The 54304-nt window shown below is 70.5% G+C and carries 40 protein-coding genes, 2 tRNA genes, 2 pseudogenes and 1 riboswitch; of the genes and pseudogenes, 20 read left to right on the top strand and 24 right to left on the bottom strand.

Annotation, left to right across the window (positions count from 1 at the left end):
* Positions 1-346 precede the first annotated feature (346 nt).
* Complete coding sequence (locus tag ACIA8X_RS41115; protein WP_393462372.1) at positions 347-895, bottom strand: MarR family winged helix-turn-helix transcriptional regulator; 549 nt, start codon at positions 893-895, stop codon at positions 347-349.
* A gap of 122 nt (positions 896-1017) precedes the next feature.
* Here ACIA8X_RS41115 and ACIA8X_RS41110 point away from each other — a divergent pair, with 122 nt between their 5' ends.
* Entirely contained in the window at positions 1018-2298 is a 1281-nt protein-coding gene (locus ACIA8X_RS41110; RefSeq protein ID WP_393462438.1) for an MFS transporter, read from the top strand.
* Between the two features lie 265 nt (positions 2299-2563).
* Here ACIA8X_RS41110 and ACIA8X_RS41105 read toward each other — a convergent pair whose 3' ends face one another.
* Positions 2564-4243 (bottom strand): SpoIIE family protein phosphatase, encoded by a 1680-nt coding sequence (locus tag ACIA8X_RS41105; RefSeq protein WP_399460449.1) that lies wholly within the window; start codon positions 4241-4243, stop codon positions 2564-2566.
* Between the two features lie 239 nt (positions 4244-4482).
* Positions 4483-5889: an NAD(P)/FAD-dependent oxidoreductase gene (locus ACIA8X_RS41100; RefSeq protein ID WP_393462376.1), complete on the bottom strand. Its 1407-nt coding sequence runs from the start codon at positions 5887-5889 to the stop codon at positions 4483-4485.
* A 385-nt stretch (positions 5890-6274) separates the two neighbouring features.
* Between ACIA8X_RS41100 and ACIA8X_RS41095 the strand changes: the two genes are divergently transcribed.
* Complete coding sequence (locus ACIA8X_RS41095) at positions 6275-7045, top strand: TetR/AcrR family transcriptional regulator (protein ID WP_393462378.1); 771 nt, start codon at positions 6275-6277, stop codon at positions 7043-7045.
* A gap of 310 nt (positions 7046-7355) precedes the next feature.
* Positions 7356-9308 carry a sigma-70 family RNA polymerase sigma factor gene (locus tag ACIA8X_RS41090; RefSeq protein ID WP_393462380.1) on the top strand — a complete coding sequence of 651 codons (1953 nt, stop codon included), beginning with the start codon at positions 7356-7358 and terminating at the stop codon, positions 9306-9308.
* Positions 9309-9335: 27 nt separating this feature from the next.
* Here ACIA8X_RS41090 and ACIA8X_RS41085 read toward each other — a convergent pair whose 3' ends face one another.
* Both ACIA8X_RS41085 and ACIA8X_RS41080 read right to left on the bottom strand, forming a co-directional pair.
* The gene (locus ACIA8X_RS41085) at positions 9336-12899 is read right to left on the bottom strand and encodes a BTAD domain-containing putative transcriptional regulator (RefSeq protein ID WP_393462382.1); all 3564 of its coding nucleotides are present in this window, start codon (positions 12897-12899) and stop codon (positions 9336-9338) included.
* Positions 12900-13317: 418 nt separating this feature from the next.
* Entirely contained in the window at positions 13318-15417 is a 2100-nt protein-coding gene (locus ACIA8X_RS41080) for an asparagine synthase-related protein (RefSeq protein WP_393462384.1), read from the bottom strand.
* Between the two features lie 760 nt (positions 15418-16177).
* Here ACIA8X_RS41080 and ACIA8X_RS41075 point away from each other — a divergent pair.
* A complete protein-coding gene (locus tag ACIA8X_RS41075) occupies positions 16178-17602 on the top strand; it encodes an MFS transporter (RefSeq protein WP_393462386.1) in 1425 nt (474 codons plus the stop codon).
* Between the two features lie 71 nt (positions 17603-17673).
* On the opposite strand, the gene ACIA8X_RS41070 is transcribed toward ACIA8X_RS41075, so the two are convergent.
* Positions 17674-19026 (bottom strand): histidine-type phosphatase, encoded by a 1353-nt coding sequence (locus ACIA8X_RS41070; protein ID WP_393462440.1) that lies wholly within the window; start codon positions 19024-19026, stop codon positions 17674-17676.
* Positions 19027-19321: 295 nt separating this feature from the next.
* Between ACIA8X_RS41070 and lhgO the strand changes: the two genes are divergently transcribed.
* The 4 genes from lhgO to ACIA8X_RS41050 all read left to right on the top strand — a co-directional run bounded on the left by lhgO (position 19322) and on the right by ACIA8X_RS41050 (position 23290).
* On the top strand, positions 19322-20530 hold the full coding sequence (lhgO, locus tag ACIA8X_RS41065) for an L-2-hydroxyglutarate oxidase (RefSeq protein WP_399460448.1): 1209 nt from the start codon (positions 19322-19324) through the stop codon (positions 20528-20530).
* A 298-nt stretch (positions 20531-20828) separates the two neighbouring features.
* Positions 20829-21662 (top strand): tRNA (guanosine(46)-N7)-methyltransferase TrmB, encoded by an 834-nt coding sequence (gene trmB, locus ACIA8X_RS41060; protein ID WP_399460447.1) that lies wholly within the window; start codon positions 20829-20831, stop codon positions 21660-21662.
* 51 nt (positions 21663-21713) lie between these two features.
* Positions 21714-23123, top strand: coding sequence for a PrsW family intramembrane metalloprotease (locus ACIA8X_RS41055; RefSeq protein WP_399460446.1), 1410 nt, complete (start codon positions 21714-21716; stop codon positions 23121-23123).
* Entirely contained in the window at positions 23120-23290 is a 171-nt protein-coding gene (locus ACIA8X_RS41050) for a hypothetical protein (protein ID WP_399460445.1), read from the top strand. The genes ACIA8X_RS41055 and ACIA8X_RS41050 overlap by 4 nt, the downstream gene beginning before the upstream one ends.
* 72 nt (positions 23291-23362) lie before the next feature.
* Here ACIA8X_RS41050 and ACIA8X_RS41045 read toward each other — a convergent pair whose 3' ends face one another.
* The 4 genes from ACIA8X_RS41045 to ACIA8X_RS41030 all read right to left on the bottom strand — a co-directional run bounded on the left by ACIA8X_RS41045 (position 23363) and on the right by ACIA8X_RS41030 (position 27315).
* Entirely contained in the window at positions 23363-24388 is a 1026-nt protein-coding gene (locus ACIA8X_RS41045; protein WP_393462396.1) for a M23 family metallopeptidase, read from the bottom strand.
* A gap of 11 nt (positions 24389-24399) precedes the next feature.
* Positions 24400-24557: riboswitch (cyclic di-AMP (ydaO/yuaA leader) on the bottom strand.
* 247 nt (positions 24558-24804) lie between these two features.
* Entirely contained in the window at positions 24805-25896 is a 1092-nt protein-coding gene (locus tag ACIA8X_RS41040; protein ID WP_399460444.1) for a PP2C family protein-serine/threonine phosphatase, read from the bottom strand.
* A 131-nt stretch (positions 25897-26027) separates the two neighbouring features.
* A tRNA-Met gene (locus tag ACIA8X_RS41035) sits at positions 26028-26101 on the bottom strand.
* Positions 26102-26181: 80 nt separating this feature from the next.
* Positions 26182-27315, bottom strand: a complete 1134-nt coding sequence (locus tag ACIA8X_RS41030) for a dihydrofolate reductase family protein (RefSeq protein WP_399460443.1) — start codon at positions 27313-27315, stop codon at positions 26182-26184.
* Positions 27316-27381: 66 nt separating this feature from the next.
* Here ACIA8X_RS41030 and ACIA8X_RS41025 point away from each other — a divergent pair, with 66 nt between their 5' ends.
* Both ACIA8X_RS41025 and ribA read left to right on the top strand, forming a co-directional pair.
* Positions 27382-27897 (top strand): MarR family winged helix-turn-helix transcriptional regulator, encoded by a 516-nt coding sequence (locus ACIA8X_RS41025; protein WP_399460442.1) that lies wholly within the window; start codon positions 27382-27384, stop codon positions 27895-27897.
* Positions 27898-28028: 131 nt separating this feature from the next.
* A complete protein-coding gene (gene ribA, locus ACIA8X_RS41020; protein WP_399460441.1) occupies positions 28029-28673 on the top strand; it encodes a GTP cyclohydrolase II in 645 nt (214 codons plus the stop codon).
* Positions 28674-28755: 82 nt separating this feature from the next.
* Here ribA and ACIA8X_RS41015 read toward each other — a convergent pair whose 3' ends face one another.
* Entirely contained in the window at positions 28756-32034 is a 3279-nt protein-coding gene (locus tag ACIA8X_RS41015; protein ID WP_399460440.1) for a S8 family serine peptidase, read from the bottom strand.
* A gap of 351 nt (positions 32035-32385) precedes the next feature.
* Here ACIA8X_RS41015 and ACIA8X_RS41010 point away from each other — a divergent pair, with 351 nt between their 5' ends.
* On the top strand, positions 32386-33858 hold the full coding sequence (locus tag ACIA8X_RS41010) for a hypothetical protein (protein ID WP_399460439.1): 1473 nt from the start codon (positions 32386-32388) through the stop codon (positions 33856-33858).
* A 48-nt stretch (positions 33859-33906) separates the two neighbouring features.
* Here the strand turns inward: ACIA8X_RS41010 and ACIA8X_RS41005 are convergent, their stop codons facing one another.
* Complete coding sequence (locus ACIA8X_RS41005; protein ID WP_399460438.1) at positions 33907-35457, bottom strand: hypothetical protein; 1551 nt, start codon at positions 35455-35457, stop codon at positions 33907-33909.
* Between the two features lie 121 nt (positions 35458-35578).
* Here ACIA8X_RS41005 and ACIA8X_RS41000 point away from each other — a divergent pair, with 121 nt between their 5' ends.
* Together ACIA8X_RS41000 and ACIA8X_RS40995 are read left to right on the top strand one after the other, a co-directional pair.
* Positions 35579-36091 carry a hypothetical protein gene (locus tag ACIA8X_RS41000; protein WP_393462412.1) on the top strand — a complete coding sequence of 171 codons (513 nt, stop codon included), beginning with the start codon at positions 35579-35581 and terminating at the stop codon, positions 36089-36091.
* An 86-nt stretch (positions 36092-36177) separates the two neighbouring features.
* Positions 36178-36669 (top strand): hypothetical protein, encoded by a 492-nt coding sequence (locus ACIA8X_RS40995; protein WP_393462414.1) that lies wholly within the window; start codon positions 36178-36180, stop codon positions 36667-36669.
* A gap of 110 nt (positions 36670-36779) precedes the next feature.
* On the opposite strand, the gene ACIA8X_RS40990 is transcribed toward ACIA8X_RS40995, so the two are convergent.
* On the bottom strand, positions 36780-37841 hold the full coding sequence (locus ACIA8X_RS40990) for an oxygenase MpaB family protein (RefSeq protein ID WP_393462416.1): 1062 nt from the start codon (positions 37839-37841) through the stop codon (positions 36780-36782).
* Positions 37842-37976: 135 nt separating this feature from the next.
* Between ACIA8X_RS40990 and ACIA8X_RS40985 the strand changes: the two genes are divergently transcribed.
* Positions 37977-38627: a TetR/AcrR family transcriptional regulator gene (locus ACIA8X_RS40985; protein ID WP_393462418.1), complete on the top strand. Its 651-nt coding sequence runs from the start codon at positions 37977-37979 to the stop codon at positions 38625-38627.
* Here ACIA8X_RS40985 and ACIA8X_RS40980 read toward each other — a convergent pair.
* Complete coding sequence (locus tag ACIA8X_RS40980; RefSeq protein ID WP_399460437.1) at positions 38568-39587, bottom strand: LysR family transcriptional regulator; 1020 nt, start codon at positions 39585-39587, stop codon at positions 38568-38570. The two genes, ACIA8X_RS40985 and ACIA8X_RS40980, sit on opposite strands and share 60 nt — an antisense overlap.
* A 160-nt stretch (positions 39588-39747) precedes the next feature.
* Between ACIA8X_RS40980 and ACIA8X_RS40975 the strand changes: the two genes are divergently transcribed.
* On the top strand, positions 39748-41247 hold the full coding sequence (locus ACIA8X_RS40975) for an MFS transporter (RefSeq protein WP_399460436.1): 1500 nt from the start codon (positions 39748-39750) through the stop codon (positions 41245-41247).
* Between the two features lie 38 nt (positions 41248-41285).
* Here the strand turns inward: ACIA8X_RS40975 and ACIA8X_RS40970 are convergent, their stop codons facing one another.
* Positions 41286-41663 (bottom strand): DUF4190 domain-containing protein, encoded by a 378-nt coding sequence (locus ACIA8X_RS40970; RefSeq protein ID WP_399460435.1) that lies wholly within the window; start codon positions 41661-41663, stop codon positions 41286-41288.
* 73 nt (positions 41664-41736) lie between these two features.
* Positions 41737-43113, bottom strand: a complete 1377-nt coding sequence (locus tag ACIA8X_RS40965; RefSeq protein ID WP_399460434.1) for an NAD(P)-binding domain-containing protein — start codon at positions 43111-43113, stop codon at positions 41737-41739.
* Positions 43114-43269: 156 nt separating this feature from the next.
* On the opposite strand from ACIA8X_RS40965, the gene ACIA8X_RS40960 reads away from it, so the two are divergent.
* Positions 43270-43647, top strand: a complete 378-nt coding sequence (locus ACIA8X_RS40960; RefSeq protein WP_393462428.1) for an ArsR/SmtB family transcription factor — start codon at positions 43270-43272, stop codon at positions 43645-43647.
* Positions 43648-43701: 54 nt separating this feature from the next.
* On the opposite strand, the gene ACIA8X_RS40955 is transcribed toward ACIA8X_RS40960, so the two are convergent.
* The 3 genes from ACIA8X_RS40955 to ACIA8X_RS40945 form a co-directional block, all read right to left on the bottom strand.
* The gene (locus tag ACIA8X_RS40955) at positions 43702-44550 is read right to left on the bottom strand and encodes a sulfite exporter TauE/SafE family protein (protein WP_393462430.1); all 849 of its coding nucleotides are present in this window, start codon (positions 44548-44550) and stop codon (positions 43702-43704) included.
* The gene (locus ACIA8X_RS40950; protein WP_399460433.1) at positions 44547-45362 is read right to left on the bottom strand and encodes an aquaporin; all 816 of its coding nucleotides are present in this window, start codon (positions 45360-45362) and stop codon (positions 44547-44549) included. Before ACIA8X_RS40950 ends, ACIA8X_RS40955 begins: the two co-directional genes overlap by 4 nt.
* 82 nt (positions 45363-45444) lie before the next feature.
* On the bottom strand, positions 45445-45759 hold the full coding sequence (locus ACIA8X_RS40945) for an ArsR/SmtB family transcription factor (protein WP_393462434.1): 315 nt from the start codon (positions 45757-45759) through the stop codon (positions 45445-45447).
* Positions 45760-46076: 317 nt separating this feature from the next.
* Between ACIA8X_RS40945 and ACIA8X_RS40940 the strand changes: the two genes are divergently transcribed.
* Entirely contained in the window at positions 46077-46496 is a 420-nt protein-coding gene (locus ACIA8X_RS40940; RefSeq protein WP_393462436.1) for an arsenate reductase ArsC, read from the top strand.
* 233 nt (positions 46497-46729) lie between these two features.
* On the top strand, positions 46730-47242 hold the full coding sequence (locus ACIA8X_RS40935; protein WP_399460432.1) for a GNAT family N-acetyltransferase: 513 nt from the start codon (positions 46730-46732) through the stop codon (positions 47240-47242).
* 346 nt (positions 47243-47588) lie between these two features.
* Here ACIA8X_RS40935 and ACIA8X_RS40930 read toward each other — a convergent pair whose 3' ends face one another.
* Complete coding sequence (locus ACIA8X_RS40930; protein ID WP_399460431.1) at positions 47589-48098, bottom strand: hypothetical protein; 510 nt, start codon at positions 48096-48098, stop codon at positions 47589-47591.
* A 451-nt stretch (positions 48099-48549) separates the two neighbouring features.
* Here ACIA8X_RS40930 and ACIA8X_RS40925 point away from each other — a divergent pair, with 451 nt between their 5' ends.
* Both ACIA8X_RS40925 and ACIA8X_RS40920 read left to right on the top strand, forming a co-directional pair.
* Complete coding sequence (locus ACIA8X_RS40925) at positions 48550-49083, top strand: SMI1/KNR4 family protein (protein ID WP_399460430.1); 534 nt, start codon at positions 48550-48552, stop codon at positions 49081-49083.
* Positions 49084-49353: 270 nt separating this feature from the next.
* A pseudogene (locus ACIA8X_RS40920) lies at positions 49354-49524 on the top strand (NaeI family type II restriction endonuclease); the annotation flags it as partial.
* A 169-nt stretch (positions 49525-49693) separates the two neighbouring features.
* Here ACIA8X_RS40920 and ACIA8X_RS40915 read toward each other — a convergent pair.
* The 4 genes and pseudogenes from ACIA8X_RS40915 to ACIA8X_RS40900 all read right to left on the bottom strand — a co-directional run.
* Positions 49694-49766 (bottom strand) — tRNA-Lys (locus ACIA8X_RS40915).
* Positions 49767-49942: 176 nt separating this feature from the next.
* The gene (locus tag ACIA8X_RS40910; RefSeq protein WP_399460429.1) at positions 49943-51523 is read right to left on the bottom strand and encodes an amino acid permease; all 1581 of its coding nucleotides are present in this window, start codon (positions 51521-51523) and stop codon (positions 49943-49945) included.
* Positions 51524-51571: 48 nt separating this feature from the next.
* Positions 51572-53677: an FG-GAP repeat domain-containing protein gene (locus ACIA8X_RS40905; protein WP_393456305.1), complete on the bottom strand. Its 2106-nt coding sequence runs from the start codon at positions 53675-53677 to the stop codon at positions 51572-51574.
* Between the two features lie 227 nt (positions 53678-53904).
* Positions 53905-54304, bottom strand: a pseudogene (locus ACIA8X_RS40900) (RNA helicase); the annotation flags it as partial.

Here is a 54304-nt window from a genome sequence, read left to right as displayed (position 1 = left end):
TTTCCCTTTCCGGCGGTTCCGACTTTATCAGATCCTTTCGGGCCTGACCCCCAGTCAGCGGGGCTTGTCCTCGCGGCCGTTGGGCCGTTCCGACGTCTCAAACCTTAGCGGATCCTCTCGGCGATTCCCAATCGGGCCGCCGAGCCCCAATTCGAATTGAATTCGGGCATGCCGAAATCAACCCCGCAGGGAGATCGTGCTGGTGGTTTGGGTTGCCGCTCGCGCGGCGGAGGTGCTGTCGCAGAACCGTTACGGCTCGGCGGCAACCCGGAGAACATTACGGATCAGGTAGGGGGCTGTCAAGCATCCCCTGTCAAGATCTTTTCCCTCGGCTCCGGGGCTCGCGTCAGTCCAGGTCGCTGAGGCGCCCGCCGGCGTCCGGCTGAGCGTGTTCCACCCTGCGGAGCAGGCGGGTGAGGACCTCGCCGAGGGTGGTGCGCTCCGCTGCCGAGAGGTCCTGGAGGAGGTCCTCCTCGAAGACGGACGCGAGGCGCATCGCCTCCAGCCACTTCTCGCGGCCCTCCGCGGTCAGCTCCACGATGACGCGGACGCGGTTGGACTCGTCGCGCTCCCGGGTGACCAGACCCTCGGCGAGCATGCGGTCGATGCGGTGTGTCATGGCGGCCGGGGTGAGGCCGAGACGCTTGGCGAGGTCGCTGGGGCCCATGCGATACGGGGCGCCGGAGAGGACCAGGGCCTTGAGGACCTCCCACTCGGCGTTGCTGATGCCGAGCGCGGCGGTCTGGCGGCCGTAGGCGACGTTCATGCGGCGGTTCAGCCGGGACAGTGCCGAGACGATCTTCTCGACCTGGGGGTCGAGGTCCTGGAACTCGCGCTGGTAGGCGGCGATCTGTTCTTCGAGTGTCGGTTCGCCGATGCCGGGGGTGTCGCCCATGGGCCGAGTATGGCACGGGCTCGCTTGGCGTTGAAGTCCTTCTCTGTGTACTCTTTAGCTTCGAATTTTAGCTTTGAAGTCTTCAGGGCTGCATACGAGGAGAGGTGAACGTGACCAGGGCGATGGGCGCAGCGCTGCGCCGGATCCACGTGGGCAATGCACTCAGCGCGTTCGGGCTCGGTTTCACCGTGCCCTACCTGTACGTCTATGTGGCGCAGGTGCGCGGGCTCGGTTCCATGACGGCGGGGCTCGTCCTCGCCGTCTTCGCCGTGGCCGCGTTGGTCGTGCTGCCGTTCGCCGGGCGGGCGATCGTCCGGCGGGGTCCGCTTCCGGTGCTGCTCACCGCTCTGGTCACCGCCGCGCTCGGGGCGCTGAGCCTGGGGCTCGCGGGGACGGCTGCTGCCGTACTGCTGTCGTCGGCCGCGCTCGGGGCCGGGCAGGCCGTGATGCAGCCGGCGCTCGCGACGATGATCGTCGACTGCTCCACCGCGGAGACTCGGTCGCGGGCGTTCGCGATGCAGTTCTTTCTGCAGAACCTGGGGCTCGGGGTCGGCGGGCTCATCGGTGGTCACCTTGTGGACGCTTCGAGCGTCTCGTCGTTCACTCTGCTGTTCGCGATCGAGGCGGCGATGTTCCTGCTGCTCGTCGTGGTGATGGTGACCGTGCGGATGCCGCGGGCGCCGCGGATCGAGGGTGTGCCGGGGGGTGGGCCGGCGAAGGGGAGCTGGAAGCAGTTGCTCGGGAACCGGGCGATGGTGCAGCTGTGTGTGCTGGGCTTCGTGCTGTTCTTCGCTTGCTATGGGCAGTTCGAGTCGGGGCTCAGTGCGTACGGGGTCGAGGCTGCCGGGGTTTCCACGTCGGCGTTGGGGACGGCGTTGGCCGCCAACACCGCGATGATCGTCGTGGCGCAGTTCGCCGTGCTGAAGTTCGTCGAGCGGCGGAGGCGGTCGCGGGTGATCGCGGCTGTGGGGTTGATCTGGGCCGTGGCGTGGGTTGCGGCGGGGTATGCGGGGCTGGGGCACGGTAGTCAGGAGATGGCTACGGCTGCCTTCATCTCGACGTATGCGTTGTTCGGGCTGGGTGAGGCGATGTTGTCTCCGACGGTTGCTCCGCTGGTGGCGGACTTGGCGCCGGAGGGGATGGCTGGGCAGTACAACTCTGCGTTTGCGCTGGTGAAGCAGCTTGCGTTGGCGGTTGGGCCGGCGGTGGGTGGGCCCATGGGGGCGTCGCTGCATGGGCCGTATGTCGTGGCGTTCTTTGTTTTCTCGTTGGGGATCACTTATCTGGCGTTGCGGTTGGGGCGGCAGTTGACTGCGGTGCAGGATCGGCCGTGGGTGGGGAAGAGTCGCGTGGTGGCGCAGGGGGCTGCGTCCTCGGCGGGGGAGACGCGGGCTCACGCCTGAGAGTTTCTCGCCCCCGCCGCCCCTACCCGTCCCTCCCCCAAAGGGGGGACCCCCAGAAGGGGCTCCGCCCCTTCCACCCCGCCAGGGGGCTGCCGCCCCCTGGACCCCCGCTTCGGCCCCGAAAGGGCCTCGTCCTCAAACGCCGGACGGGCTGAAATGAGCGGGCCGGCGCTTAGAAGGTGGCGCCCGTCACTGAGCGCTAGACGCCGGGTGGGCTGAAAGGCCTGGGCCGGCGCCCAGAAGGTGGCGCCCGCTTCGGCTCCGTTCAGGGTCTTGGCGTGTCTGCTGACCCCTTCGGTAGTGCGAACTCGCACCAGACCGCCTTTCCGCCGCCCGGTGTGCGGCGGGAGCCCCAGGCTGAGGCGATTGTTGCGACGATGGCGATGCCTCGGCCGGACTCGTCGGCCGGTTCTGCGCGGCGGCGGCGGGGGAGGTGGTCGTCGCCGTCGGTTACCTCGATGATCAGGCGGCGGTCGGTGCGGCGGAGGCGTAGGCGCATGGGTGGGATGCCGTGTTGGAGGGAGTTGGCCACCAGCTCGCTCGTGGCCAGGACGCCCAGGTCGTGGAGGTCGGTCGGGAAGCGCCAGCTTGTCAGGACGCCGGAGGCGAAGGCACGCGCGCGGGGGGCCGCTTCCACGCCGCCGAGGAGTTCCAGGGCGGCGTTGCGGAAGAGGTCGCCGTCGGGGCCCGTGCGGGCCGGGTGCTGGAGGACGAGGACTGCTACGTCGTCGTCGTGGTCGGCGGTGACGCCGGCCGAGCGGACCAGGCGGTCGCAGATCACCTGGGGGGTGCCGGTCGCGCCGGCCAGTGCGCGTTCCAGGGAGGCGATGCCCTCGTCCAGGTCCTCGTCGCGGCGTTCGACCAGGCCGTCGGTGTAGAGGACCGCCGTGGAGCCGGGGCCCAGGGCGATGGAGCCGGACGCGTGCATCCAGCCGCCCGTGCCGAGGGGCGGGCCGGTGGGTTCGTCGGCGCGCTGGACCGCGCCGTTCTCGTCGCGGACCAGGATCGGGAGGTGGCCGGCGGAGGCGTACACCAGGCGGCCCTCGTTCGGGTCGTGGATGGCGTAGACGCAGGTGGCGATCTGGTTGGCGTCGATTTCCATCGCCAGGCCGTCGAGGAGTTGGAGGACCTCGTGCGGGGGGAGGTCCAGGCGGGCGTATGCCCGCACCGCCGTGCGGAGCTGGCCCATGACCGCTGCTGCTCGTACTCCTCGGCCCATTACGTCGCCGATCACCAGGGCCGTACGGCCGCCGCCCAGGGTGATCACGTCGTACCAGTCGCCGCCGACCGCGGCCTCCGTGCCGCCGGGGTGGTACGTGGCGGCGATGCGCAGGTCGTCCGGCTGTTCGAGCTCCTGGGGGAGGAGGGAACGCTGGAGGGTGACGGCCGTTTCGCGTTGGCGGCGTTCGCTGGCGCGGAGGCGTTCGGCGGCTTCCGCGTGGTCGGTGACGTCGGTGGCGAAGACGAGGACATCGGTGCCGCCGTCGTCGCCCTCGGTCACGGGGGTGCAGGTGAAGGTGTAGGAGCGGCCGTCGGGGGCCTTGCGGGACTTGAGGGTGCGGGGCTTGCCGCTGCGCTGGACCTGGTCGAGGAGCGGGAGCAGGCCCAGTTCGGCCAGCTCGGGGAGCGCCTCGCGGGCCGGTTCGCCCGGGGGGCGTACGCCGAAGGCCGCCACGTAGGCGTCGTTGACGTAGGCCAGGCGGTGGTCGGGGCCGTGGACCAGGGCGACCAGGGACGGGACACGGTCGAGGACCTCGCGGACCGGCAGTTCGTCCAGGGCGGGGATCGGCTTGGCCTCGTCGGTGAGGTGTTCGGCGCGGGCCGCGGGGACGGCGCCCGGGCTCTCTCCCCGGCGGTCCTGGGTGACCGCCGCCGCGGTTTCGGTCCGCGCTGCGGCGCGGCGCTGCGTTCCGGGGAGCCGGGCGCTCCAGCGCGTGAAGTTCACGAATCCTTGCCTCGTGTCGTCGTCTTCGGCCAGCTCCGGACCCGGCCTGGGGTCTGAGGGGTGGCACCAGCACCCCGGGGTTGCAGCACTGTGGGAGAGCCTCATGGGTCGAAGGGCGGGCGGGTGCCCGTCCAGGGTCGTCCGGGGTCGGGATCGGTTCGGGGATCAGTCTGGCAGTGCGGCCGACCTGGCCGACACCCGTCAGACGCCTGCCCCGTCGGTGGAGTTCCTGGGTCCGGTCAGGACGACCCCTTCGTGTCGTCTCCCGGTTTGAGGTGATGCTTTCCACCGGCCGCGAGTTCGAACTCCGCACGGGGATGTTCGAGCGAACCGAGGGAGACGATCTCCCTCTTGAAGAGCCCCGACAGGGTCCATTCGGCCAGGACGCGGGCCTTTCGGTTGAAGGTCGGCACCCTGCTGAGGTGGTACACGCGGTGCATGAACCAGGCAGGGTAGCCCTTCAGCTTGCGTCCGTAGACCTGTGCGACGCCCTGGTGGAAGCCGAGGGAGGCGACCGAACCCGCGTACTTGTGGGCGTACGTCTCCAGGGGTTCGCCGCGCAGGGCGTGGGCGATGTTGTCGCCGAGGACCTTGGCCTGGCGCAGGGCGTGCTGCGCGTTGGGGGCGCACTCCTTGCCGGGTTCTGGGGGTCCCCCCAGGCGTTCAGCACTGGGGGAGGTGACGTCGGGGACGGCGGCGGCGTCTCCCGCGGCCCACGCGTGCGTGGTGCCCTCGATCGTCAGCTCGGGGGTGCACTTCAGCCTGCCGCGCGCGTTGAGTGGCAGGTCGGACGCGGCGAGGATCGGGTGGGGTTTGACGCCGGCCGTCCAGACGACCGTACGGGTCGGGAAACGGGCGCCGTCGCTGAGGACGGCGACACGGTCCACGCAGGACTCCAAGCGGGTGTGCAGACGTACGTCGATGTTGCGGCGGCGCAGTTCGGTGACGGTGTAGCGGCCCATGTCCTCGCCGACCTCGGGCAGGATCCGGTCCGAGGCCTCGACCAGGATCCACTTCATGTCCTCGGGCCGGACGTTGTGGTAGTAGCGCGTGGCGTAGCGGGCCATGTCCTCCAGTTCGCCGAGCGCCTCCACGCCCGCGTAGCCGCCGCCCACGAACACGAAGGTGAGGGCCGCGTCGCGGATCGCGGGGTCGCGGGTAGAGGAGGCGATGTCCATCTGCTCGATGACGTGGTTGCGCAGGCCGATGGCCTCTTCGACGGTCTTGAAGCCGATGGCGTGCTCGGCGAGGCCGGGGATCGGGAGCGTGCGCGAGACGGAGCCGGGGGCGAGGACGAGTTCGTCGTACGACAGCTGTTCGGTGCCGGTGCCCTCCTCCTCGGTGGCGAGGGTGGTGAGGGTCGCGGTGCGCTTCGCGTGGTCGATGGCGGTGGCCTCGCCGATGACGACCCGGCACTGCGGCAGGACGCGGCGCAGCGGTACGACCACGTGGCGCGGGGAGATGGAGCCGGCGGCCGCTTCGGGGAGGAACGGCTGATACGTCATGTACGGGTCGGGAGTGACGACGGTGATCTCGGCTTCGCCCCGGCCGAGTTCCTGTTTCAGCCTTCGTTGAAGGCGCAGGGCCGTGTACATCCCGACGTAGCCGCCGCCGACAACGAGAATGCGCGCACGTTCCTTCACCATCCCATGACGCACCCGGCGCTTGCGTTTGTCCACAGGCTCGACAGTTTGTGTGACCGGAGATCGTCGGCGCCACGGTTTGGCCGATTTGCCGGAGTGCGGGGAGAATCCGCAGGTCAGTGGGTGTGCGCGGGGGGTTCGTGGGTGGCTCAATCGGGACGTAAACGACTCGTGCTCCGATCGAGGGGCGCTCCGTGCGGAACGTGCCCCTTCTGAATTGACCCTCGCTCAACTATGTTCGTATGTCGACGGGGTGTAGGGGGATGCGCTCTTCGGGTCCGTGAGTCACACACGGCGGGCTCGTTGTCCGGGCTTGTTCCGCGACGCTCCGGCTTTGCAATGACGGGGAGAGTCTCCGGGGGGAGACGTCATTACCGGGGGATCGCTTATGCATGTTCAGGATTCTCGATGGTCTTCCGCGTCCGCCATCGCATCGGGCGGCGGAGCGGTGGGCGGCACGATGAGCGCGGCTGCGGGCAATGGACGCGGGGATACGCGTTCGACGCCGCTGCGCGTGGACGCACAGCGCAATCTGGAGCACGTGCTGCGTGCGGCGCGCGAGGTCTTCGGCGAGCTGGGATACGGCGCGCCGATGGAGGACGTGGCGCGGCGCGCGCGGGTCGGCGTCGGGACGGTGTACCGGCGCTTCCCGAGCAAGGACGTCCTGGTGCGGCGGATAGCCGAGGAGGAGACCTCCCGGCTGACCGACCAGGCACGTGCCGCGCTCGGCCAGGAGGACGAGCCGTGGTCGGCGCTGTCGCGCTTCCTTCGCACTTCGGTGGCGTCGGGCGCGGGCAGGCTGCTGCCGCCGCAGGTGCTGCGGGTCGGGGTCGCCGACGACGATGCCGCTGTCGACGAGGCCCGGGTGCCGCAGCAGCGGACACAGCCGGGCACGGGTGAGCTGCGGCTGGTGCCCGAGCAGCCGGCGGTGGTGCCGACGGACGACGCTGGAGCGGCGGCGCTGCTCGACGTGGTGGGCCAGCTCGTGGAGCGGGCGCGCGCGGCGGGTGAGCTGCGGACCGACGTGTCGGTGTCGGACGTCCTGCTGGTGATAGCCACGGCGGCGCCCTCGCTGCCGGATGCGGCGCAGCAGGCGGCGGCCTCGGCACGGCTGCTGGACATCCTGCTGGAGGGGCTGCGGTCGCGGCCTCAGGCGTGAGCGGGCCGCCGTGACCGCCGCGGGCTGGTGATCAAGAGGGTGACCAAAGGGTGACCACGAGGCGGGGTGCCGCGCCGCCCCAGCCTCGAACATCATCGCGGAACGCATCGGGCATTCCGGGTATCGCAGTCAACTTCCGCCCCGCGAAGGTCGTTTGCGCCTTCCCCGTACGGGCGAGGGGTAGTACTACGGTCCCGGAAGTCCCCACGGATGGGTGGATGTCCGTACGGGCGGGGCCTGACCAAAAGCCAATATGGCACCCTGACCCGGTGTCCGGGACTGGTAGAGCTGGCGGCGGGGGCTTTCCGCGATGAGCGTTGACGGGTGGGACGAGTCACGCGGTGACGGTGACTCGGCGACTCCGCAGGTGCCGAGTCAGGGCGGACGGGCGGACCTGCCGCCGAGCGTCGGGCCCGCGGAGGGCCGCGCGCACGCGCGCGCGGAGGGCAGCGTCCCGGCACAGCGCGACCGGCGCGAGGACGGCGTGCTGCCCACGCCGCGCGACATGCCGCCGTCGGACGCCGACCTGATCGGGCGGATGCGCGCCGGCGACGACAGCGCCTACGAGCAGTTGTACCGGCGCCACGCGGAAGCGGTGCGCCGGTACGCGCGCACCTGCTGCCGCGACGCCCACACCGCGGACGACCTCACGGCCGAGGTCTTCGCCCGCATGCTCCAGGCGGTACGCGGCGGCTCCGGTCCCGAGCACGCCGTACGCGCGTATCTGCTCACCTCGATCCGGCGGGCCGCCGCGGACTGGACGAAGTCGGCGCGGCGGGAGCAACTGGTCGACGACTTCGCGGTGTTCGCCGCGCAGTCCGCGCGCGTGTCCGAGGTCTCGGACGACGACACATTGGACCTGGGCGCCGATGTGCGGGCGATGCACGAGGCCGAGCAGTCCATGGCCATGCAGGCCTTCCGGTCGCTGCCGGAGCGCTGGCAGGCGGTGCTGTGGCACACCGAGGTCGAGGACGAGTCGCCGAGCGAGGTGGCCACGCTCTTCGGGCTCGACGCCAACGGCACGCGCGTGCTCGCCAGCCGCGCCCGCGAGGGCCTCAAGCAGGCCTACCTCCAGGCCCACGTCAGCGCCAGCCTCGCCAGCGACGAGGGGTGCGCCCGCTATGCCGACCGGCTCGGCGCCTACGCGCGCGGCAGCCTGCGCACCCGTGCCGAGCGGGGTCTGCGCAAGCACCTGGAGGACTGCGCCAAGTGCCGGCTGGCCGCGGGCCAGATCAAGGAAGTCGCCGGCGGTATCCCCGCCGTCGTACCGGTCGCGGTCATCGGCTGGTTCGGCGTCGCCGGGTACGCCAAGGCGGCCGGGCTCATCGCCGGTGGTGCCGGGGCGGGTGCGGCCGGTGCCGCGGGGGCGGCCGCGGCGGCGAGCGGTGCGTCGGGTGGGGCCGCCGCTGCGGGCGGCAGTTCGTCCGGCGGGGCGAGTTCCGGGGGCGGCGCTGCGGCCTCCGAAGGGCTGGGCGCGCCGCTGAAGGCCGGTATCGCGGCCGGTGTGGTCGCCGTGGGCGTGGCGGCGGCGATCGTGCTCGCGCTGGCCGGCAACGACCAGCCGGCCCACAAGGAGGACGCCAAGCAGCCCCCCGTGCCCTCCCCCATCGTCGAGGAGACGCCGACGCCCGAGCCGCCGAAGGAGAAGCCCTCGGAGCCCGCTCCGCAGCCGCCGGCGATCGTCCCGGCCGCGCAGCCGAAGCCGACCCCGACACCCACCGCTTCGCCCACCCGCACGCCCGGTCCGACACCCACGCCCTCCGCGAAGCCGACGCCCACCCCTACCCCGACCCCGACGCCCACCCCCACCCCGACTCCCCCGCCCGCCCCGGTCGTCTACCAGTGGAGCGAGCTGTCGTACGACATCGCCGGCGACGGCACCGCACCCGAGATGCGGATCGGCGAGAGCAGCTGGGTGTGGCAGCGGTACGGCGCCTCGATCGCCGACAAGCGGTACGGGCACGGCGTCACCGTGCACGGCCGGTCCTCCGTCGTCATCGACCTCAACCGGGAGTGCTCCGCCTACGACGCGATGGTCGGCGTCGACGACAGCACCCTGGGGCTCGGCAAGTTCTCCTTCTCGGTCTACGCCGACGGCGTCCGGCTGTGGCAGTCCCGAGTGCTCAAGGGCGGGGACCCGGCGGTGCCGGTCCATGTGAACCTCACCGGACGCTCGACCGTACGGCTGGTGGTCGAGCCGCACGGCACCCTCGACAACCTGCTGCTGGCGGACTGGGCGGAGTCGAAGTTCAGCTGCGTGTAAGGGCGTTCGGCCGACCGGCTCCCGGGCTCACGGCACCCGTTCGGTGGGGACGTGGAGGTCGCGTATGGCCTCGTCGAGTTCGCGCAGGACGTCGTCGTAGGTGAGGGCGGCGCCCCTGGTGTGCTCGGCGGTGAACTCCTCGGCCCTGAGGGCGGTGCGGGCGGCGGCCTCGGCCCGCTCGGCGTGGGCACGCTCCGGCAGGGCGCGCGGATGGCCACCGCGCCAGTGCTCCGAGGCGGCGAGCAGGCGAACCGCCCGGGGGTGGTCGCCGAGGCGGGTCAGCAGGTCCGCCGCGGCGTCCGTGAGGGTCGCGGTGATCACGTCGGCGCTGCGTTTTTCCACGGCCAGGTGCAGTGTGTCGACCAGGCGGGGCAGTCCGTGCTTGGGACCCGACTCCGCCGTCACCGTCAGGGCGTCGACCGCGTTCAGCATCACCAGGAACTGGGGCGGTGGCGTGGCACGCTCGGTCTCCACGCGGGCCGCCTCCCACAGCTCGCGCGCGCGTGCGGCGTCCTTGTCGTCCAGCGCGATCTGGGCCCGCATCAGCAGGACGAACGCCCGTGAGTCCGCCACGCCGTACCGGTCGGCCGCGGCGCTCGCCTCGTCCAGTGCGGTCAGGGCAGCCGTACGGTCGCCCGAGCGGTAGGAGATCTCGGCGAGCCGGGCGATGAGGAAGGGCGTCTCGGCGTACGCGCCCACCTCGTGGGCGAGGCGCAGCCCTTCCTCGAACTCACCCCTGGCGTCCTCGAAGCGGCTGCGCGACATGGCCGTCTCTCCGGCCGCGCTGCACACCTGGGCTCGCATCCAGCGGTCCCCGGCCCGGCGGCTGAGGATCCGCAGCTCCGGGAGGTCCTCGTCGACGCTCACCAGGCCGCCCGGTGAGTCGACGAGCATGTGCGTGCGGAACATCAGGATGCAGCCGACCTCCCAGTCGCCGCCGTACACACGGCAGTTGGCCAGCACGGCGTCCATGACCGCTCCGGTGTTCGCCGTGTCGCCCAGGATGTAGTGGGTCAACGGCCAGACCAGGCCTGGAAGGCGGGCCGCCTCGGGGCCGCCCTGCGCGAAGTGGGCCCGCACTCCATCGACGTACCGCCGCTGTCGATCGTCCTGCCAGTGCTCCACCGTTTCGAACTCGATGGCGAGGAACAGGTGCAGCACGCGGAGGTTCATCCGGGGGGCGTGTCGGGGGTGGTGCGTCTGGCCTTGCGGGGCGGTGAGGAAGGCTTCCACCGGGTCGGCGGTGGGGAGAGCGGGGAGAGCGGGGAGGGCGGGGAGGGCTGGGGCCGATCGGTCGGTGGTTGGCCCGCTGGTGGTCGGTCGGGCGGTGGACGGCCCGGTGGTGGCTGGCCCGGCGGTGGTCGGCCGGCCAGTGGCCGGTGTCGTGGCGTCCAGGGCGGCGCACAGGCGCAGAATGCGGTCCGCCCAAGTCGCGCCCTCGACACGGTAGTTGCGCAGCCACCAGAACCAGCCCATGGCGAGGACGATGGACGTGGCGTCCGGTTCGTCGCCTGTCGTGAGGGCGCGGTCCAGGGCCGCCCGGATGTTGTCCAGTTCGGTCTCCAGGCGGGAGATCCACGGGAGTTGGTCGGCTGAGCGCAGCAGCGGATCGGCCTCCTCGACCAGTGCGCGCACCCACGCGCGGTGCCGGCGCTCGGCCGCGAGACGCAGCTCGGGGAACTCGGCGGCTCGCTCGACGGCGTACTCGTGGATGGTCTCCAGCATGCGGTACCGCATGCCGTCGGAGCCGTCCCGCTCGCACGGGGTGGCCACGATCAGGGACTTGTCGACGAGCGCGCCGATGAGGTCGGCGGCCGGCCCTGTGCACACGGCCTCCGCCGCCGCGAGGTCCCAGCCGCCCGCGAAGACGGACATCTCGCGCAGCACCGTTCGCTCCCGCTCGTCGAGCAGGTCCCAGGACCAGTCGACGACGGCGCGCAGGGTCTGTTGGCGGGGCAGGACCGTACGGCTTCGGGAGGTGAGGAGGCGGAAGCGGTCGTCGAGGCGGTCGGCGATCTGGCGGGGGGTGAGCAGCCGTAGGCGGGCCGCCGCCAGCTCGATGGCGAGCGGCAGGCCGTCGAGGCGGCGGCAGATCTCTGCGACGGCGCCCTTGTCGCGCTCGCCGCCCTTGTCGCCCCTGTCGCCCCTGTCGCCCATGTGGTGCTCGTCGCGCTCGTCCCGCAGTGCGCCGGCGTCGGGGCGGACCGCTGCCGCGCGCTCCGCGAAGAGGCGGTGCGCCTGGTCGGGGAGCAGGGGCTCGACCGGGCGCACCAACTCACCGGGGACGCCCAGGGGTTCACGGCTGGTGGCGAGGATCGTGAGGCCCGGGCAGCGGGTGAGGAGGGTCTCGGCGAGGGTGGCGGCCGCGCCGATGACATGTTCGCAGTTGTCAAGGATCAGGAGTTGGCTGCGCGGGGCGCAGTACTCGATCAGCAGGGCGAGCGGGTCGTCCTGCGGGGCCGACAGTTCGTTGGTCAGGAGCACGGTCTCGCGCAGACCGAGCGCGTTGACCACCGCTCCTGGCACCGCCTCCGGCCGGTCGAGTGGGGCGAGCTCGACGAGCCATGCCTGTGGGAGCCCGGCGGCGGCTTCCTCGGCGAGGCGGGTCTTTCCAGAGCCGCCCGGTCCGGTGAGCGTGACCAGTCTTGCCCTGTGCAATTCGGAACGGATGGCGTCGAGTTCGAGTTCCCGGCCCACGAAAGAGGTAAGGCGTGGACGGAGGTTGCCGTTGCGTTTGGGGGGTTGGGGGTGGTGTGGGGGTTGGGGGTGGTGGAGGTCGTGCGGCAAATGGCGGTCGTGTCGGCCCGGCGGGGCGGCATGCGGGTGGGGGGCAGCGTCAGACGCCGTGGGTGGCTCGGGGGGCGCCGGTTCCGTGAGGGACAGCAACTCGGCGTGCAGAGCTCGGAGTTCGGGGCCGGGGTCCGTGCCGAGGCCTTCGGCGAGGGAGTTGCGGGTGGCTTCGTACGCGGCGAGGGCGTCGGCGGGGCGGCCCGTGTCGCGCAGGGCGCGGATGAGGAGGGCGTGCAGCGGTTCGTCGTACGGGTGGGCCGCGGTCAGTTGCCTCAGTTCGGGTACGGCGGCCTGGGCGCGGCCCAGTCGCAGGTCCGCCTCGATGCGGGCTCGGGTCGCCTCCAGGCGTAGGGCCTCCGGGCGGGTCGCGGCGGCGGTGCGGTCGGGGAGGTCGGCGAGGGCGGGACCGCGCCACAGGGTGAGGGCGGCGGCGAGGTCGTGGGCGGCGGTGGATGGGTCGCCGCGGTCGAGGGCGGAGGTGCCCTGCCGTACCAGGCGTTCGAAGACGAAGAGGTCGACGTCGGACTCGGTGGCGGCGAGCCGGTAGCCGCCGGGGGTGGAGGTGACGGACTCCTTGCCCAGCGTGCGGCGCAGGCGGCCTACCAGGGCGTGTAGGGCGGCCGGGGCGTCCGTGGGCGGGGCGCCTGCCCAGACCTCGTCGATCAGGGTGTCGGGGGTGGCGATGTGGCCTGGGCGTAGGGCCAGGGCCGTGAGCAGCGCGCGGAGGCGGGGGCCGCCGACGGGTATGAGGGTGCCCTGGTCGTCCTCTGCCTGGGTGACGCCCAGGATTCTGTACCGCACCGGGTCATTGTCGCGGGGGTGGCTGTGAGGGGCACGGGTTTTGTCGGGTCGGGGGGGTGGGGGGCGGGGCCCAGGTGGTCGGGGGGCACGGTTGGGGTGGTTGGCCGGGTGCGGGCCGGGAGTTTTCTCGCCCCCGCCGCCCCTACCCGTCCCGTCCTCCAGGGGCTCTGCCCCTTCGACCCCGGCCCGCTTCTGGGCTGCCGCCCCCAGACCCCCGCTTCGGCCCTTAAGGGGCCTCGTCCTCAAACGCCGGACGGGCTGAATGGCGCGGACCGGCGCCGACACCTTGCCGTCGCTCCATCAAGACGCCCCCTGGGGTGGGTGAGGGCTAGGGATGGTGCGTGCTCGTTCTTCGAACGCCGGACCTGCCCCCCGGGGAGCCATGAGGGCCAGAGACAACCCGACCTCGGCGCGCCCCCTACCCCCGCCGCACCCCCGCCCCCGCCCCCAACGCCCCCCTCTGCGGCGTGATCCCCGCCGGTACCGCGCGCTGGCGGGCGGGGGTTCCTGTCCAGCAGGTGCCTCGGCGGGCCAGTAGGCGGCGTAGCCAGAGTTCCAGGGAGACCAGGTCGGCCAGGCCGTCCAGGGGGAGGGGTTCGCCCTCGGCTGCCGCGCGGAGGGCCTTGCGGACCACTCGGGCCTCGACCAGGCCCGCCTGGGCCAGGAGGGGGGTGCCGAAGAGGGACATCAGGGAGTCCGCCGACACCCTCAGGCCCGTTCGGGCCGCCACCGCCGCCGACGCGTGGGAGGGGGCGCCCCAGCCGGGTGGGAGGTCGGCCACTCCGGCGCCCTCCAGGACCGTACGGAGGATCGCGGCGCGGGCGCCGGGCTGGACGCGCAGGGCCTCGGGGAGGGCTCGGCAGGCGCGGACGACCTGGTTGTCGAGGAACGGGGTGTGCAGGCGCTGGAAGCGGATCTCGGCGGCCTGTTCGAGGATGCGGATGTCGGAGGCGTGGCGGGCGAGTGCGGCACGCGCGCGGTAGTCGCCCGGGCGCTGGCCGGGGCCTACGCCGTTGCGGCTCGTCGCCGCCTGCAGGCGAACCGATACTTCTGCCAGCGCCTCGCCGGTCAGCCAGCGTGCCGCCGGGCCCGGTCTGGCCCAGGTGAGCGCGGCGAGCGACGCCCCTACGGCACCTCCGGGTTCGTCGAAGCGGCGGTGGAGGAGGCGGTCCGCCAGGGACTCCACGCCGGTGCGGTACGGGGTGCGGGCGAGTTTGCGTGCCGCGCCGTACACACGCGCGGGGACCAGCACCGAGCCGTCCGCCTTCGCCAGGGCCGCGACCGGGCGGACCAGGTGGCGCCGTTTGCGGTCCATCAGGAGGTCAGCGAGGCGGGCCGGGTGCGCGTCCAGGACCTGGCGGGCGCCGTATCCGGTGAAGTGGTCCGCGCTGCCGGACGCGAGGCGTGCGCGGTGTCTCGCCGCCGTGACCAGGCTCGGGCCCGGCTCGTCCGTCAGCGGGCCGTCCAGGTCGGCGTACGGGAGTGTGTCCTCGCCGCCGGTCACCACCACATGGTGCAGGCGGGGGTTGGCCGCCAAGGTTCCGGCACGCTCCACCTCGGCCTCGCGGCCGCCTACCGCCAGGTCGTTGAAGGTGACCGCAAGCAACCGCTCCCCCGCGCCCGTGCCGTGGCCCAGGACCGTGCCCGGCATCCCCGGGAGGCCGGCGGCCAGCAGCGCCAGCGTTCCGGACGCGGGGCCGCCGGACAGGTCCGCCCCGATGCCCGGAACCGGCATCCCGCGCGCGGCACGCCGTTCGGCCGGGCCCATCCCCGGTACCGGTCCGGGGTCTATGTCGGCGCCGGGGACATGGCGAGGCGCGGACAGACGCGCGCGTACCGCCTCCACCAGGGCGTCGCGTACGGCGTCCACCGCGCTGTCCGGGTCCGCCGTCGGGGCCGCCACGGCCAGCGAGGCGACCTGCTCGTACCCGGCGATCTCGCGTGCGCCGGTGCGCAGGATCAGCGCATGCCCCGGCGGAATGCGCCGTACGCCGTCGTACGGGGTGGAGTCGTGCAGTGCCGCCGGTACGTCGGGGGCGGCGAGCAGGGCGGCGAGGTGGCCGAAGTCGAGGTTGGCCTCGATGAGGTCGGCGAGGGGGAGCGCGGCCGTCGCATACGCCGTACCGCTCGCCCAGGGGGTGTAGAACACGGGCCGTGCGCCCGCGAGATCGCCGCACACCATGATCCGGCGGCCGACCTGGACGACGGCCGTGTAGCTGCCGGACCACGCCGTCAGATGCCGAAGTGCCCCTCCGCGCGCGGCGAACAGGCCGACCCGCAGCTGCTCGTCGCTCGCCCCGCAGGTGCCGAGCACCGCGATCCGGGTCTGCGCGTCGGCCTTCACCACGCGCACCTCGTCCGGGCGCCAGTCGCCGACCGCCCAGAGCGGATCGGGGTCACCCCACAGGAGTTGGGATCCCACCGGGTGCACGGTCTCGCCGTCGCTTCCGGTGGCCCCCGCGGTGCCGATTCCGGCGGTCACCGCGGCGGTGCTGCTCCATCCCACCAACCACCGCATCGACGCCTCCACAGGCTGTGGACAACCAGTGCACGGTACGAACCGGTTCCCCATGCTGCCATGAAGGACGCGCGCGGGAGGGCGGCTGAGCCGCTCGAACTCCGGGAATCGCGCCCGCGTGGATGCCCACGGGTGGGCCCTGCCGCACCCGAACACCCGGACTGGGCAAGGGGATCCACCCGGGCGGAGGGGAGGAATCCATAGGGGAGAGGAGTGGGGAGGTCGTGTGGCTTCTACGACGCGAATGCGCCCCCGATGCGCTCCCCTAAAACGCCCTCTGCGCCCTCAAGTGCCGTGGTCGGAGGGGTAATCACCCAAGAGAAGCGGGGTCGATTTTCAGCCAAATCGGCGTCGTAGGGACAGGCTCGCGCACACTCCGTACAAGCCCTCCGCACTACTCGCCGTGCTCGCCGTGCGCGCAGTCCGGGGAACGGAGTGCGCCCCCCGGACCGTTCCGCCGCCCGCGGGGATGTAGGCGGCGGAATCCCCCAGCCCACTGGATCCAGTACAGCGGGCCGACCCACGCAAGAGCCATGGAACCGCTCCCCCGGTGGCTGGAGAAGAGCGCACGGACGGGCGCACAGCCACACAACGGGAGCACGGCACAACTGTGCGTAGGGGCTGCGCACTTGAGTGCGGACCACAATCCCGCCATCCGGAAGAATGCCCCTTAACGCTTGGGATGCGGCGAACTACGCTGGGTTTACGAATGCCGCGTGGTTATGCCAGCGCGGCAGCCGTCTGTGTCGAGGGGTGGCGCATGTCCAGGGAGCAACGCGGGCCGAACGAAAAGCTCGGCACCGTTCTCGCCCTCGCGGGAATCAGCAACGCAGGACTCGCTCGACGCGTCAACGATCTTGGCGCTCAGCGGGGCCTGACTCTTCGCTACGACAAGACCTCGGTGGCGCGCTGGGTGTCGAAAGGCATGGTGCCGCAGGGTGCCGCGCCGCACCTCATCGCCGCCGCGATCGGCCAGAAGCTCGGCCGCCCGGTGCCGCTCCACGAGATCGGCCTGGCGGACGCGGACCCCGCACCCGAAGTGGGCCTCGCCTTCCCCCGGGACGTCGGACAGGCGGTGAAGTCGGCGACGGAGCTCTACCGTCTCGACCTCGCCGGTCGTCGCACCGGCACCGGTGGCATCTGGCAGTCGCTGGCCGGTTCGTTCGCAGTAAGCGCATACGCAACGCCTGCCTCACGGTGGCTGATAACCCCGGCCGACAGTTCGGTGGCGCGCGAGGCGAGCTCCGCCGAGGGCTCCGGCGCACCGCTCAAAGTCGGCCACAGCGATGTGCAGAAGCTGCGGGAGGCCGCCGACGACGCCCGGCGCTGGGACTCCAAGTACGGGGGCGGCGACTGGCGTTCGTCCATGGTGCCCGAGTGCTTACGAGTGGAGGCGGCACCGCTGCTGCTCGGCTCGTACTCCGACGAAGTGGGCCGGGCCCTGTTCGGCGCCTCCGCCGAACTCACCCGCCTCGCCGGGTGGATGGCCTTCGACACCGGGCAACAGGAGGCCGCGCAGCGGTACTACATCCAGGCACTGCGACTCGCGCGCGCGGCAGCCGACGTTCCCCTCGGCGGGTACGTTCTGGCGTCGATGTCGCTCCAGGCGACCTACCGGGGCTTCGGCGACGAGGGCGTCGACCTGGCCCAGGCCGCCCTGGAACGCAACCGTGGCCTCGCCACGGCCCGCACCATGAGCTTCTTCCGCCTCGTCGAGGCACGCGCACACGCGCGCGCTGGTGACGCGCAGGCGGCCGGCGCCGCCCTGAAGGCGGCGGAGGGCTGGCTGGAGCGGTCCAGGGAGGGCGACAACGATCCGTCGTGGCTCGGCTTCTACTCCTACGACCGCTTCGCCGCGGACGCCGCCGAGTGCTACCGGGACCTCAAGGCACCACGCCAGGTACGGCGGTTCACGGAGCAGGCCCTGTCCAAGCCGACGGAGGAGTTCGTGCGCTCGCACGGGCTGCGGCTCGTCGTCTCGGCGGTCGCCGAGCTGGAGTCGGGCAATCTCGATGCCGCATGCGAGCAGGGCGTGCGGGCGGTGGAGGTCGCGGGGCGGATATCGTCCGCGCGCACCACGGAGTACGTGAAGGACCTGCTGCACCGTCTGGAGCCGTACGGCGACGAGCCACGGGTGGTCGAGCTGCGGGAACGTGCACGGCCGCTGCTGATGGCTCCGGCCTAGGCGGCGCTCTCATGGGACCGGCGGCTCGGAAAGCCCGAACCGCCGGCCGTTACGGCGTCACGCTCACGGCGTCACGACGCGCTGTTCGTGCGCCCGAAGCAGCGCTGCAGCTCATCGAACTTGTAGAAGGCGCTGTCCTTGCCGATCGGGCGGCAGCCGGCCTTGAAGGCGGTCTCCTTCTCGTTGTAGAGCATCCGCACCAGGTAGGTATCGCCCTTGCGGAAGACGTCCCACTGGATGTTCGAGCCGAGCGGCGCCACGGACGCGCCCCGCCAGGCGTTGTCGGCGTAGGTGTACGGCCGCTCGGCCGTCACGCCCTTGGTGCTGCCCGGCAGGCCCATCAGCGCGGCCAGCGGGATGATCTCCTCGGCGTGGGTGAAGCGGAGCTCGGCGCCCAGGTCGTTGGTGCCGGCGCGCTTGGCCTCGACCTTGTCGAAGAAGTCGTCGAGGAGGACGTCCGCCATCTTGTACGTGATGTCGCTGTCCGCGAAGCCCGGGCCCTTCTCGTAGAAGTCCTCGGTGTCGCTCAGGTAGCCGAACCAGGCCGCGTCCCGCTTGGAGATGAACCGCTCCATGCCCCAGCCCCTGCCGCCGGGGCTCTCGTCGCTCATGGCGGGCGCGATGGCGTACAGGTTGTAGACGGCGGTGGCGGCGGCCACGCGGTCGTCGTCGGAGAGCTGGTCGACGAAGGCGCCCTTGAAGAGCTTCTTCAGTACGTCGCGGGCGGCGCGGTGCGTGGTGGGCTGGTCGGTGATCGACTTCAGGGTGCTCGCGAGCCGCTGGTCGCCCGCGATGTAGTCCCGGTAGGCCGCGCCTGCGGCCGCCTTGTGGAAGTACAGGAGGTCGACGTCCGTGCGGGTCGAGCCGATCAGCGGCTTCAGGGCGGGCTCGGTGTCGGCGAGCGCGGCGGCGTACAGGTTCGCGCTGTCGACGGCGCGTCCCTGCCCCGAGCTGATGACGTCGATCTTCTCCTTGGCCCCGGCGATCCGCTGGAACAGCCCCGGCAGCCGCTGCTCCATCCGTACGGCCGTGTCGTGGATCTCCCGCTTGCCGCGCCCGCTGAGGTCGCCGTAGCCGACGGTGCTCATAGCCTCCTGCAGCGCCTTCACCTTGGGCCCGAACGCCTTGCCGTTCGCGGTGAGGGCGCCCGCGGCCTCGGCCTTCTTCCACAGCGCGAGGACCAGGTCCGCGTCCTCGCCGTCGGTCGCGGAGCGGGAGCCGTGCCGGGAGACGTTCTCCGTGAAGACGGCGGTGAAGCCGGCCGGGGGCCGCTGGTAGGTGCGGGGGCTCTGACCGGGTGCGTACGTCGCCTTGGTGCCGAAGCTGTTCCGGGTTCCGGTCTTCGTGGCGGCGCCGGCGGGAGTCGCGGCCGCGGCCAGGAGGGCGGCGAGACCGAGGGCCACGGCCGGGGTGAGACGCCTCATGGAGGTGCGTCTCACGGATGTGCGTCTCATCGAAGTGCCGTTTCGTTCAGTGCCGCTGCAACGCCCGACGCGGCAGACCGGATGAATCTGCCGCATCGTCCGAGCGGCGGGTGAACTCGCCGTGGCTGAATCACGGCAGATGGGTGGCCGGATTTCCCGCCCTTGCCAAAAGTTCCCCCTTGGAATCACCACGTCGGGGTGCGCGAGCCCGCACTCGCGGCCGGATGTGGCGGTCCCCGGGTTTGGGGGCGTTGTCAGTGGCGCAGTGCATTATCGAAACCGGGAGGTGGAGCAGGTGCGGACGATCGCTTACGACTGTGACGTGCTCGTGGTCGGCGGTGGGATCGTCGGGCTGGCCACGGCGTATGCGATCACGCGTGCCGCGCCGGGTACGCGGGTGACCGTGCTGGAGAAGGAGCCGGGGCCCGCCCGGCATCAGACGGGGCGCAACAGCGGGGTCATCCACAGCGGGATCTACTACCGGCCGGGCTCGCTCAAGGCGCGGTACGCGGTGCGGGGCGCCGCCGAGATGGTCAAGTTCTGCGCGGAGTACGGCATCGCGCACGCCGTCACCGGCAAGCTGATCGTCGCGACCGAGCGGGAGGAGCTGCCGCGGCTGCACGCGCTGGTGCAGCGCGGGCGGGAGAACGGCATTCCGGTGCGGGAGCTGGGCATCGCGCAGATCGCGGAGTACGAGCCGGAGGTGCGGGGGCTCGCGGCCATACACGTCGGGACGACGGGCGTGTGCGACTTCGTCGGGGTCGCCCGGCAGCTCGCCGAGGCGTCGGGGGCGGAGATCCGGTACGGCGCACAGGTCGAGCGGGTCGACCGGCGGGCGGAGCTGGGGGTCGCCGTACGGACGACGCGTGGGGACGTCGTGCGGGGGCGGGTGCTGGTGAACTGTGCCGGGCTGTACTGCGACGAGGTGGCCCGGATGACGGGGGACGAGCCGGGGGTGCGGATCGTGCCGTTCCGGGGGGAGTACTACTCGCTGGCGCGGCCCGAGCTGGTGCGGGGGCTGGTGTATCCGGTGCCGGATCCGGCGTTTCCGTTCCTCGGGGTGCATCTCACGCGCGGGATCGACGGGGATGTGCACATCGGGCCCAACGCGGTGCCGGCGCTGGCCCGGGAGGGGTACGGGTGGGGGGTCGTGCGGCCTCGGGAGGTCGGGGGGACGGTGGCGTGGCCCGGGGCGTGGCGGATGGCTCGGCGGCACTGGCGGTATGGGGCGGGGGAGCTGCGGCGGTCGGTGTCCAAGGGGGCGTTCACGGAGGCGGTGCGGAGGTTGGTGCCTGCGGTGACGTCCGACGATTTGGTGCGGGCTGCGGCGGGGGTGCGGGCGCAGGCGGTGTTGCGGGACGGGGGGCTGGTGGATGACTTTTTGATACGGGAGGGGGCTCGGGCTGTGCATGTGCTGAATGCGCCCAGTCCTGCGGCTACTGCTTCGCTGCCGATTGGGCGGGAGGTGGCTCGGCGGGCGTTGGGGGTGTTGGAGGGGGTGTGAGTGTGTGCCGGGTGGTTTTTCGCCCCCGCCGCCCCTACCCGTCCCGTCCTCCAGGGGCTCTGCCCCTTCGACCCCGGCCCGCTTCTGGGGGCTGCCGCCCCCAGACCCCCGCATCGGCCCCGAAAGGGCCTCGTCCTCAAACGCCGGACGGGCTGAAATGGCTGGGCCTGCGCCTAGACATCGCCCTCGCTCCACCACAATGCCCCCAGCGGGTGGGTGGGGCTAGGGACGGTACGACCACGGCCTCGGGAGGTGGCGGCCTCCCGCCCCCCGCCGCCCCCGTAAAATCGACCCCACTGTGTCTGATTCCCTCCACACCCCCGAAACCGACCGTCCCGGCACCGACGGCGAGCGCACCGATCACCTCTCCGGTGTGTCCGTCCGGCATACCCGGGCCAAAGGTGAGCCCCGGTTCCCGGACGGGCCCAAGGCCGATCCTGCCGGGTCGCACTTCGAGCGGCGGATTCGGAGTTTTCAGCCGCGGCGGAGTCGGGTTACCGCGGGGCAGGCGGACGCGTTGCAGCGGCTGTGGCCCAAGTGGGGGCTGGACATCGACGGGCAGCGGGTCGTCGATCTCGGTGAGCTGTTCGGGAACGGGAATCCGGTCGTCCTGGAGATCGGGTTCGGGATGGGGGAGGCCACCGCGCAGATGGCCGCCGCCGACCCGGAGACCAACATCCTCGCCGTCGACGTACACACCCCGGGGCAGGGAAACCTGCTCAATCTCGCCGACCAGAGCGGGCTGAACAACGTCCGCGTCGGCAACGGCGACGCCATCATCCTGCTGCGCGAGATGCTCGCCCCCGACTCCCTCGACGGGCTGCGCGTCTACTTCCCCGACCCCTGGCCCAAGAAGCGGCACCACAAGCGGCGCCTCATCCAGCCCGAGTTCCTCAGCCTCGCCGCGACCCGGCTGAAGCCCGGTGCCCTTCTGCACTGCGCCACCGACTGGGAGCCGTACGCCGAACAGATGCTCGAAGTTCTCACCGGTCACCCCGACTTCGAGAACACCTGCGCCAACGGCGGTTTCGCGCCCCGTCCTGAGTTCCGGCCGCTGACCCGTTTCGAGGGGCAGGGACTGGACAAGGGTCATGTGGTGAACGACGTGCTCTTCAGCCGCGTACAGCGGTAGAAGCAGCGGGCAGAGCAGCACGAACAAGCGCGTCTCGTTAGGGTCAATGCCGTGACCACCAGTCCCCCGTACCCGACGCACCCCACCGGCCCCACCGGTCCCACCGGCGGCGCACTGCGGCACGCGCACTGGTGGCAGAAGCGGTGGGTGCGTTACGGCGCGCTCAGCACCCTGCTCGCGCTCTCCGGGCTGGTCATCCTCGCCCTGGTGCGTGAGCAGACCGGCACCGAGGGGTTCCTGGTCGGGCTCGGGCTCGCCGTGCTGCCCGTGCCGCTGCTCGTCGCCTCCTTCCGCTGGCTGGACCGGGTCGAGCCGGGCCCCTGGCGCAATCTGCTGTTCTCGTTCGCCTGGGGCGCCTGCGCGGCGGCTCTGATAGCGATCATCGCCAACAGCTTCGCGACCCGATGGATAGCGACGGCGACCGCCGATCCGTCCCACGCGGACACCCTGGGCGCCACCGTCATAGCGCCCGTCGTGGAGGAGACGGCCAAAGCGGCCGCCGTGCTTCTCGTCTTTCTCTTCCGCCGCCGTGACTTCACCGGGATAGTCGACGGCGTAGTCATAGCCGGCGTCACCGCCACCGGTTTCGCCTTCACCGAGAACATCCTCTACCTCGGCACCGCCTTCGGCACCGACCAGCTCGCCGGCGACAGCGGCATCGCCTCGGTCACCGCGGCGACCTTCTTCGTCCGCGTCATCATGTCGCCCTTCGCGCACCCGCTCTTCACCGTCCTCACCGGCATCGGTTTCGGCATCGCCGCCCTGTCGGGCCCGCGACAGCCGGTGCGCCGCGTTCTCCTCCCGCTCCTCGGTCTCCTGCTCGCCATGGGCATGCACGCCCTGTGGAACGGCTCGTCGGCCTTCGGCGAGTTCGGGTTCTTCGCCGTGTACGCCGCCTTCATGGTGCCCGCGTTCGGACTGCTGACCTGGCTGGTGATCTGGACCCGGCAGCGCGAGCTGAGGACCGTGCGCGAGGAGCTGCCCGCGTATGTCGTCGCCGGGTGGCTCACGCCGGTCGAGCCGTTCGCGCTCGGGTCGATGCGGGCACGGCGGGTGGCCCGGCAGTACGCGCGGCAGCGTGGCGGGCGTACGGCGGCCCGGGCGGTGGCGCAGTACGAGGCGTACGCCACGTCGCTGGCCTTCCTGCGGCACCGGGGGCGGCGCGGGCGGGCCGGCGCCGACTTCGTCGTACGGGAACAGGAGCTGTTGCACGAGCTGTGGGGACGCCGGGGGTTCGCGCGACCGGCGCTGGAACACGCGGCCGCCGCGCAGCCTCGGTCTGCGCACCGATACGGGCATGGGTACGGGTACGGGTACGGGGCGCCGGGTCAGTGGCAGGTGTACGGGCAGGGGCACGCCGCCCCGTACGGACCGGCGCAGGGCGCCCCATACGGACCTGCGCAGGGTGCCCCGTACGGTCCGGCGGCGCCGTATCCCGCGTACAACCCGTATCGCACGTGAGGCGGACCGCGAGGACAGTCGTCCTGTGGCTGCTGGCCCTGGCCGCCGTCGCGTTCGCCCTCACTGTCGTCTGGGGCTTCATCCGGCTCGACGACGACCTCGACAACCCCAAGGGCGGTTTCTCGGGCTGGCAGTGCGCGAGCCGGTCCGGCACCTGCGAACCCTGAAAACCTGTGCGACCCGGCCTCCTGTGAGGAAGGCCGGGCCGTCAACGTCCTTGTGCGATCAGGAGATTGCCCTCAGGGCGTGAGCCCCTTGCCGCGCAGCCACGCCAGCGGGTCGATGCCGCTGGTGCTGCCGTCGGGGTGCACCTCAAGGTGGAGGTGGGCGCCGGTGACGTTGCCGGTGGCGCCCACGCGGCCGATGACGTCGCCGGTGTTGACCTTCTGGCCGACGCTCACGCTGATCGAGGACTGGTGGGCGAACCACAGCTCGGTGCCGTCGTCGAGGGTGAGCACGGTCTTGTAGCCGTACGACCCGTCCCAGCCGGCGAACGTGACGGTGCCGGAGTGCACCGCCTTGATCAGCGTGCCGGACGGAGCGGCGAAGTCGAGGCCCGTGTGGTAGCCGGAGGACCAGTAGGCGCCGGCCTGACCGAAGGTCGAGGTGATGGTGTACGAGGAGGTCGGCAGCGTGAACTGCTTGGCCAGCTCGGCGAGGCGCGCGGCCTCGGCCTTCTGGCGGGCCTCCTCCTCGGCCTCGGCCTTCGCGGCGGCGGCCTTGGCCTTGGCCTCCTGCTCCGCCTTGGCGGCCGCTGCGGCGGCCTCCTTCTCGGCGGCGGCGACCGCTGCGGCGGCGGCCTTGCTCTCGACCTGGTCCTGCTGCTGCTCGACCTGGGCGATGATCCGGGCCCGCAGCGCCTCACCGGCGTCGCCGGTGTCCTGCGTGGTCTGCTCGGTCGCGGTGCCCATGGTGCTCAGGGCCGTCCCGGTGTCCTCGGCGGCCGCGGTGGAGTCGTCGGATATCAGGGGCAGGTCGGGCATGGTGATCGCGACCGGCGGCTTGCCGCTCTGCGCGGTGGCCATGCCGCCCGCGCCGACCGCGGCTATGACGCCGACGCCGAGAACCGTGGAGCTGCGCGCGAGTCCCCCGCCGCGCTGCTTGGCGACGCGATGCCTGCCACGTATCGGACGAATGGACTCCGCGGTGGGGTTCCACTCCTCGAAGGGGCCCTCGTCGGTGCGGTAGCTGTCGTAGCCGAAGGTGTTGTCACTGCGCTGACTCGGCACGAACGGGGCTTGCGTAGCAGGCCTGTTGGACGCCACGTGGGCGTGCTCCTTTCCTTCCTTCTCGCCTACCGGGTTAGCTGACGGGTTCGGAGCAGGAAGGTCTCCTACGCGCGTATACCAACCGTGCTTCCACGGCGGAATCCGTGCGATTCACCCCAGGGTGGTGGTTCCCCGGCTCCCTTGCGGGACTCGGCGCGTGCGCACGGAGCCGTCTCTTGTGACGGCTGGGACAACCGCGCTGCGTTATCGAACGTTAATAGACCCGGGGTGTGGATTCCAAGCTGTTCCGCTTGATCATTAACGATTTTCGCCCGGACTTACAGGTCACGAGCGGGCCAAATCGGGCGAGTTGGCCAGGACTCAGGAGTCACACAGGTATTGACGGTATGTCAGTTGTTATGCGGAGGGCGGTCGCCCGATCACCCTTGGTGAGAAGGATCAAGGGGAGTGGGTCACGGTCGTCGCCGTACGGCGATGAGCGCCATGTCGTCCGCCATCCCTCCCCCGGAGTGCCGGCGCACGTCCGCCGCGAGCACGCCGATCCTCTCGGCCGGCTCGCGGCACGCGTTGGCCCGCCCCGCGAGCCCCACCTCGGGGTCGTAGTACCGTCCGCCCTCGTCCCGTGCCTCGCTCATCCCGTCGGTGTACAGCAGCAGCGTGGCCTCGCTCGGGAAGCCGGCGTCCTGGGCCCGGTCGGGCCACGCGCCGAGCTCGCCCATGCCGAGGGGCAGCGCGGGCTCGACGGCATGCAGCGCGCGCACCGCGCCGTCGGCGTACAGCAGCAGGGGCGGCGGATGCCCGCGGTTGACGAGGCGGACGGCGCTGTCGCCGTGCGGCAGTTCGGCGAGCACGACGGTGGTGAACCCCTCGTCGGCCTCGATCCCCTCGCCCCGGGCGCGCTCGCGGGCGGCCAGCGCCCGCTCCAGTCGCTGGGCGACCGCCTCCAGCGTGGCCTCCTGCTCGGCGGCCTCACGAAAGGCCCCGATGACGACGGCGACGGCGCCCACCGCCCCCATGCCCTTGCCGCGCACGTCCCCCACGATGACCCGAACGCCGTGCGGGCTGTCCTGCACGGCGTACAGGTCGCCGCCGATGGAGGCGCCCTCCTGCGCCGCCTCGTACCGCGCCGCGATCTGGAAGCCGCCGATCCGCTGGGCGGGTTCGGGCAGTACGGCGCGCTGGGCCGCCTCGGCGATCTCGCGAGCGGAGGCGAGGCGCTCGTCGCTGCGGCGGACCAGGAGGTTGATGAGAACGGCGAGCACGGAGACGACCACCACGGTGACCAGCTCGGTGATCAGCTCCGCCCGGGGGAGGGCGCCGTGCACGACACGGAGCGCGAGCAGGACGAGGACGGCGGTGATGCCCGTGAGGATCGTGCCGCGCTGCGAGTAGAGCGGGGCGGCGACCAGGGGCGCGGCGGTGAAGAAGGGCGCGCCGGTGAGGCCGGTGGGCGTGACGTAGTCGTACACGCTCCCGGCGCCGATCAACAGGGCCGGGAGCAGCCGGACGAACCGGCGTGCGTACGAGATCCGCCGTTCCTCCACGTGACCAGGGTTGCCGAGGTGGGGGTGGGGAGCGAGCGGGGAGGTCCGACCGGACGAGCGGACGGACACCAGTCACGAGAGAAACACTCAGGGCCGGAACTGACTGATCAGTTCCGGCCCTGAGTCTTCAGTAGCGGGGACAGGATTTGAACCTGCGACCTCTGGGTTATGAGCCCAGCGAGCTACCGAGCTGCTCCACCCCGCGGCGATGACCTAACAGTACCCCATCCGCAGGACCGAAAGCACACGGGTTTCCCCCGACGCCGCTGATGAGAGCCGGATCACTCAGTCCGGCAGGTGGTCGTTCGGTGCCTTCGCCCGGTCCTCGTACTCCGGCAGGACCACGACATCCACGCCCTCCCCCGCCAGTACGCCGCTCCCGTCGGCCCCCGTCACGAACGTGTCCGGCTCCCGCCAGGCCGTCACCACCCGGCGCACCCCGGCCTCCAGGATCAGCCGCGCACACGGCGCGGGCCGGGAGGCGCGGTGGGTGCACGGCTCCAGACTGCTGTACACCGTCGCGGAGGCCAGCCGCGGATCCCCCGGCGCGATCTTCGCGAGCGCCGCCTCCTCCGCGTGCACCACGGGATCGCCGCCCTCCCTGGAGTACCCGCGCGCCAGCTCGGTCCCGTCGGCCGCCACGACCACCGCCCCGACGCTGAACGCCGTCTGTGACGGCGGACACTGTGCCGCCAGGTCGCACGCCAGCGCCAGCCAGTGCCGGTCGGCCGCGGCGGGCAGGCCACCGGTGCCGGGCGCCGTCGGCTCGTAGCGCATCAGCACGACGTCCTCGATGCGCCGCGTCTCCAGCAGGCGCAGCCGCCCGCCCTGATATCCGCCCGGCCCGAACAGCCGGGGCGCATCCGGGTCGCCGACGAACAGCGGCGCCAGCACCAGCTGCAGCTCGTCCGCCAGCCCCTGCTGGAGCAGCTGGGTGTGGATCGTGCCGCCGCCCTCCACCATCAGCCGCTCGACGCCGCGCACCTCACGCAGATGTGTCAGCAGGCCCCGCCAGTCCAGGTCCACGCCCAGCGCGACGACATCCGCCGCGACCGGCGTCCGCCGCAACCGCTCGGCGCCCTTCTCCGTCGTATAGACGACCTTCTCGCCGCCCGTGTGCCAGAAGTTCGCGGTCGGGTCCAGTTCGCCGGACGCGCTGACCGTGACCTTCAGCGGATACTCCGGCTTCCCCGCCGCCATCCGCGCGGCCCGCCGCTCGGCCGAGTTCACCAGCAGCCGCGGGTTGTCGGCCCGGATCGTGCCGGCGCCGATGAGGATCGCGTCCACCGAGGCCCGCACCTCGTCGACCCGGTCGAAGTCGGCCGGGCTGGACAGGAGCAGGCGCTCGGGGGTGGTGTCGTCGAGGTAGCCGTCCAGGGAGACGGCGGCGGACAGCAGGACGTAGGGGTACGGCGACATCGGCGCGCTCTCCGGCTCGGCGGTCTCGGGCTTGGTTAAAGTTTGAAACAAACTTACACTGGCGGCATGACGACCCGCTGGCTCACCCCCGAGGAGCAACGCGCCTGGCGCGCGTACATCGGCGCCGCCCTCCTCGTCGAGGACGCGCTCGACCGGCAGCTCCAGCAGGAGGCCGGCATGCCGCACATGTACTACTCCATCCTCTCCACCCTGTCCGAGTCCCCGGAACGCCGACTTCGGATGACCGATCTCGCGGAACGGCTGAAGATCACCCGCAGCCGGCTGACGTATGCCGTGACCCGCTTGGAGAAGGACGGCCTGGTGCGGCGCGAGGACTGCCGCTGGGACAAGCGGGGCAGCGTGGCGGCCCTCACCGACGAGGGGATGCGGGTGCTGGAGGGTGCGGCCCCGGGTCATGTCGCGACCGTACGGTCCCTGCTCTTCGACCGGCTGACCCCGGAGCAGGTCGGGCAGCTGGAGGAGATCTTCACGGCGGTCGGCGAGGGGTTCAAGGGGGAGGGTGCGCACGGCACCGCGGACGACGTGCCGTGGCGGCGACGGTCCTCCAAGCCCTGTTCGTGATCGGCCGAGCCCGTTCGTGATCTGCGCGACAAACTTATTGCTTCAAATTTAAAGCATGGGGTAGGGTCCTGATCCGAGGAGCTGCTTCAAATCTGAAGCAGACGGCCCTGTACGGAACCCGGAGAACCCGCATGCCCGACTTCACCGCCGCCGCCACCCAGCGCGCCCGTGTCCGGGTCCCGCTGCGCTTCCACGACGGCTACCGCGTCGACACCGAGCTGGTCACCTTCCACGGCCTCGTCGACGGCCTGGAGCACGTCGCCGTCGTCATCGGCGACCCGGCCCCCGGCGCCACCCCGCTGGTCCGCCTCCACTCCGAGTGCCTGACCGGCGACGTCTTCGGCTCGGCCCGCTGCGACTGCGGTCCCCAGCTGCGCGAGGCCGTCGAGCGCATCGCCGAGCGCGGCGGCGTGCTGCTGTACCTGCGCCAGGAAGGCCGGGGCATCGGGCTCTACAACAAGCTCGACGCGTACGCCCTCCAGGACCAGGGCCTCGACACCTACGCCGCCAACGCCGCCCTCGGCCTGCCCGAGGACGCCCGCGACTACACGGCGGCCGCCCAGATGCTCACCGCCCTCGGCATCGGCGAACTGGACCTGCTCTCCAACAACCCCGACAAGGCCGACCAGTTGCGCACCCTCGGCATCGAGGTCCAGGGCCGCGTCCCCACGGGCGTCTTCGCCACCCCGGACAACGTCCGCTACCTGCGCGCGAAGGTCCTCCAGACCCAGCACACGCTGCCGCTGGGCGATCTCGTGGGGCTCAACGTGGGCTGAGCGGTAAACGGAAGGGGCGGGTGTCCGGTATCGGACACCCGCCCCTCACTCGTGTGAGACGACTACAACAGCCGTACGACGGCTACGGCGTGACCTTCTCGATCGTCACCCCGCCCACGCCCGCGGTCGTCCCGCGCGCGTTCACCAGCCGTACCTCACCGAAGAGCTGCCGGCCCTCGGGCACGGCCCGCGCGACGGTGACGTTCGCCGACACCTTCGCCGAGTCGCCCGTGCCGAGCAACACCGGCGTCGACTCGTCGACGCTGACCTGGCCGAGCGCGGAGGAGAAGAACGCGTCCCGGTAGTCGAACTCGGTCGAGCCGGACGGCACCTCGAAGCCGACGACCTCGACGGTGTAGGTGCCGGCGGCCGGGTCGGCGATGGAGACGGCCTCCTCCGAGTCGCCGTCCGCGGACTGGCCGACGAGGTTGCCCTCGGCGTCGTACACGTTCAGGTCGAGGTCGGAGCCCAGGTCGGAGACCTTGCCGATGGCGACGTCCAGGGACGTGGTGCCCTCGGGCACCTCGATGGTGCTGGTCTGCGACGCGCCGTCGGCGATGGTCGGCCGCGCGGTCTTCGAGGAGCCGAGCGCACCGCCCTTCAGCTTGCCGTCAACGGCCTCCAGCTTGTTGGTCACCGTCCAGGAGGCGGCGATCGGAGTGCCCACCTTGGCCTCCGGCACCGTCACGGCCGCCGGGTCGAAGGACGCGCCGTAGACGGTGGCGTTCAGCTTGTACGGGTTGTCCAGCGGGACCGACGTACGGCGCGAGTCGACCTCGATCTCCCAGACGCCGGGCAGCGGGTCCTCGTAGGAGGCGATGTCCGTCGTGTTCGGGTCGTTGTCGGCGACCGTGACGCCGTACGGGCTGATGGCGCTGAACAGCGTCCGGCTGCCCTCCGCCAGACCGTCCAGCGTGACCTGCAGCGACTTCGCGCCCTCGGGGACGGTGACGAAGTACGACTTGAAGTTGTTGCGCTGCACCGAGCCCGAGGCGGTGAAGGTGTGCTGGACCGGCGTGGAGACCACGACCGTGTTCAGGATCTGCTCGTCGACGCCCACGGTCCTCGGGTCGTCGGCCTGGAGGATCGCGCTCTTGATGCCCGCGTGCTTGGGCGCGGCCTGCACCTTGACGGTCACCGCCTTGTTCAGCGGCAGGTCGACCACCCTCGGGCCGACGATCGAGAAGGTGCGCGCCTTGTTGTTCGCCAGGCGCAGGGTGTGCGGGAGCGAGCCGGCGGGGCCGGACGTACGGGTGATGGTGACGTCGTACGTCTTCTTCTGCCCGGCCTTGAGGCCGCCCTCGCGGTCGTAGACGCCCGTGCCGAAGCCCGGTGTCTTCAGCGCCTGGTCGAGCGCGGTGTCGACCGGGGCCTTCACGGCGTAGTCGTGCGCGGTGGCGCCCGCCTTGATGGCCTTCCAGGCGTCGGCGACGTCGATGAGACCGGCGCCTTCCTCGTACGCCTGAAGTCCCTCGATGTGCTTGGCGGTCGAGGTGAGGGCCGTGCGCAGCTTCTCGGGCGTCAGCTTGATGCCCCGCTGCTTGGCGGCCGACAGGAGCAGCGCGGACGAGCCCGCGGCCTGCGGCGACGCCATCGAGGTGCCGTTGTACATGGCGTAGCCGGCCGGCAGCTTCCAGCCCGCCTCGGCTATCGGGGCGCCGGGCATCCAGGCCGGGATCGTGCTGACCGCGGAGCCGGGGGCGACGACGGTCGGCGTGAAGCCGCCGTCCTCACGCGGGCCGCGCGAGGAGAAGTTGAACAGCTGGTACTCGTTCTCGACGCCGGTGCCGTAGTTGGCGGCGAAGGTCTCCTTGGAGACGCCCGCGCCGACCGAGATGACCTTGTCGGCGAGGCCGGGGTCACCGATGGTGTTGGCGCCGGGGCCGGAGTTGCCTGCGGAGATGACGAGCTGGACGCCGTAGGTGTCGATGAGCCGCGTGTAGAGCTGGGCGCGGGCGTTGTTGCCGTCGTTCAGCGGGGGCAGGCCGCCGATGGACATGTTGACGACGTCGACGCCGCGGTTGGCAACGAGGTCGATCATGCCCTCGGTGAGCGCGACGTTGGAGCAACCGGGGCCGAAGACGCAGGCGCGCGAGGAGACGATCTTCGCGCCGGGGGCGGCGCCGTTCATCTTGCCGCCGAACATGCCGTTGGCGGCGGTGATGCCGGCGACGTGGCTGCCGTGCGAGCCGGCGGTGAGGCCGATGTTGACGAAGTCGGCCTTCTTGCCGACCCAGTCGCCGCCCAGCGGGTCCATCGGGACGTCCTTGCGGACCTCCACGACGAAGTCCTGGCTCTCGGGGATGTCCGTGGCCGGGTTGTCCGTGCCGAAGTGGCCGACCTGGTGGCCGTCCTTGTACGGCTTCATCGGCGTGTCGTCGGTGAAGTCGCCGTTGTCGTCGACGTCGACCGTGACCGTGCCGGCGGCGGGGCTGTAGAGGACGCCCCAGTCGTCGGTCGTGTCGCCGTCGCGGTTGGCGTCACCGTCGGCGTCGCCGTCCGTGGCCTTGCCCTGTGCGGTGACGGCCTCACGGAAGGTGCTGATCTGGTACGCCCCCTCGGGCGCCTTCCAGCTCTTGCCGCCGTAGGTGAAGGACGGCCCGGAGACGGAGGTGGTCATCGCCCGCCAGGTGCCGTCGCCGTCGACGAGCGGGTCGGTGGCGGTCACCCAGTCGACGATCTTGCGCTCGCCGGTCGTCGTCTTCTGCAGCGCCGGGCTCGCGAGGTCGACACCGGTGTCGAGGACACCGATGGTCACTCCGCGCCCGTCCGCCTTCGGGTTCTTCTTCACGAAGTCGACGGCGCCCGTCTCGAAGGCCGGGTTGTACGGGTTCTTCGCGGGGGTGCTCTTGTCCGGGCCCGGGTAAGTGGCCGCGGAGGCGCTCGACTTGGTGCCGCTGTCGAGGCTCGGCTCTTCGAGGGGTATCTCGTCCCGCAGGTCGATGGCCTGCACGGAGGAGAGCTTCGCGGCGGCGGCGATGGCCGAGTCCGCCTTGCCGGTCGGCACGGTGGCCCGTACGTAGCCGAGCTTGTCGTAGGTACGGCCCACGGAGCCGCCCTTGACCGCGTCCAGCTCCGCGGCGACCTTCTCGGTCTGGCCGGGTGCGGTGGCGATCATCATCGTGACGGTCTTGTCGCGCTGTGCCTTGGCCTCCGCGAGGAGGTCGGCGTCGTCCGAACCCAGCTTGTCGTGGGCGGACTTGACGCCGGGGTCGGCCGCGGTGGCGGTGGAGCCGTCCGCGGCGAGGGCGAGGGGTATGGGCCCGGCCGCGGACAGGGCGGCGACGAGGCCCGCGGCCACGGCGATACGGGCGGCGCGTTTCGCGCCCGATATCGGGGCCGAGTGGGGGGTGGTGGGCATGGTGATCCCTGGTGCTGAAGGAACATAGGCGTCGGCGGTCCGGATCGAGCACCTTCGACCGCCGCGGTCCGGACAGTGATCCCGGATGATCGCCCAGCTTCCCTCAAGGGACCGATTTCTGTTGATAGTTCACGGACGCGAGATCGCGGACTGGCACATACCCGCCATACGCCAGCACGGACTTAACGGACCAGGCTGTGACATTCCTGTGGGGCGGGAGAGGCTGGTGGGGCTGTTGTGCCCCTGGGCGTGACCGCGACGTCCGCGCGGAGGCCGTGAAGCGGTGAGGGTTCTGCGGCACTTGCGCCATTCCGCTTGTGCTCACCCTTGGCCCGTTGGTAGCCAGATCACATGACGGGGGACGAATCCACGGTCTTCGGCGCGCCTCGACGACGTCAGCACCGGCTCCTGGGCTGGGCCATGCGCCTGGTCGGCAGCTTTCTGACGCTCTTCGGCGCCTTCTTCTTCATCGCGGGCTTCAGCCGCATGCGGACGATTTTCTCGCCACTGGGCACCACCGACCCACTGTGGTATCGGGTGTTGACCGTGGGAGCGATCGCCGCGGCCGGCGCCGTGTCGCTGCTCGGCGGCCGCCGGCTCAGACGGCGAGGACGCCGCCACAGCGTTCCGGTGCTGCGGACGATGGCCGACGCGAAGCGCGGTCCCTACGTGTTGTACCTACGGCCCTTCACGTCGGACGCGACAGGGGCGACCATGCCGCACGCCTTCAGCCGGTTCCGGCAGGTGGGAGGTTCACTCGTCGAGGCCGGCACGCGCACCGTCGAGGAGCGCCTCTCCCGTGCCTTCGGCACTCTGGCGCGGGTCATCGCGGTGGGTCAACCGGACGAAGCACTCCCCTTGCTGGGAGCCGCGCGGCTGTATCTGCCGTTGAACGACTGGCAGCCGACGGTGGCCTCACTCATCGATGACGCTCGTCTGGTGCTCCTCGCCTCAGGTACCTCGGAGGGAACGCTGTGGGAGCTGAGGAGGTGCTTACAGCGCCGTGCGCCGCAGACGTTGCTCATCGCGATCTATACGGATGAGAGCGAGTACGACGCGTTCCGGGAGAAGGCGGAACTGATCTTCCAGGAGGAGGCGGAAGGCCTGCGCCGCCGCAGCGGCGCCGACTGGCAGCCGCCGCGGCTGCCCGCCTATCCGCCGGTCAGCAACCCGCACGGCGTCAAATGGCTTCCGGTGCCCCGTGGCTACATCCGCTTCGACGCGGACTGGACCCCTCATCTGATCAGGCTCGACCCGACCTCCGTCCGAGGGTGGACGGAGGAGGGCCGCAGCCGCAGGATGAACCGCGAGCAGTTGGTGCCGTTCATGGAGAGCGTGATCTATGAGCTGTTCGACGCGGAGGACGCGGCGGACCAGGCCGACGCGGGCCGCTGCATGACGGTCGCCGAGCTGGAGTCGGCGCTGCGCACGGTGCGGTCCGACGGGGCGACGGACGAGACTCCGCTCAGCGTCCTGATGTCGGGAACGGGGCGGTTCCTCGGCATTGCCGGCAAGGGGGGCGAGGCGGCGGGAGGCGGAGCCCTGCCCGGCGGTCCGGACCTGCCGGGCGGCGCTGAGGGGGCCGTAGACCCGACGGGACCGATCGCGCAAGCAGGAGGGCGGCCGCCCTTCACCATCGATCTGCCGTTGCTGTACGCGGAGGAGATCCTGCGGGAGAGGAGAGCCGCGGGCGCCACGGACGTCGATACGCTCCAAGTGGAGTTCAGCCCCCGCGGACGACTGCGCGGGGTGGGTCACCACTCCGGCGGGCAGGCAGCGGGGGAACCCCCTGTCCTGGCCGATGACAGCGGTACGGGGCACTGACCACCGCCCGGGCGGTGGCGGGTCCGCACCCGATGCCGACGGCGCTGATCAGCCGCAGTGCCGGCCGGTCCGCCCCTCGTGTTCGCTGAGCGAGGTCAGGGCCGCTTTCATGCCGGGCAGCAGGGCGACGAACAGGTTCCATCGCTGATTGTGGCGGGTGCTCATGACAGGGGTGAGCGTGGGAGTCCAGTCCGCGTCGAAGTGAATGACGCCCTGCACCGGTTCCCGGTGGCTGTGAGCCAACCACGGCGGGCCGGGCGGCAGCCTGGATCCGATCTCCGCACGGATGCGCTCGTAGTCGTCCCCGCCCATGGAGGGCAGAAAGAGGACGAGCCGCTGCGGAGGCAACAGCCTCAACGCCTCCGCCAGCTCCCACATCGTTCCCTCGCTCGTCCCCAGAGTGAGGACGGTCAGCCGGGACCGGCGCATGAGCTGGCGTACCGGCTCCTGCCATGCCTCTTTCGGCGTCTTGGGCAGATACATGCGCACCGCTCCCGCATGCGGCAGCCTCTCCCCCGGCGCTCCGACGGCGATCAACGGCCCGACCGGGCGCAGGACATCGGCGATCTGTTCCTCGGCCGAGCGTCCGGACAGGACGAGGGACAGTCCGCCCACGGCGCCCGGCAGCGGGATGTCGTGGATGGCGGTACGACGCCGGTCGTCGTCGAAGGGCCGTAGGTACAGGGTGTAGGAGCCCGCCCCGAGGATCCGGGGGGAGGGAATGATCCGGGCCCGGTGCCGACGCGCCCGGAGAAACGTCTTCCTGCCCTGGGTGAAGACGGCACCGCCCACGATCATCAGCGAGAACGCGATATAGGTGGCCCACCAGAGGTGGTCGGCGGAGCCCATCATGACGGACATCGCGCCGAGCGTCATGGTCACGCCGACCAGGCAGCACAGCCAGGCCGCCGACCACAGCAGAGCCCCCACCCAGGTCTTCTCGCTGACAGGCAGGGACGGGAAGTCACGCTCCCGCCGGGTACGGGCCATAACCAGGAGCTTCCCGGCGTAGCCCATGACGAAGAGCCCCGTCACTCCCAGGAGGAACCCGTTCGACACCAGCCATTGCGGATAGGAGTCCCGGTGGGACAGGACCATCGTCGGGACGCATGTTCCCGCCAGGCCGACGAGGAGCAGCAGATACGCCAGGAGTCGCAAACCCGTCTGGCGCGGTACGGCAAGCGGTCGTTCGCCCGGGGCGCCGGGCGGGACGGACGGCGCCTCGCCGGCCTCCTCCCGCGCTGTCTCGGAGTGCGGCGTGGTGAGGGGATACCGGAAGTCCCACCACCCGAACCAGGAGAGCCGCGCGCCCTGTTGCGGAAGCCAGAACACCACCGCCAGAAGCAAGGTGGCGACCGGTAACGCGTAGGTCCACCATCTCTCCCACCACTGCGGGAACTCCTTGCTCGCGCCCCACGGGATGGCCACGAACACCACGGCCAGCAGGACCGGGAAGGCCGTCTGGAACAGCAGTCCCGCGAGCTGCTGCCGCAGCCGACGTCCGCTGAGGCCGACGAGCGCCAGCATGGAAACGCCCCAGATCAGCACGAACCGCAGTGCCGAGGTCGGCGTTACGCCAAGGGCCAGGCCGGTGTTCATGGGTGACGCGTGTCCAAACCTTCTCGCTCGGCGGACGGACTGTCTCCGGATACTTCAGTCGACCACAAGTCCCTTCTGCAAACGCCCAGTTACTCGAAAGAGATGAGGGCATGCTTGGGGCATGAGCGACACCGGGGATGCGTTGTGGAACGAAGCCGTCGGTCCCTCCGAGTACGCGGAATCGAACGACCGCTACCTGCTGGCCGTACTTGAGCAGTACAAGCTCTGTGTGGAGATGGCCGACCGGGTCAGCGCCCGACGCAACCTGACCAACACGTTCTTCCTGTCGCTCAACAGCGCGGTGGTGGCAGTGGTGGCGGCGGTGTCCGGGAGGGCGTTGGCCGACATGTCGGTGCTGCTGCTCCTGGCGGGGCTGGTGATCCTGATCTCCCAATGCGCCGCATGGTTCGTCATGGTGCGCTCGTACCGGCAGCTCAACAGAGCCAAGTACGCGGTGATCGGGGCCTTCGAGGAACGGCTGCCCGCGTTCGCCTACTCCCGAGCGGAGTGGGGGGCGCTCGGTGAGGGCCGCGACTGGCGCAAATACCTGCCCCTGACCCATGTCGAGCAATGGGTCCCCGTCATCTTCGCCGTCTCCTACGTCGTGGGCTTCTGCACGCTGGCCGCTCTCTGACCCCGCCTACCCTGGGCCACGCATTGGCCCCGGGTAGGATCCGCCGACCGGGCCGTTGACGGACCGGGCGAAGGAGAGCGAGAACCATGACGACGATCGCGGTGACCGGTCACATGGACCTGACCGAGGACAGCGTCCCTCTGGTCCGCGCCGCCCTGGACGACCTGATCAGGCGGTACGCCGATGACGGCGGCCTCATCGGTGTCTCCTGCATCGCCAAGGGCGCCGATTCCCTGTTCGCCGAGGCCGTCCTGGCGGCCCGGGGACGGCTGACCGTGGTCATCCCCTCCAAGGACTACCGGCGGACAGAGGTCGGCTCCGACCAGGCGCCGCTCTTCGACCGGCTGGTCGATGCCGCCGAGGAGGTGCTCGTCCTCCCCCATGACACAGCCGACCGGCAGGCGTACGAGGCCGCCAACGCCGTGCTCATCGAGCGTGCCGACCGACTCGTCGCCGTATGGGACGGTGAACCGCCCAGCGCGGCGGGCGCGGGCACTGCCGACACGGTCCGCGAAGCACGAGCGGCGGGTGTCCCCGTGGACGTGGTGTGGCCCGACGGAGCCGCCCGGGCCGGCTGACGGGCCGAGCGGCAACGCGACCTGCGCGGCGGCCGGGCGGATCCCGGGTGCCCGACATCCACCACGATGAACGTGATACCCGGGAGAACCCATGACGAAGGGCAGCCCTGCTACGACAGCGGCCCCAGGATCTCCTCGGACTCGATGAGCCCCTGCTCGCTGGGAGCCTCGCCGGCGCCGAAGACGCGGGCGGCCTGTCGGGCCCGGAATTCGAGGTGGGCTTCGGCGGGCTTGGCGTAGCCGTGGCGGGCGCGGGCTTCCGCGGGGGTCAGTACTTCCTCGGTACGGGGAGGAATGCCGAGCTTCATGGGCGCGATCACCGCAACCGTGGACGGCGACAGCCTTGCTATCAGGCGCAGTTCGAGCCTGGGGCTGAGATGGACGAGCGCGAAGGCCGCCTTCATGACGGGCACGATGAGCGTGTCGAGGAGGCGTGACTGACGGATCCCCGCCAGCTCGCGCATCCAACGCGGCATGGTGGCGATCGTGGCGATCCGCTGGGCCCTCGCGACAGCCAGGGTCGCCGGCTTCGCCCACCACGGCGCCGGCGGCAGGACGAGCTCGCTCCTGAGCAGGTGGTTCATGGCCTGCCGGGCGATCGGGCTGGCGGACAACTGCGGGCGCATCCGCTCGAAGTACGCCCGGACACCGGCACGGTCACGAGGGACGTCGTCGGGGGAACACGTCTGCAGCTCCGCGGCGATGGCGCACGCCTCCCAGTACTCCTTCTCCTCCTGCGCGGTGAGCTTCCCTGGCCCGTACTTCTCGTACGCGTAGAGGATCGAGTGCCAGCCGGTGAGCTGGATCCACAGCTGCGAGGCGGGGTCGTTGGCGTCGTAGGTCCCACCGCCGTACGGCAGCTGCCCGATCGCCTTGGAATGGACCTTGACCAGGATGTCCGCGGCCTTGCACACCTCCCGTGAACCGGCGAAGGCCACCATCGCGAAGTACCGCAGGGTCCGGTCGTAGCGGGTGCGGGAGCGCTGGTAGATGCCCTGGGTCGCGTGGACGGCGGCCACCAGCGGCGGGTCGAGTTCCTCGACGACGACGGCGCGCTGGAAACCCACGGTCGGCGCCGTCGGACAGCTCCAGACCTTCCACACCACGGATCCCGGACCGAAGAAGCCGTAGTCCTCGTGCGGTTCGACCTCGCCACGCTTCAGCTTCGCCATGAGCCGCTCCTCGTGCGTCCCGCGGCGTGCACCTCCGCCGCCATCACCACCGTGAGTGCGCCGTCGCCGCCGTCGCCGCCTTCAATTACGACACTGCTGTCTTAATTTAAGACACAGATGTCGTAAACTGCCAAGGTGTCAGCGCCCCCCTCTTCGGCAGACAGGCCACGCAAGCGGCGCCCCTACGCCCCGCGCGTCCCGATCGAGCTGCGCCGCGAGCAACTGCTCGACGCCGCCCTCGCCGTGATCGTGAGCGACGGCTACGACCGGGTCTCCATCGACGCCATCGCGAAGAAGGCCGATGTCGCCCGCTCGGTGGTCTACGGCGCCTACGAGAATCTCGCCGCCCTGCTGACCGCCCTGCTCGACCGGCAGGAGGCACGCGCCTTCGAACGGCTACTGGAAACCATCCCCAGCGCGCAGGCCCTGCGCGACCCCGCCGCGTTCGCCTCCGAAACACTGCGCCGGATGTCCACGATGCTCCGCGAGGACCCGGACACCTGGCGGCTGATCCTGCTGCCCCCGGGCAACATGCCCACCGCCGTCCGCGACCGCATCGAGGCGGACAGGGAGCGGTTCCGGCTCCGGATCGAGCAGTGGATCTCCCTCGTTCCGGCCGACCGGAGCGGCCCGGACATCGACCCACAGGTCCTCGCCCACGCCCTTGTCGCCTGCGCGGAACACTTCGGCCGCCTCGCCCTCACGGAGCCCGGCAAGTTCGACCCTTCACGCCTGGTCGGCCAGGTACAGCTGATCCTCGGCGCCATCTGGCCGCCGAAGCGTTGACCGAGGCGTTGGCCGCGGCGTCGCCCGCACCCGGGCCGGAGCCATGTCCCGCGCGATCTCGCGGGCCATGGACCCAAAGAGTTCGATCGTCCTCCGGTTGCCGCCGTCGGACCGCCACATCAGGCCGTATCGCAGCGGCTTGTCCCCCTCCACCGGGACGTAGGAGATGCCGGGACGGCTGTGGTACAGGGCGATATGAGCCCCCGTCAGGACCACCCCCTTGCGGCCCGCGACGAGTGTCAGTGCCTCCTGGAGGCTGGTGATGGACGGTCCCTGCTCGATCGGCCTGCCGCTGGGGGTGCGTGCCGGCAGCTGGTGTTCCAGCCAGTACTCCGGGATGTCGCCCGCGATCGTCAGCAGCGGCACACCGGCCAGATCCTCAAGCGTCACGGTGTTCCGTCCGGCCAGGGGGTGCCCGGCCGCGACGGCCAGCACCCTGTCCTCGGTGAGGAGAGTCGGTCCACGGGTCAGGTCGTCCTCGCACACGGGGAAATCCGTCAGCTGGAGGTCGAAATCGCCCTTGCGCAGCATTCCGTACGGATCCGAGAGCGGCACCTCGCACACCTCGACGGCGAGTTCGGGGTGTGCGGCACGCAGCCTCTCGGTCGCCTTCATCACCATCTCCCCCGCCAAGGGAGTGGAGAAGCCGATGTGCAGGACGCCCTCGGTACCGCGCGCCGACGCGACGGCCCGGGCCAGGGCGTCCTCGATGCCGCGGTAGTGCGGTTCGAGGTCGTCGCGCAGGCGGCTGCCCAGGCCGGTGAGGGCCACCCGCCGGCTCGTGCGCGTGAACAGAGGCGCTCCGACACGGCGCTCCAGCCGCTGGATGAGCTGGCTGACCCGGGCGCGGGAGAGCCGCAGCCGGGTGGCGGTACGGCCGAAGTGCAGCTCTTCGGCCAGGACGAGAAAGGAGCCGAGTTCGTTCTGGTCCACGTACGCCTCCGGGATACGTGCGGACATGGATCGGTGGGCCCTGGATCGGCGGGCGCCGGATCGGTAGGCGCCGGATCGGTAAGCCTGGCTTACCGAACGTTGCGATCATCGCTGTTGTTCCCGGCCGGACGCTGACGAAGGCTTGAGGCACCGACAACACCCCTTACTCCGGAAGGAGTTGCTCGTCATGAGTGCCTCGATCGCTGCGGGCAGGCTGAGCACACGCAAGTGGGGCATCCTGCTCGTGCTGTGCGGCGCGATCTTCCTCGAAGGCATCGATGTGGCCATGCTCAATGTGGCCCTGCCGTCGATCCGCGCCGACCTCGGACTGCCCACCGGTGAACTGCAGTGGGTCATGAGCGCCTACGTACTCGGTTACGGCGGCTTCATGATCCTCGGCGGACGGGCGGCGGATCTGTTCGGCCGCCGTCAGATGTTCGTCTTCTGGCTCACCGTGTTCCTGCTGTTCTCCGGGCTCGGCGGCCTCGCCACCGAAGGCTGGATGCTCATCCTCGCCCGGTTCATCACGGGCGTCGCCGCGGCCTTCATGACTCCGGCGGGCCTGTCCATCATCACCACGAGCTTCGCCGAGGGGCCGGAGCGGAACAAGGCGCTGCTCATCTACTCGGGCACCGCCGCCGGAGGCTTCACCGTCGGTCTGGTCACCGGCGGGCTGCTCACCGCCGTGGACTGGCGATGGGTCTTCTTCGCCCCGGTCGTACTCGCCTCCCTCATCCTCGTCGCGGCTCTCGCGTTCGTCCCCAAGTCGGCGCGCCCCGACAGGACCGGTAAGCGAGTCGACGCGGCCGGCGCGCTCACCGTCACCGCCGCCCTCGTCCTGATCGTGCTGGGGGTCGAGCGTGCGGCCCACGCCGGGATCGGCGCGAGCGTCGGCACGTTGCTGGCCGGGCTGGCGTTCGTCGCGGCCTTCCTCGTCATCGAACGGCGTTCCGCGGAGCCCCTGGTACGGCTGGGCATCTTCCGCAACGGTGCCCTGGTGCGGGCGAACCTCTCGGCGATGCTGTTCGCCGCCGGCTTCTTCGGCTTCCAGTTCCTGGTGGTGCTCTATCTCCAGGAACTGCGCGGCTGGTCAACGCTGCAGACGAGCTTCGCGATGCTGGTCATCGGCATCGACGCGATCCTCTCGCCGACCCTCACCCCACGGCTGGTCAACCGCTTCGGCAACGCCAAGGTGATCTTCGGCGGCCTTCTGCTCGCGGTGCTGTCCTACGGCCTGTTCCTCCCGGTGGGTGCGGACTGGACCTACGCGATGATGTTCCCGAGCCTGCTGATCCTCGGCCTCGCCTTCTCCCTGGCATACGGCCCGCTCACCATCGTCGCCACGGAGGGGATCGCGGAGGAGGAGCAGGGGCTCGCCGGCGGTCTCCTCTACACCGCCTTCCAGTTCGGCGCGGCCCTCGGTCTCTCCGCCGCCACCGCCGTCAGCGTGGCCGCCGCTGACACGCAGACTCCCGCCGCTCTGCTCGACGGCTACCGAGCCGGTCTGCTCGTCCCGTTCGTGGCAGCGGTCCTCGCCGCGGCGATCGGCGCCTTCGGCCAGCGCTCCCGGCGGGGAGGCACACCGCCCACGGCGCAGGACGCGGCAGCGGCTGAGGGCGTGAACGCCCCAGCCTCCCCGATCTCGCCCGCCTCCCCCGCCTCCCCCGCCTCCCCCGCCTCCCGCTGACCCTGGGCACACTGTGGCAGATGCGGGAACCGGCCCTCTCAGGACGACATGTATGAGATGAAAGCGCCGACCAAGAGCAGCGCCAACACCCCGACGCCCACCCAGCCGAGCACGATTCCGGCGGTGGCCATACCGTCACCGCTTTCGTGGCGTTCCCTGATCTGTTTGCGGGCCACGTAGCCGAAGATCAGCGCGAGGATGCTGCCGATCCAGTAGATCCACACAATGCCCAACACCATGGACGCGATGGCCAACCCGTTGGTCCGCGGGGGTGGTGCGTAGTAGGGAGGGTAAGCAGGCCAGCCGGCGTGCGTCGGCGATTGCTGCGGTGGCACCGGCGGCGCAGCGTCACTCGACTTGGACAGGGACGGGTTCGGATCGTTCACCTGCGGGTCCGGGTCGGATGGCGTGGACATGGGGCCTCCTCGTGGCACGAGCGGTTACGGGAGGTTGCCATGCCGCAGTCGGGAGGGGTCCCGGGTACGGGCGTCAGCCGCCGGAGGTGGTGGCCGGGGCGCCGATGCCGATCTGGAGGGTGGTGGGGGCGGCGCAGCATCCGCCGCCGGACTGTTCGGCGTTCTGCGGCTCGTCGAAGAGGCCCGCGCCGCCGCACACGCCCGTTTCCGGGAGGGTGAGTTCGACGCGCTCGGCGGCCTCCTGATCGCCCGCGATCGCGGCGGTGACGGAGCGGACCTGCTCGTAGCCGGTCATGGCGAGGAAGGTGGGGGCACGGCCGTAGGACTTCATGCCGACCAGGTAGACGCCCTGTTCCGGGTGGGAGAGCTCGTTCACGCCGTGCGGGTAGACGGTGCCGCAGGAGTGGACGTTCGGGTCGATGAGCGGGGCGAGGGCGGTCGGGGCCTGGAGGCGCTCGTCGAGCCCGAGGCGGAGTTCGGCGAGGAAGGACAGGTCGGGGCGGAAGCCGGTCAGGACGATGACCTCGTCGACCGGGTCGAGGCGGCGACCGTCCTCGGCGACGAGGACGAGCTGGTCGCCGTCGCGTTCCACAGCCTGTGTACGGAATCCGGTGACCGCGTCGGCGAGGCCGGCCTCGACGGCCGCCTTCGCGCGCAGGCCCAACGCGCCGCGGGCGGGGAGCTGGTCGGCCTCGCCGCCGCCGTAGGTGTCGGCGCCGATTCCGCGCCGCAGGATCCACACCGCGTGCGTGCCGTTCTCCTCCTTCGCCAGGTCGGCGAGGAGGGCGAGGGCGGTGAAGGCGGAGGCGCCGGAGCCGACGACGGCGGTGCGCCTGCCCGCGTAACGGGCGTGCGTGGTCGGGTCCTTGAGGTCCGGGACGCGGTAGGAGACGTGGCCGGCCGCCGACCTCTCACCGAGGGCGGGCAGGCCGTCCGCACCCATCGGACTCGGGACGGACCAGGTGCCGGAGGCGTCGATGACGGCGCGGGCGGTGATCCGCCCCTCGCGCCGGTCCGAGGTCTCGACATGCACGGTGAAAGGCTGCTCGTCGCGGCCGGAGTCGACGATACGGTCGCGGCCGGCGCGGGCGACACCGGTGACCGTCGTGCCGTAGCGGACCTTGTCGCCCAGGACGTCGGCGAGCGGCTGGAGGTAACGCTCGGCCCAGTCACCGCCGGTCGGGTAGGTGGCGGCGTCGGGGCGGACCCAGCCGGTCGGGGCCAGGAGCTTCTCGGCGGCCGGGTCGATGACCTCGCCCCAGGTCGAGAACAGACGCACATGCGACCAGTCGCGTACGGCACTGCCCGCCGCCGGGCCTGCTTCGAGGACCAGAGGCTCGATGCCGCGCTCGACGAGGTGGGCGGCGGCGGCCAGGCCGACTGGGCCGGCGCCGATGACCACGACGGGCAGCGGGGCGGTGGTGAGCACGCTGTCAATGGACGTGGCCACGAGGTTCCCCTTTGTTTCGATATCTGTCGATGTCTTGCGCTGCCCAGGATGGCACCTGCATCGACAGACGTCAACATAGACAGTTATCTAATCTGATCGCGGTCACCACCTCCCACCGCCCTGGCCCGCTGGTTTGACGTATGTCAACATAGACGCATGTCGAATACGAACGTGCTGCCGCTGCTGGAACCCGCCCCGGGCGAGGCCGCGGCACCGTGCTGCCCGCCGCTCACCGAGCGGCCGTTCACCGCGGAGGAGGCCGAGGCCGCCGCGCGGATGTTCAAGGCGCTCGGCGACCCGGTGCGGCTGCGGCTGTTCTCGGCCGTGGCCTCACACGAGGGCGGCGAGGCCTGCGTGTGCGACATCTCCGACGTCGGCGTCTCCCAGCCGACCGTCTCCCACCACCTGAAGAAGCTCAAGGAAGCCGGCCTGCTCACCTCGGAGCGACGCGGCACCTGGGTCTACTACCGTGTCGAGCCGTCCGTCCTCGCAGCGATGGGCCGACTGCTGATCAAAGCCGCACCTGCCTCCTGAGCCGCGCGGACCAGGTGACGTCGCATCCCGCAGGGACGGTGCGACCGCGCGGACTCAGTCGTGACGAGCGAGCTTGACGGCCGAAATGAACAAGATCAGGGCCAGTACGGGGATGAGCACCAGGTCCGGGAAGACGCCGAGCAGCAGCCCACCCGACATCGCGCCCGTGATCGAGCCCGCGGCCATGACGAGGGTGAAGCGGCGGTTGGCGCCCAGAACGGCGAAGCTGCCGTCGCGGCTGTAGCGGGCGAAGGCCACCAGCATGGTCGGCAGGGACACCAGCAGCGACAGGCTGCCCGCCGTTTTGATGTCCACGGCGAACAGCAGCACGATCGTCGGGATGAGCAGTTCGCCTCCGGCCACGCCCATGATCGCCGCCACCACCCCGATCCCGAACCCCGCCACGACCCCACAGGGCACCTGAGCCCACAGCGGCAGCGCGAGCGTCCCCAGAGTGGACATGTGCGTGACGAGCAGGGCGGCGGCCATCAGCACCATCAGTGCCGCCAGCACCTTGTAGAGGGTGGAGCTGCGCATCCGTACCGCCCACGTGGCCCCGGCCCAGGCGCCCAGCAGACTCCCGGCCAGCAGGTTGATCGCGACGGGCCAGTGCGCGGCCACCTCTGAGGCCGGGACGGCTAGCAGACGGGCGGGCAGTGCGACCAGAACCACGACCAGGCTCAACGCCTTGTTCAGGATGACCGCGGAGAGTGCGGCGAACCCGAACAGGCTGATCAGCAGCGGTAGACGGAACTCCGCACCGCCCAGACCGATCATCCCGCCCAGCACACCGACGGCCGCACCCGCGCCGAACACCACAGACGTAACACCGGGCGCCAACTCATGATTCGTACGGTTCTCCGAACCGGCCAGATCGCGCTCGGCCGCCCTCTTCTGCATCATTCCGCGGCTTTCCGGCCGGGCAGGAAGATGAGGGCGACCAGCGCCAAGCCCACCACGACGCCGATGAGTTGCATGCCGATGAAGCCCACGACCGAACCCGGGGCGATACCCGCAAAGGTGTCGGTGAAGGCGCGGCCGATCGTCACGGCCGGGTTGGCGAACGACGTCGACGACGTGAACCAGTACGCGGCGCCGATGTAGGAGGCGACCGCGACGGGGGCGAAGCGAAGGCGGTCGGTGCGGGCCAGCCCGAAGATCAGCAGGATCAGGCCGGCGGTCGCGACGACCTCGCCCAGGAGCAGGTGACCGGCGGAGCGGTCGTGGGTGGACCACTTGACCAGCGGTTCGCCGAACATCGCGTCGGCCAGGATCGCGCCCGCGATGGCGCCGACGATCTGGGTGGGGACGTAGACGGCCGCCTCGCGCAGCGTCACACCAGCGCCGCCGCCGCGGGCGGTCCACCACTCGGCGAGGGTGACGGCCGGGTTGAAGTGCGCGCCGGAGACCGGGCCGAGCAGCAGGATCAGAACACCGAGGCCGAAGACGGTGGCCGTGGAGTTCGCAAGCAGTTGCAGGCCGACGTCCTTGGTCAGCCCGGTGGCCTGGATACCGGAACCCACCACCACCGCCACCAGAGCCGCAGTACCGACCAGCTCAGCCACGGCCCTGGCGAGGAGCGGCGGCGCCTGAGGCGGAGTGGCGCCTGGGGCGGGCTGGGGCTCGGCGCCGGACGCGAGGGGGGATTTTTCGGCACCGTCGTGCTCGGTGGTCTCGGGGGCCTCGGGGGCCTCGGGGGCCTCGGGGACGGTCAACGTGACTCCTCGGTGCAGTCGCCGCATGGGGTGGGGATCACGGGGGCGTGGATCACAAGGACGGGGATCACAGGGGCGGGGATCAGGGGCAGGACCGCTTGACGTTGTTCTCGGCGGTGGTGCGCGCGGTCTCCGCCAGGTCGGCGAACTGTCCCGCGAGGGAGGCGATGACGTCGGGCTTGAGCCGGTAGTAGGTGAACCGGCCGCACGGCTCGGTCTCCACGACCCCGGCCTCGCGCAGCACCTTCAGATGGTTGGAGAGGTTGGTCTGCCTGGCCCCCGTCTCCTCGATCAGGTGCGTGGTGCAGAGCGTCTCCTTGGCGAGCAGGGTGACGATCTGGAGGCGGAGCGGGTCCGCGAGAACCCGCATCAGGTCAGTGTCGACTGATGTCAGCATGGGCTGATAATCTCACATCACTCCGAGCTGATACCAGCCTGGGCTGATCCCGGGACCTGCATCCCCACACCGATGGGGACCCGCGCCTCGAAGGGGATTCCCATGACCGCGTCCCAGTCCCCTGCCCCGTCCTGCCGGGCCGCCGCTACCCGGACCGCCCGGTCACCGACCCCGAGGGCGCACCGATCGCCGTAGCCCGAGGCATCCGCGACGAGATCGACGCCCACATCACCGAACTGCTCGCCTCCCTGCCCCTGCCGAGCACCTGAACCCACCCCCTGCACAACCCTCTTGATCCACGTACGAAGGAAGAACCGATGTCCTCCAGCCCGCTCGCCTCCGTACTGTTCGTCTGTGTCCACAACGCCGGCCGCTCCCAGATGGCCGCCGGATTCCTCAGCCACCTCGCGGGCGACCGGATCGAGGTCCGCTCCGCCGGCTCCGTCCCCGGCGACCAGGTCAACCCGGCCGCCGTCGAGGCCATGAACGAGGTCGGTATCGACATCTCCGCGGCCAAGCCGAAGATCCTCACCACCGACGCCGTCCAGGCGTCCGACTACGTCATCACCATGGGCTGCGGCGACGCCTGCCCGATCTTCCCCGGCAAGAAGTACCTCGACTGGGCCCTGGAAGACCCCGCGGGCAAGGGCGTCGAGTCCGTCCGCCCCATCCGCGACGAGATCCACAAGCGCATCGAGGCCTTGATCGCCGAGATCGATGGACGGCAGGGGGCTTGACCCCGGTGTCGTCCGCGTCGCCCAGAGCTTGAGCCCGACTGCGTCCGGATCGGACAGAGCTTGAGCCCGGATCGGACAGAGCTTGAGCCCGGTGTCGAGCCAGAGGCGGCGCACGCGAGGTCATCACATCGACCGTTGACCAGCGATGGTCCGCGAGGAGATCGCCTCTACGTCGATGGAGGAGGCGCGGAATTGGATGGACGCGGCACGGTTCCGTGACCGACGATCTCCGCATGATCCGTGCCGCCACCGTGAACGACGTCGCGGAGATCCGCGCGATGATCCGCGAACTCGCCGAGTACGAACGGTCCGTTGAGCAGGCCCGGGCGACCGAGGAGCAGCTCCGCGAGGCCCTGTTCGGAGAGCATCCGGCCGCCTTCGCGCTTATCGCCGAGGACGACGGGACGGGCGAGGCAGTGGGCTATGCCCTGTGGTTCCCCCACTTCTCGTCCTGGACCGGCACGCGCGGCATGCACCTGGAGGACCTCTACGTGCGGCCGCAGGCCCGAGGCGGCGGACATGGCAAGGCTCTGCTCGCCTCCCTGGCCGCGATCTGCGAGCAAAGAGGCTACGAGCGCTTCGAGTGGTGGGTCCTGGCCTGGAACGAGCCGACGATCGACTTCTACAAGTCACTCGGCGTCGACTTCCTCGACGAGTGGAGGGTGTGCCGACTGAGCGGTGAGCCCCTCAGGGAACTCGCCGCCCAGGTCCCGGCCGTCGTCCCCAACCAGACCCCGGCCCTGTAGGCCGTAGGAGTCAGAGGGCCGGAGTCAGTCTGGGCGCGCGCCGGCGACGTGGACTGGAGCCGTCCCGTCACATCCCGCCCGCGCCCGAATCCCGATCAGGTCAGACGCGCCCCTGCCCTACCCCACTTCACGAAGATTCCGCAGAGAAATTCTCACTGCGAATCCCCGCGAGCGCGAATGTAGCGCCACCCGAAATAGAGCACCCCAAGCGCTCCCCCAACCGCACCGACCCCACACAGCACAATTGCCCATCGGGCCATGTCCTGCGTGATCCACAGCAGGCTCACCACGACCAGCGCTATGGAGAACGACAGTCGCTCCCCATAGCCCAGGCCGCCGCGACCAGTCAGTCCCCGGTCGCCGTGCATGTGTAAGTTACGCCCTTCATTTTGATGTCCCTCCACCCTATCCTCGTGTTGAGGGGAGCGACGTCAGTTCCGCCACCACCGCCGCTGTCCTTCTTCCGGCAGTAATAGCCGAGCGCATCAAGCTTCTTGATATCGCTCATCGCCTGGTACTTCTTGTACGACTTGATCATGGCGGCCCGCTTTTGCGCAGGCGTGGCTTCCTTCGCCTTCGTGTACAGGTAGCACCCGACGCTGGCGCCGATCCCTACCCACGAAGCGCCCTTGGCCAGCGCCTTGGCAAGGCCCGCCGAGCCACTGCCGATCCCCAGGACCAGGCAGATTTCATCAGCTCCGGCGCGAGCCTGCCCTGCTGTTGCCGCCTGCGTGACTGCTGCGGTCTTCTCGCCTGCCGACGAATCCGCGTACGCGGCGTTCGCGCCAATGCCGCACATTGTGCCGGTCATAGCGACGGCAACCGCGGCAGAAATTCCCTTGCTTCGCACACTCACGAAGTGGATCCCCCTGGATTCGGCAATCACTGGTCAGGTAATTGCTTGATCATTACAAGAGCGAGGCTACCAGCGAGGACATGCGTAAGCAATGGCGAACTTTGCTCCTCAAGGGCATCTGTTAACGATTTCTTACCTAGGCCATCTCCGTGAAATCGGGTCAACCTCACCCAATTTCACAGACCGGGCATCTCGGTCATGGACGGAGCCAAATACCCCGGCAAGGTCAGCCCACCGAAAGCCGCACCGATCGAAGCCCGCCCACGAGCAAGCCGCGAGCCCGTACGCCGTCCCTGCTCGGCCTCACCTCACCGGAGCCACGGAACCGAAACAGGTGGCCGAGCCGATCACCGAACGGGACCCCGCCCAGATGCGCCGCCTGCACACCGAGGCATGCGCATCACGTCACGCGTGATAGAGCAGGAGGACCAGATCCACGGAGGGAGATTCCATGGACGCCGCACTTACCCGCCTCACGCAGATCATCGCGCCGCCGTCCGAGCCCGGGAACACGGACTGGGACTCGGTAGAGGGGCAGCTCGGTGTCGCCCTCCCGGCGGACTACAAGCAACTGATCCGCACCTACGGCGGAAGCAACTGGGACGACTACCTCTACCTCCTCGAGCCGGGCTGCCCGAACGACAACTACGACCTCATCGAGTGGGAGGTCCAGCAGACCGAAGCGCTCGAAGGACTCTGGGAGTTCGAGGAGAAGCCGGCCGAACTGGCGGATGCCGCAAGCCGGGTCATTCCCTGGGCCTCCACCGACAACGGTGAGTGCCTCTACTGGCTCGTCCGGGCAGGCCAGGATCCCGACCAGTGGACGGTCATGGTGAACGAGGCCCGCGGCGACCGCTGGGAGCACCATTCGATGAACTGCACCGAGTTCCTCGTCGCCGCACTCGTGGGAGACGTGCAATCATCCGTGCTCTCCTCGCGCTTCCCGCTCGCCGCGCACGAGTTCCGGCAGCTGATGGCTGTCTGAGAGATCACTGCTTGTTCAAGGCGGCTCGCAGGTAGGAGATCAGATCACCGGTCCCCACCTCGACCCAGCCAGCCCCGGGCACCCCGACGTGGAGTTGAACGGGGGTGGATCGTACGTTCCCCCGCCCCGCTCGTCTCGAAGAACTGCTCCTGCAGGCCCAGCTCACCCCGATGAGCCAAGCGGATCTTTCCGCTATACCCAGTGCGACTGACGGCCCAGAGCGAGTGCGGGAGGCAAGACTCAGGCTAGCGCGTCAGGGCGTCCTCGTTTCTGTGTGGCTCTGTTCGCCAGCATGTTGATTGGGCTTCGGCCCTCAGCCTGCCCGTCCCTGCGCCGAAGACGTCGATGAGCGTCCGGTTCACCCCGGCATCGCCTCAGCGGGACGACGACATTCCCACCATCACTCTCGACGGCGCTCAATGGTGCGTGGCTCGTCCGGACGACCCAGAGGCCCCGGTGCCCGTTGCCGCATCATCTGGTTCGCCCCATGGGACACCCGCTCACGCATCGCCCACGCACAGCCCCGAAAACGAAGCAGCGCCCGACCCGACCGAAGCCGACTCAGGCGCTGCGCAGCAGGTCAGAGGGGGTACCCCCGTCACCCGCACCGTAGGCCCTGTGGGACTCGAACCCACAACCAATGGATTAAAAGTCCACTGCTCTGCCAATTGAGCTAAGGGCCCAGGCGATGTTGCCACCCCGAGCATAGCCGGACCTGGCCGAGTCTCCGATCGGGTATCGGAGTCACGGCCACGTCGGCGGCTGCGGAGAGCGGCGGACGGCCGCGAACGGGGGCACGGACAGGGGCGCAGACAGCGCTCGCGACCCCCGCCAAAACGAGCCCCCACGCACCGAAGTGCTAAGGATCAACCGTTTTGGACGCCCCCACCCGCCCCGCCTCCCGCCCCGCCGTCCGCTCATGCTCCGGATTGAGGAACCAATGCCGAGCCGAAACCCCCCACCAGATCGCGGCGAAGCCGAGGACCGCCAGGACGGCGACCGGGGCGTAGTTGAAGGTCTCCCAGGTGACCGGGGACACCTGCGGCAGCATGAACAGCACCGTGATCACGCCGACCCACACCACCGCCACCACACCCACGACCCCCGACCAGCGGCCCAGATGCCACGGCCCCCGCTCGAAGGCGTCCCCCTTGCGCAGCCGCAGCAGCGTCGGGATGACGTAGGCGATGTACAGGCCGATCACCGCGATCGAGGTCACCGCCGCGTACGCCGTGACGTTGATCAGGTACGGCAGCCCCAGCACCAGCGCCCCACCCGCCGCCAGCCACACCGCCGCGACCGGCGTCCGCGTGCGCGAACTGACCGTGTGCCAGACGTGCGAGAAGGGCAGCGCACCGTCACGCGAAAAGGCGTAGATCATGCGGCTGTTGGCCGTCACGGACGCCATCCCGCAGAACAGCTGCGCCCCGATGACGACGAGCAGCAGCAGCTTGCCCGCCGTCGCGCCCAGCGCGTCCAGCAGGATCTGCGCGGGCGGCGCGCCCGTCGGGGACGTGAGGGCACCGTCGTACGACTGGATCGCGAAGGTGAAGCCCAGCAGCAGCACGAATCCCGCGATCCACGACGTCCAGATCGACCGCACGATGCCCTTCGGGCCCGCCGTCGACGCGTCGTGCGTCTCCTCCGTCATGTGCGCCGAGGCGTCGTACCCGGTGAAGGTGTACTGGGCCATCAGCAGGCCCACCAGCACCACGTACACGCCGCTGCCCCAGCCCGTGTTGTTCACGAATTCGCCGAAGACGAAGGACGCGGACTGGTGCTCGTCCGGTACGAAGGTCAGCGCCCCGACGATCACCGCGACGCCCACCACGTGCCACCACACGCTGATGCTGTTGAGCAGCGCGACGATGCGCACGCCGAAGGTGTTGAGCAGGCCGTGCAGCACCAGGATCCCCGCGAAGAGCAGGATCGTGCGGCCCGGCGTCACCTCGAAGCCGAACTGGAGGTTCAGGTACGCGCCCAGGAAGGACGCGGCCCCGAAGTCGATGCCGGCCGTCACCGCCACCTGGCCGAGCACGTTGAACCAGCCCGTGAACCACGCCCAGGCGGCGGCCGTACGGGGCGGCGCGAGCCGATGGGCCCAGAAGTACAGGCCGGCCGAGGTCGGGTACGCCGAGCAGATCTCGGCCATCGACAGGCCGACGAACAGGGTCATCAGACCGACCGCGACCCAGCCCCAGGTGATCACCGCCGGGCCGCCCGTGTTCATGCCGAACAGATAGAGGGTCAGGCAGCCCGACAGGACCGAGATGATCGTGAAGGAGACCGCGTAGTTGGAGAACGCCGACATGCGGCGGGCGAGCACCTGCGTGTAGCCGAGCTGGGCCAACCGCTCTTCGTCAGAAAGACTTCCGGCAGAGAGATTTCCGGCAGGGAGACTTCCGTCCGACCGCCCACTCGCTATGGCGTCATCTGTCATGTCCCCAGCGATTCCCTCGCCGGGGGCATGACACACGTCACAACTTGGCTAGAAAAGCCCCTTGTAGCCCTGCCAGCCGCTCGCGATCTTCACCCGCGGCCCGAACGTCCCGTCGCCGTTACCGGGATTGCGGTACAGGTTCCCCGCCGTGTCCCGCGCGACCAGGTCGTTCTTCCCGTCCCCGGTGATGTCGCCGACGCCGACCACCGCGTTGTACGACGCCCCCCACTGCGCGGCGATCTTCACCCGCGCCTTCAACTTCCCGTCGCCCGCGCCGTCGAGCCGGTACAGCGCCCCGTAGTTGTCGCGCGCGAGCACGTCGCCGATCCCGTCACCCGTCAGGTCACCGGCGCCGACCAGCTTCGTGTAGCCCTTCCAGGCCGAGGCGATCTTCACGCGGGGCTTCAGCTTCCCGGCACCGTCGTTCGCGAACACGAAGACGTCCCCCGTGGACGCCTGACGCGCCAGCAGATCCGTACGGCCGTCGCCGGTGAGGTCGCCGGGCGCGGTCAGGACGTCGTACGCCTTCCAGCCCGTGCCGAGGGAGGTGTGGCTGCTGGACGGGCCGTACGACGACCCGCACTTGCCCGCGTAACGGCGCAGCTCCCCGCCGGGCGTCCGCACCAGCATCTCCGCGCACCGGTCGCTGCCCATGTCGCCGAACGGGACGGCCACGGTCCCGGCGGGCCAGCCGGAGGCGGACTGCTTCCAGTCGAACGTCCCCTTGCCCTCGGTGTAGTGCAGGGTCAGGCCGCCCGAGGAGTTGAGGGTGACGAGCTCGCCGTAGCTGTAGCCGCCCTGGTCGTGGTGGCCCTGCCGGCCGCTGCTGAGTCCGAGGGAGCCGCTGGTGGAGTACGTGCCGGCACCCTCGGTCGCCGTGGCGGTCAGCGACCAGGTGTACCGCCCGTTGTACGCGTACGCACCCGTGTCCGTCTTCCCGAGCCAGCCGGCCTCGGCAGCGGGTCCGGAACCGCTCCGGGTGTGCATGACCCGCCCACGGGAGTCCTTCACCGTGAAGGTCCAGTCCGCCGGCTTGTTGAACTGCCAGGTGCTGTTCCAGCCGAGGTCCTTGGCATCGACGTGGGTGCCGGCCACCTCGGACTCGATCTTCGCCAGCGACTGCGACGGCACCCCGCTCTGCACGACACGGATCGCCTTGTCCGGGCCGACATACGCGATGTCCCCGCCGAACTTGTCCACCGCCCACATCAGCCGCCGCTGGTCGGCGGTGTTCCCCGCGGGCAGATCGGCGATCTCCCGCGCGGCCGCGGCCGTACCGGTGTGGAAGTCGGTGAGCATCAGCTTCCCGGCGCCACGGTCGTGCCGGACCAGGTAGCCGTCACCGACGAGGGCGGGGCCGGACGGCACGGTGATCTTCTTGTTCGTCGTACGGTCGTACACCCCGGCGGAGCCCGTGGGCCCGCAGTTCCAGTAGACCCAACGACCCACCACCTGAAGCTCCTTGACCGTGCAGGGTGCGCCGGTGGCGAGGGTCGTGACGGTCTTCTTCTGCTCCAGGTCGTACGCGGTGACCGCGCCGGAGCCGGATCCCGGCGTCCACAGCAGCGAGCCCCACACGGAGGCGGCCGTGACGGACCGGGTCAGCCTCACGTGTTGCACGAGGTACTTCTGCTGGGAGTCGACGTACTGCTTGCCGGTCGAGGACGCGTTGTAGATGAAGTAGCGGCCGGTCGCGTCCACGAACCGGCCGCCGGTCACCCAGGGTTCGTCCGCGTAGTGGTAGCTGTCCGGCCCGGTCCAGATCTGCGCGCGTTCCTTGCCGGCCTCGTCGACCTTGAAGTAGCCGACGTTCTGGTTGCCGGTGGACCGCAGCGGGACGCACCCCCCGGCGTCGCAGGGCACCCGCTGGAGGTGCGTGCCGTTCGCGTAGGTGCCGGCGAACCCGCGGGTGGTCTGGGCCAGCACCGTGGAGCCGTCGGCCGAGATCTCCCGGCCGACCACCCACTGCTCACCGTTCGGGCGGTACTCGACGGTGCTCAGAAAGCCGCCCGCGTAGTCGATCCCCCACACCCCGTCCGTCTGGACGGGCGTCGGCGCGATGTCGGCGGCAGCGGGGCCCGCGGTGGTCAGCGAACCGGCGCCGAGGGCGGCCAGGCAGGCCAAAGTCAGTGCGATCCGGGCATGCCGGGTCAAGGGTCCCTCCCCAGGGAAACGAGAGCGAGGCCTGCGCGTCCGTGCCGAAGCCCCCCGGCCGCGCGCCTCCAAAGAAAAGACAGCGGATGCTAACAACCGCCACACAAGTAGCGGTAGTCGAAAAGGGAACGACTGTTCCACCGCCGTCTCACGACACGCGAAGGGCCCGTACGACCGGAGTCGTACGGGCCCTTCAGGGATCAATCGGCGTCAGCCGTCACGGCGTCTCAGCCGTTGCGCTTCCAGCGCGGCTTGTCGTCACGGCGCCCGAGGGGCGAACCGCCGCCGGTGCCGCGGTGGTCGTCACGGCGGCCGTACGGACGCTCGTGGCCGCCGGAGCGGAAGCCCGGACGGTCGTCACGACGGTCGCGGTTGAACGGACGGTCGCTGCCCCGGTGCCCACCGCGCTCGTCACGACGCTCGAAGGGACGGCCGGCCGGACGGTCGTCGCGACGGAAGCCGCCACGGTCGTCGCGGCGCTCGAAGGAACGGCCACCGCGGTCGTTGTCCCGACGCTCGAAGGAACGCCCACCGCGGTCGTCCCGACGGTCGTCGCGACGGAAGCCGCCACGGTCGTTGTCCCGGCGCTCGAACCCACGGTCCCCACGGTCACGGTTGAACCCACCG

It is taken from the genome of Streptomyces sp. NPDC051738 (assembly GCF_044453205.1).
Taxonomy (GTDB): domain Bacteria; phylum Actinomycetota; class Actinomycetes; order Streptomycetales; family Streptomycetaceae; genus Streptomyces.
This window is presented reverse-complemented; position numbering and strand designations above follow the sequence as displayed.

Coding starts and splice junctions, on each gene's coding strand:
- ACIA8X_RS41115 (WP_393462372.1), bottom strand. CDS start 895: ATGGGCGACACCCCCGGCATCGGCGAACCGACACTCGAAGAACAGATC.
- ACIA8X_RS41110 (WP_393462438.1), top strand. CDS start 1,018: ATGGGCGCAGCGCTGCGCCGGATCCACGTGGGCAATGCACTCAGCGCG.
- ACIA8X_RS41100 (WP_393462376.1), bottom strand. CDS start 5,889: ATGGTGAAGGAACGTGCGCGCATTCTCGTTGTCGGCGGCGGCTACGTC.
- ACIA8X_RS41095 (WP_393462378.1), top strand. CDS start 6,275: ATGCATGTTCAGGATTCTCGATGGTCTTCCGCGTCCGCCATCGCATCG.
- ACIA8X_RS41090 (WP_393462380.1), top strand. CDS start 7,356: ATGAGCGTTGACGGGTGGGACGAGTCACGCGGTGACGGTGACTCGGCG.
- ACIA8X_RS41080 (WP_393462384.1), bottom strand. CDS start 15,417: ATGCGGTGGTTGGTGGGATGGAGCAGCACCGCCGCGGTGACCGCCGGA.
- ACIA8X_RS41075 (WP_393462386.1), top strand. CDS start 16,178: ATGTCCAGGGAGCAACGCGGGCCGAACGAAAAGCTCGGCACCGTTCTC.
- ACIA8X_RS41070 (WP_393462440.1), bottom strand. CDS start 19,026: ATGAGGCGTCTCACCCCGGCCGTGGCCCTCGGTCTCGCCGCCCTCCTG.
- ACIA8X_RS41030 (WP_399460443.1), bottom strand. CDS start 27,315: ATGTCGCCGTACCCCTACGTCCTGCTGTCCGCCGCCGTCTCCCTGGAC.
- ACIA8X_RS41025 (WP_399460442.1), top strand. CDS start 27,382: ATGACGACCCGCTGGCTCACCCCCGAGGAGCAACGCGCCTGGCGCGCG.
- ribA (WP_399460441.1), top strand. CDS start 28,029: ATGCCCGACTTCACCGCCGCCGCCACCCAGCGCGCCCGTGTCCGGGTC.
- ACIA8X_RS41015 (WP_399460440.1), bottom strand. CDS start 32,034: ATGCCCACCACCCCCCACTCGGCCCCGATATCGGGCGCGAAACGCGCC.
- ACIA8X_RS41010 (WP_399460439.1), top strand. CDS start 32,386: ATGACGGGGGACGAATCCACGGTCTTCGGCGCGCCTCGACGACGTCAG.
- ACIA8X_RS41005 (WP_399460438.1), bottom strand. CDS start 35,457: ATGAACACCGGCCTGGCCCTTGGCGTAACGCCGACCTCGGCACTGCGG.
- ACIA8X_RS41000 (WP_393462412.1), top strand. CDS start 35,579: ATGAGCGACACCGGGGATGCGTTGTGGAACGAAGCCGTCGGTCCCTCC.
- ACIA8X_RS40995 (WP_393462414.1), top strand. CDS start 36,178: ATGACGACGATCGCGGTGACCGGTCACATGGACCTGACCGAGGACAGC.
- ACIA8X_RS40990 (WP_393462416.1), bottom strand. CDS start 37,841: ATGGCGAAGCTGAAGCGTGGCGAGGTCGAACCGCACGAGGACTACGGC.
- ACIA8X_RS40980 (WP_399460437.1), bottom strand. CDS start 39,587: ATGTCCGCACGTATCCCGGAGGCGTACGTGGACCAGAACGAACTCGGC.
- ACIA8X_RS40975 (WP_399460436.1), top strand. CDS start 39,748: ATGAGTGCCTCGATCGCTGCGGGCAGGCTGAGCACACGCAAGTGGGGC.
- ACIA8X_RS40970 (WP_399460435.1), bottom strand. CDS start 41,663: ATGTCCACGCCATCCGACCCGGACCCGCAGGTGAACGATCCGAACCCG.
- ACIA8X_RS40960 (WP_393462428.1), top strand. CDS start 43,270: ATGTCGAATACGAACGTGCTGCCGCTGCTGGAACCCGCCCCGGGCGAG.
- ACIA8X_RS40955 (WP_393462430.1), bottom strand. CDS start 44,550: ATGATGCAGAAGAGGGCGGCCGAGCGCGATCTGGCCGGTTCGGAGAAC.
- ACIA8X_RS40945 (WP_393462434.1), bottom strand. CDS start 45,759: ATGCTGACATCAGTCGACACTGACCTGATGCGGGTTCTCGCGGACCCG.
- ACIA8X_RS40940 (WP_393462436.1), top strand. CDS start 46,077: ATGTCCTCCAGCCCGCTCGCCTCCGTACTGTTCGTCTGTGTCCACAAC.
- ACIA8X_RS40935 (WP_399460432.1), top strand. CDS start 46,730: ATGATCCGTGCCGCCACCGTGAACGACGTCGCGGAGATCCGCGCGATG.
- ACIA8X_RS40925 (WP_399460430.1), top strand. CDS start 48,550: ATGGACGCCGCACTTACCCGCCTCACGCAGATCATCGCGCCGCCGTCC.
- ACIA8X_RS40910 (WP_399460429.1), bottom strand. CDS start 51,523: ATGACAGATGACGCCATAGCGAGTGGGCGGTCGGACGGAAGTCTCCCT.